This is a genomic window from Planctomicrobium aquicomposti (assembly GCF_051466325.1).
GTDB lineage: Bacteria > Planctomycetota > Planctomycetia > Planctomycetales > Planctomycetaceae > Planctomicrobium.
Genome location: NZ_CP195792.1, coordinates 4,856,713 through 4,914,177 on the forward strand (window position 1 = coordinate 4,856,713; position 57,465 = coordinate 4,914,177).

57 protein-coding genes and 2 tRNA genes (1 of these 59 only partly in view) are annotated in these 57,465 nt (G+C 59.0%); 22 read left to right on the plus strand and 37 right to left on the minus strand.

Features of this window, described 5'->3' with window-relative positions; genetic code table 11:
- Positions 1-81 precede the first annotated feature (81 nt).
- From SH664x_RS18665 to SH664x_RS18675, 3 genes are all read left to right on the plus strand, one after another.
- Positions 82-1,167 carry a hypothetical protein gene (locus tag SH664x_RS18665; protein WP_437203443.1) on the plus strand — a complete coding sequence of 362 codons (1,086 nt, stop codon included), beginning with the start codon at positions 82-84 and terminating at the stop codon, positions 1,165-1,167.
- 161 nt (positions 1,168-1,328) lie between these two features.
- Positions 1,329-1,922 (plus strand): RNA polymerase sigma factor, encoded by a 594-nt coding sequence (locus SH664x_RS18670; RefSeq protein ID WP_437203444.1) that lies wholly within the window; start codon positions 1,329-1,331, stop codon positions 1,920-1,922.
- A gap of 152 nt (positions 1,923-2,074) precedes the next feature.
- The gene (locus SH664x_RS18675) at positions 2,075-3,406 is read left to right on the plus strand and encodes a C2 family cysteine protease (RefSeq protein ID WP_437203446.1); all 1,332 of its coding nucleotides are present in this window, start codon (positions 2,075-2,077) and stop codon (positions 3,404-3,406) included.
- A 223-nt stretch (positions 3,407-3,629) separates the two neighbouring features.
- Here the strand turns inward: SH664x_RS18675 and SH664x_RS18680 are convergent, their stop codons facing one another.
- A complete protein-coding gene (locus tag SH664x_RS18680) occupies positions 3,630-5,048 on the minus strand; it encodes a serine/threonine-protein kinase (protein ID WP_437203448.1) in 1,419 nt (472 codons plus the stop codon).
- Positions 5,049-5,464: 416 nt separating this feature from the next.
- Here SH664x_RS18680 and SH664x_RS18685 point away from each other — a divergent pair, with 416 nt between their 5' ends.
- Together SH664x_RS18685 and SH664x_RS18690 are read left to right on the plus strand one after the other, a co-directional pair.
- Entirely contained in the window at positions 5,465-6,496 is a 1,032-nt protein-coding gene (locus SH664x_RS18685) for a DUF3500 domain-containing protein (RefSeq protein ID WP_437203450.1), read from the plus strand.
- A gap of 182 nt (positions 6,497-6,678) precedes the next feature.
- Complete coding sequence (locus tag SH664x_RS18690) at positions 6,679-7,398, plus strand: 3-keto-disaccharide hydrolase (protein ID WP_437203452.1); 720 nt, start codon at positions 6,679-6,681, stop codon at positions 7,396-7,398.
- 36 nt (positions 7,399-7,434) lie between these two features.
- Here SH664x_RS18690 and budA read toward each other — a convergent pair whose 3' ends face one another.
- Complete coding sequence (gene budA, locus SH664x_RS18695; protein WP_437203454.1) at positions 7,435-8,244, minus strand: acetolactate decarboxylase; 810 nt, start codon at positions 8,242-8,244, stop codon at positions 7,435-7,437.
- Positions 8,245-8,959: 715 nt separating this feature from the next.
- Here budA and SH664x_RS18700 point away from each other — a divergent pair.
- Positions 8,960-9,724 carry a CAP domain-containing protein gene (locus tag SH664x_RS18700; protein ID WP_437203456.1) on the plus strand — a complete coding sequence of 255 codons (765 nt, stop codon included), beginning with the start codon at positions 8,960-8,962 and terminating at the stop codon, positions 9,722-9,724.
- Between the two features lie 458 nt (positions 9,725-10,182).
- Here SH664x_RS18700 and SH664x_RS18705 read toward each other — a convergent pair whose 3' ends face one another.
- Positions 10,183-11,349: a lactonase family protein gene (locus tag SH664x_RS18705; protein WP_437203458.1), complete on the minus strand. Its 1,167-nt coding sequence runs from the start codon at positions 11,347-11,349 to the stop codon at positions 10,183-10,185.
- Positions 11,350-11,780: 431 nt separating this feature from the next.
- Between SH664x_RS18705 and SH664x_RS18710 the strand changes: the two genes are divergently transcribed.
- Positions 11,781-13,007: a DUF6807 family protein gene (locus tag SH664x_RS18710; protein WP_437203460.1), complete on the plus strand. Its 1,227-nt coding sequence runs from the start codon at positions 11,781-11,783 to the stop codon at positions 13,005-13,007.
- Between the two features lie 498 nt (positions 13,008-13,505).
- On the opposite strand, the gene SH664x_RS18715 is transcribed toward SH664x_RS18710, so the two are convergent.
- Positions 13,506-14,342 carry an HNH endonuclease gene (locus tag SH664x_RS18715; RefSeq protein ID WP_437203462.1) on the minus strand — a complete coding sequence of 279 codons (837 nt, stop codon included), beginning with the start codon at positions 14,340-14,342 and terminating at the stop codon, positions 13,506-13,508.
- A 570-nt stretch (positions 14,343-14,912) separates the two neighbouring features.
- On the opposite strand from SH664x_RS18715, the gene SH664x_RS18720 reads away from it, so the two are divergent.
- Positions 14,913-15,440: a helix-turn-helix domain-containing protein gene (locus SH664x_RS18720; RefSeq protein ID WP_437203464.1), complete on the plus strand. Its 528-nt coding sequence runs from the start codon at positions 14,913-14,915 to the stop codon at positions 15,438-15,440.
- An 860-nt stretch (positions 15,441-16,300) separates the two neighbouring features.
- On the opposite strand, the gene SH664x_RS18725 is transcribed toward SH664x_RS18720, so the two are convergent.
- The 18 genes from SH664x_RS18725 to SH664x_RS18810 form a co-directional block, all read right to left on the minus strand.
- The gene (locus tag SH664x_RS18725) at positions 16,301-16,603 is read right to left on the minus strand and encodes a hypothetical protein (RefSeq protein ID WP_437203466.1); all 303 of its coding nucleotides are present in this window, start codon (positions 16,601-16,603) and stop codon (positions 16,301-16,303) included.
- Between the two features lie 1,040 nt (positions 16,604-17,643).
- Complete coding sequence (locus SH664x_RS18730) at positions 17,644-18,042, minus strand: helix-turn-helix domain-containing protein (RefSeq protein ID WP_437203467.1); 399 nt, start codon at positions 18,040-18,042, stop codon at positions 17,644-17,646.
- A gap of 24 nt (positions 18,043-18,066) precedes the next feature.
- Complete coding sequence (locus tag SH664x_RS18735) at positions 18,067-18,480, minus strand: type II toxin-antitoxin system RelE/ParE family toxin (RefSeq protein ID WP_437203469.1); 414 nt, start codon at positions 18,478-18,480, stop codon at positions 18,067-18,069.
- 360 nt (positions 18,481-18,840) lie between these two features.
- Positions 18,841-19,038: a hypothetical protein gene (locus SH664x_RS18740; protein ID WP_437203471.1), complete on the minus strand. Its 198-nt coding sequence runs from the start codon at positions 19,036-19,038 to the stop codon at positions 18,841-18,843.
- 42 nt (positions 19,039-19,080) lie between these two features.
- Entirely contained in the window at positions 19,081-20,256 is a 1,176-nt protein-coding gene (locus SH664x_RS18745; protein WP_437203472.1) for a hypothetical protein, read from the minus strand.
- Positions 20,257-20,357: 101 nt separating this feature from the next.
- Positions 20,358-21,182 (minus strand): hypothetical protein, encoded by an 825-nt coding sequence (locus SH664x_RS18750; RefSeq protein WP_437203474.1) that lies wholly within the window; start codon positions 21,180-21,182, stop codon positions 20,358-20,360.
- Positions 21,157-21,315 carry a hypothetical protein gene (locus tag SH664x_RS18755; RefSeq protein WP_437203476.1) on the minus strand — a complete coding sequence of 53 codons (159 nt, stop codon included), beginning with the start codon at positions 21,313-21,315 and terminating at the stop codon, positions 21,157-21,159. The genes SH664x_RS18750 and SH664x_RS18755 overlap by 26 nt, the downstream gene beginning before the upstream one ends.
- Before the next feature lie 21 nt (positions 21,316-21,336).
- Entirely contained in the window at positions 21,337-22,242 is a 906-nt protein-coding gene (locus tag SH664x_RS18760) for a S49 family peptidase (RefSeq protein ID WP_437203478.1), read from the minus strand.
- Entirely contained in the window at positions 22,214-22,528 is a 315-nt protein-coding gene (locus SH664x_RS18765; RefSeq protein WP_437203480.1) for a hypothetical protein, read from the minus strand. Before SH664x_RS18765 ends, SH664x_RS18760 begins: the two co-directional genes overlap by 29 nt.
- On the minus strand, positions 22,521-22,718 hold the full coding sequence (locus SH664x_RS18770) for a helix-turn-helix domain-containing protein (protein WP_437203481.1): 198 nt from the start codon (positions 22,716-22,718) through the stop codon (positions 22,521-22,523). The genes SH664x_RS18765 and SH664x_RS18770 overlap by 8 nt, the downstream gene beginning before the upstream one ends.
- Before the next feature lie 173 nt (positions 22,719-22,891).
- Positions 22,892-23,356: a hypothetical protein gene (locus tag SH664x_RS18775; RefSeq protein WP_437203483.1), complete on the minus strand. Its 465-nt coding sequence runs from the start codon at positions 23,354-23,356 to the stop codon at positions 22,892-22,894.
- Positions 23,353-23,685, minus strand: coding sequence for a hypothetical protein (locus SH664x_RS18780; protein ID WP_437203485.1), 333 nt, complete (start codon positions 23,683-23,685; stop codon positions 23,353-23,355). Before SH664x_RS18780 ends, SH664x_RS18775 begins: the two co-directional genes overlap by 4 nt.
- A gap of 518 nt (positions 23,686-24,203) precedes the next feature.
- A complete protein-coding gene (locus SH664x_RS18785; protein ID WP_437203487.1) occupies positions 24,204-25,241 on the minus strand; it encodes an AAA family ATPase in 1,038 nt (345 codons plus the stop codon).
- Entirely contained in the window at positions 25,238-25,660 is a 423-nt protein-coding gene (locus SH664x_RS18790) for a hypothetical protein (RefSeq protein ID WP_437203489.1), read from the minus strand. Before SH664x_RS18790 ends, SH664x_RS18785 begins: the two co-directional genes overlap by 4 nt.
- Entirely contained in the window at positions 25,657-25,941 is a 285-nt protein-coding gene (locus SH664x_RS18795) for a DUF1580 domain-containing protein (protein WP_437203491.1), read from the minus strand. The genes SH664x_RS18790 and SH664x_RS18795 overlap by 4 nt, the downstream gene beginning before the upstream one ends.
- A 93-nt stretch (positions 25,942-26,034) precedes the next feature.
- Positions 26,035-26,853, minus strand: coding sequence for a hypothetical protein (locus SH664x_RS18800; protein ID WP_437203493.1), 819 nt, complete (start codon positions 26,851-26,853; stop codon positions 26,035-26,037).
- A gap of 103 nt (positions 26,854-26,956) precedes the next feature.
- The gene (locus tag SH664x_RS18805) at positions 26,957-28,075 is read right to left on the minus strand and encodes a tyrosine-type recombinase/integrase (protein ID WP_437203495.1); all 1,119 of its coding nucleotides are present in this window, start codon (positions 28,073-28,075) and stop codon (positions 26,957-26,959) included.
- Positions 28,076-28,177: 102 nt separating this feature from the next.
- A tRNA-Gln gene (locus tag SH664x_RS18810) sits at positions 28,178-28,248 on the minus strand.
- Positions 28,249-28,578: 330 nt separating this feature from the next.
- On the opposite strand from SH664x_RS18810, the gene SH664x_RS18815 reads away from it, so the two are divergent.
- Complete coding sequence (locus SH664x_RS18815; protein ID WP_437203497.1) at positions 28,579-28,806, plus strand: transposase; 228 nt, start codon at positions 28,579-28,581, stop codon at positions 28,804-28,806.
- A gap of 126 nt (positions 28,807-28,932) precedes the next feature.
- Here the strand turns inward: SH664x_RS18815 and SH664x_RS18820 are convergent, their stop codons facing one another.
- On the minus strand, positions 28,933-29,403 hold the full coding sequence (locus SH664x_RS18820) for a hypothetical protein (protein ID WP_437203499.1): 471 nt from the start codon (positions 29,401-29,403) through the stop codon (positions 28,933-28,935).
- Between the two features lie 464 nt (positions 29,404-29,867).
- Between SH664x_RS18820 and SH664x_RS18825 the strand changes: the two genes are divergently transcribed.
- Positions 29,868-30,443 (plus strand): hypothetical protein, encoded by a 576-nt coding sequence (locus SH664x_RS18825; RefSeq protein ID WP_437203500.1) that lies wholly within the window; start codon positions 29,868-29,870, stop codon positions 30,441-30,443.
- Here SH664x_RS18825 and SH664x_RS18830 read toward each other — a convergent pair.
- The gene (locus tag SH664x_RS18830; RefSeq protein ID WP_437203502.1) at positions 30,361-31,404 is read right to left on the minus strand and encodes a glycosyltransferase family 10 domain-containing protein; all 1,044 of its coding nucleotides are present in this window, start codon (positions 31,402-31,404) and stop codon (positions 30,361-30,363) included. The two genes, SH664x_RS18825 and SH664x_RS18830, sit on opposite strands and share 83 nt — an antisense overlap.
- A gap of 315 nt (positions 31,405-31,719) precedes the next feature.
- Between SH664x_RS18830 and SH664x_RS18835 the strand changes: the two genes are divergently transcribed.
- The 9 genes from SH664x_RS18835 to SH664x_RS18875 all read left to right on the plus strand — a co-directional run bounded on the left by SH664x_RS18835 (position 31,720) and on the right by SH664x_RS18875 (position 40,527).
- On the plus strand, positions 31,720-33,207 hold the full coding sequence (locus tag SH664x_RS18835) for a Gfo/Idh/MocA family protein (RefSeq protein WP_437203504.1): 1,488 nt from the start codon (positions 31,720-31,722) through the stop codon (positions 33,205-33,207).
- A 489-nt stretch (positions 33,208-33,696) separates the two neighbouring features.
- A tRNA-Val gene (locus SH664x_RS18840) sits at positions 33,697-33,770 on the plus strand.
- A 506-nt stretch (positions 33,771-34,276) separates the two neighbouring features.
- Positions 34,277-34,654 carry a transposase gene (locus SH664x_RS18845; RefSeq protein ID WP_437203506.1) on the plus strand — a complete coding sequence of 126 codons (378 nt, stop codon included), beginning with the start codon at positions 34,277-34,279 and terminating at the stop codon, positions 34,652-34,654.
- Positions 34,655-34,850: 196 nt separating this feature from the next.
- Positions 34,851-35,447: a GTP cyclohydrolase I FolE gene (folE, locus tag SH664x_RS18850; RefSeq protein WP_437203508.1), complete on the plus strand. Its 597-nt coding sequence runs from the start codon at positions 34,851-34,853 to the stop codon at positions 35,445-35,447.
- 95 nt (positions 35,448-35,542) lie between these two features.
- On the plus strand, positions 35,543-36,184 hold the full coding sequence (locus tag SH664x_RS18855; RefSeq protein ID WP_437203510.1) for a hypothetical protein: 642 nt from the start codon (positions 35,543-35,545) through the stop codon (positions 36,182-36,184).
- A 56-nt stretch (positions 36,185-36,240) separates the two neighbouring features.
- On the plus strand, positions 36,241-36,750 hold the full coding sequence (locus tag SH664x_RS18860; RefSeq protein ID WP_437203511.1) for a hypothetical protein: 510 nt from the start codon (positions 36,241-36,243) through the stop codon (positions 36,748-36,750).
- A gap of 11 nt (positions 36,751-36,761) precedes the next feature.
- On the plus strand, positions 36,762-39,686 hold the full coding sequence (locus SH664x_RS18865; RefSeq protein ID WP_437203513.1) for an anaerobic glycerol-3-phosphate dehydrogenase subunit C: 2,925 nt from the start codon (positions 36,762-36,764) through the stop codon (positions 39,684-39,686).
- 51 nt (positions 39,687-39,737) lie between these two features.
- Positions 39,738-39,983, plus strand: a complete 246-nt coding sequence (locus tag SH664x_RS18870; RefSeq protein ID WP_437203515.1) for a MoaD/ThiS family protein — start codon at positions 39,738-39,740, stop codon at positions 39,981-39,983.
- Positions 39,984-40,074: 91 nt separating this feature from the next.
- On the plus strand, positions 40,075-40,527 hold the full coding sequence (locus SH664x_RS18875) for a molybdenum cofactor biosynthesis protein MoaE (RefSeq protein WP_437203516.1): 453 nt from the start codon (positions 40,075-40,077) through the stop codon (positions 40,525-40,527).
- Between the two features lie 62 nt (positions 40,528-40,589).
- Here the strand turns inward: SH664x_RS18875 and SH664x_RS18880 are convergent, their stop codons facing one another.
- From SH664x_RS18880 to SH664x_RS18930, 11 genes are all read right to left on the minus strand, one after another.
- Entirely contained in the window at positions 40,590-40,985 is a 396-nt protein-coding gene (locus SH664x_RS18880) for a VOC family protein (protein ID WP_437203517.1), read from the minus strand.
- Between the two features lie 50 nt (positions 40,986-41,035).
- Entirely contained in the window at positions 41,036-41,917 is an 882-nt protein-coding gene (locus tag SH664x_RS18885; protein WP_437203518.1) for a YicC/YloC family endoribonuclease, read from the minus strand.
- Positions 41,918-42,134: 217 nt separating this feature from the next.
- The gene (gene secG, locus SH664x_RS18890; protein ID WP_437203520.1) at positions 42,135-42,689 is read right to left on the minus strand and encodes a preprotein translocase subunit SecG; all 555 of its coding nucleotides are present in this window, start codon (positions 42,687-42,689) and stop codon (positions 42,135-42,137) included.
- Positions 42,690-42,880: 191 nt separating this feature from the next.
- Positions 42,881-43,654 (minus strand): triose-phosphate isomerase, encoded by a 774-nt coding sequence (tpiA, locus tag SH664x_RS18895; protein ID WP_437203521.1) that lies wholly within the window; start codon positions 43,652-43,654, stop codon positions 42,881-42,883.
- 238 nt (positions 43,655-43,892) lie between these two features.
- Positions 43,893-45,017 carry a DUF2817 domain-containing protein gene (locus tag SH664x_RS18900; protein ID WP_437203523.1) on the minus strand — a complete coding sequence of 375 codons (1,125 nt, stop codon included), beginning with the start codon at positions 45,015-45,017 and terminating at the stop codon, positions 43,893-43,895.
- Between the two features lie 67 nt (positions 45,018-45,084).
- Positions 45,085-45,771, minus strand: coding sequence for a hypothetical protein (locus SH664x_RS18905; protein WP_437203525.1), 687 nt, complete (start codon positions 45,769-45,771; stop codon positions 45,085-45,087).
- A gap of 379 nt (positions 45,772-46,150) precedes the next feature.
- A complete protein-coding gene (gene argS / locus SH664x_RS18910; RefSeq protein WP_437203527.1) occupies positions 46,151-48,127 on the minus strand; it encodes an arginine--tRNA ligase in 1,977 nt (658 codons plus the stop codon).
- A 203-nt stretch (positions 48,128-48,330) separates the two neighbouring features.
- Positions 48,331-48,750: a ribosome silencing factor gene (gene rsfS / locus SH664x_RS18915; protein ID WP_437203529.1), complete on the minus strand. Its 420-nt coding sequence runs from the start codon at positions 48,748-48,750 to the stop codon at positions 48,331-48,333.
- Positions 48,751-49,059: 309 nt separating this feature from the next.
- Positions 49,060-49,893: a diaminopimelate epimerase gene (gene dapF, locus SH664x_RS18920; RefSeq protein WP_437203531.1), complete on the minus strand. Its 834-nt coding sequence runs from the start codon at positions 49,891-49,893 to the stop codon at positions 49,060-49,062.
- Positions 49,894-49,945: 52 nt separating this feature from the next.
- Positions 49,946-51,013, minus strand: coding sequence for a HEAT repeat domain-containing protein (locus SH664x_RS18925; protein WP_437203533.1), 1,068 nt, complete (start codon positions 51,011-51,013; stop codon positions 49,946-49,948).
- Between the two features lie 86 nt (positions 51,014-51,099).
- Complete coding sequence (locus SH664x_RS18930) at positions 51,100-52,095, minus strand: tRNA dihydrouridine synthase (RefSeq protein WP_437203534.1); 996 nt, start codon at positions 52,093-52,095, stop codon at positions 51,100-51,102.
- 409 nt (positions 52,096-52,504) lie between these two features.
- Here SH664x_RS18930 and SH664x_RS18935 point away from each other — a divergent pair, with 409 nt between their 5' ends.
- The 3 genes from SH664x_RS18935 (at position 52,505) to fusA (ending at position 56,836) form a co-directional block, all read left to right on the plus strand.
- A complete protein-coding gene (locus SH664x_RS18935; RefSeq protein ID WP_437203536.1) occupies positions 52,505-53,485 on the plus strand; it encodes a DUF1559 family PulG-like putative transporter in 981 nt (326 codons plus the stop codon).
- A 234-nt stretch (positions 53,486-53,719) separates the two neighbouring features.
- Positions 53,720-54,157, plus strand: a complete 438-nt coding sequence (locus tag SH664x_RS18940) for a hypothetical protein (protein ID WP_437203537.1) — start codon at positions 53,720-53,722, stop codon at positions 54,155-54,157.
- A gap of 546 nt (positions 54,158-54,703) precedes the next feature.
- On the plus strand, positions 54,704-56,836 hold the full coding sequence (gene fusA / locus SH664x_RS18945) for an elongation factor G (RefSeq protein WP_437203539.1): 2,133 nt from the start codon (positions 54,704-54,706) through the stop codon (positions 56,834-56,836).
- 140 nt (positions 56,837-56,976) lie between these two features.
- Here the strand turns inward: fusA and SH664x_RS18950 are convergent, their stop codons facing one another.
- On the minus strand, positions 56,977-57,315 hold the full coding sequence (locus SH664x_RS18950; RefSeq protein ID WP_437203540.1) for a translation initiation factor: 339 nt from the start codon (positions 57,313-57,315) through the stop codon (positions 56,977-56,979).
- A 50-nt stretch (positions 57,316-57,365) separates the two neighbouring features.
- Positions 57,366-57,465, minus strand: the 3' portion of a protein-coding gene (locus SH664x_RS18955) for a M20 family metallopeptidase (protein WP_437203541.1). It continues 1,037 nt past the right edge of the window; the window shows 100 of its 1,137 coding nt (coding positions 1,038-1,137); its start codon lies beyond the right edge, outside the window; its stop codon occupies positions 57,366-57,368.

Here is a 57,465-nt window from a genome sequence, read left to right on the forward strand (position 1 = left end):
ACGATCCGCTGTTTCAGGATGGGCAGTCGGCGAATTGTGAATGGAGTTGTCCAAGTTTTCAGCAACCAAGGAGAAAACGCGATGAAGAACCTTTCCCTGTCACTGTCAGCCCTGGCGCTCGCCTTTGGGTTGTCCGTGACCCAGCCGGCTGCCTTTGCCGAAACGAAAGCTGCACCGGCCGCCACGGCCGAAGCTGCCGCCACCGAGGGTGAAGCCTTCGAGGGTGCGGATCTTTACGATCCGGCCTTTAACACCTATCTCGACATCTCGCTGCTGGGCTACGCCTGGTCGAACAAAGATGCCAAGCTGCTCACCGATCTGGCCCTGCAGCTGGCTGAAGGGGAGCGGGTGCTGCTGCGAACTCACAAAGCGGGGAGCGCCAAAGAACTGCTCGCCATCGCGGCCAAGGTCGCCGTCGATGCCGACGATAAAGAAGCCCTCGCCCGCGTGGCTCAGGCGGCCACAGCCCTGAAGTATGACGACATCGTCGCCCTCACCAAGAGCTCGAACAAACTGGCAGGCGCCAGCCGCAAAGATGAGCCGGCGCTGCAGGTTTCGGTTGAAGAAATGCCGGTCGAACAGATTGCCGCCTACCGGTGGGTGCTCGATCAGCTCAAGGGAGCCGAACTGCTCGGCGACAAGAAAAGCCTCGAAGGCTTCGGCGACTGGATCGACCAGGCTCAGGGTCTGAACGAAACCCAGAAGGCCTACCTGAAGCGTCGGTTCGGTGAAGTGATGGCCCGTCCCGATGACAATTCCATGAAGGACAACCGGTTTGCATCCACAGTCAGCAAGCTGGATGGGGAAAGCCGTGGCGACAAGGACGCCCAGAATGCAGCCCTGATCATGCAGGGAATCGGCGCTCTGATTCACGGTCCGGGTCCGGTCGTTCAGAACAACCCCTGGCCGCAGAACAATAATCATTGGCCCCACAACAATAACTGGCCGCAGAACAACAATCATTGGCCCCACAACAATAACTGGCCGCCGCAGAATAATAATTGGCCGAACAATGGTGGACACAACCACGGTGGTCACAACCACGGAGGCGGTGGTCACAACCACGGCGGCGGCGGCTGGGGTGGTGGCGGCGGTGGCTACGGCGGAGGCGGTGGCCGACCCTGGCAGGGCGGGGGCTACGGCGGACGGTCAACCGGCCGTCGGTAATCTGCTCGCAAGCTGACAGTCAGCATTTGACAGAACGCATGGCACGGCCTCCGTCCCATGCGTTCTTTGCGTTCCGGACAAGAACCTTGCAATGCGCGCAGCGAACAGGTAGAGGTGTATTGTTCTTCCAGCAATTGACCCTTTCTCGGCAGTGGGTTCACATGACGGAACCGGGCGAGCTTTCCATTTTGATGGAGCGCATCAGGCAGGGGGATGAATCCGCTGCGACGGAACTGGTCCGCAAGTACGAGCCCGAAGTCCGCCGGTTTATCCGCTTCCGTCTCACTTCCTCCTCTGTGCGTCGCTTTGTCGATTCTCTCGATATCTGCCAGTCAGTGCTGGCCCGTTTTTTCCGCTCGGTCGATGTCGATGAAGTCAACGTCGCCGATCCTCGGCAACTCAAGGCCCTGCTACTCCAGATCGCCCAGAACCGCATCTATGACGCGGTCGCGTGGCAACACGCCCAGAAACGGGATGCCCGGAAGATTGCGCAGGGAGGAGATGACGCCCTGAACGGGCTGGCGCAATCCGGCAGCGGCTTCGAACGACTGGTGGAAATGCAGGAGCTCGCCTCCCGCATCTACAGCCATTGCTCTCCCGCCGACTGCGAGCTGATCCAGCAGCGAATGAACGGTGCGGAGTGGTCGGAGCTGGCCCAAACCTGCGGCTCAACCGAAGAAGCGGTCCGCAAGCGGGTTCACCGGGCGCTGGAAAAAGCGGCCCAGGCTGCGGGAATTCTCCACAACCGCGACTGATCTTCCGCGGCCGCGTGGCGCGATGCCCCTAGAGAGTGCCTCCCCTCGGGAAAGTTCGTCCGGCGTTCCCGCGGACCCCGTTCATTGGGACAGATGCATTTCTCAGACGCCTCCCCCCCGCATTGGGGGGAATGCAAATTCAGGGCAAACCCATGTTGAATACACTCCGCAAAATCGGCTCGCGACTGCTCACCAAGACCGTGACCCCTTCCCGCCGTCGGAACTCTCGCGTCAATTTCGACGCCTCGGAAACACTGGAAGTTCGTATGCTGCCGGCGGCGACCCTGACAGCCACCCTCACCAAGGGGGTCCTGGAAATCGAAGGGACGTCCAAGGCCGACACCATTAAAGTCCGTCAGTCCAACGGCCTGGCCGGAACCTTTATCAGCATCGACAACTGCAAAATCAGCTCCGGTGGGAAACTGCTCTCCTCCGTCAGCTCTTCCGCGATCACCAAGATTGAAATTCAAGGGCTCGCGGGAAACGACATCATCAATCTGCATGTGACGTCGTTCGAAGCGGTCTCGATCCCGGCCACGGTCTGGGGCGGCACCGGAGATGACACCATCTCCGGGGGAACGGGCAACGACACCCTCTTCGGCAATGCCGGCAGCGACGTCATTTTCGGCAACGCCGGGAACGACTTCCTGCACGGTGGAACAGCGGGTGTCGGCGGAGCGACCGTCGCCGAGAAAGACCGTCTTGTCGGGGGAGCCGGTTTCGACAAGTACAGCGACGGCTTCGATTTCAAGAATTGGATCGTGGGGGGAATCAGTGTCACCGATATCAATCAGGAAAACAGCCCGACCTGCCAGACCCTGGCAACGCTCTCAGCGGCAGTGACAGCAGGAATCAGCTTTGCTTCTCCCAAGATCAGCTATCTCGGCAACAACAACTACAGCGTGAAGCTGTATGACAACGGCAATGCGGTGTATGAGACCGTGAACTTCGACGGCACGTGGAGTGATAACGATCCTTCGCCGTCGATGGACTCCAAGGGTTATCTGAATGCGGAATACTGGACCATTCTGATGCAGCGGGCCCGTCTGGAACGCTTCTACAAAATTGACTGGTCCACCAACATGACGGAAGCCGACTGGGATCGTGCCAACTCCAAGAACGGTGGCACGCTGTACAGCGTCAGCACCGCCATGAAGCAGATGCACGGCGGAACCACGAACACGGTTCCCGCTTCATTGACCACAGGTCAGGTTCTGGCGGACGCCCTCAAGAAAAAGACGATGATCGTCGCCGGAACTTCGGGTTCGACCAAGAAGGAGACCAACTCCGTGGGCCTGGTGACCGGCCATGCCTACACCGTGGTCTCAGCGACCAAGGACAAGAAGGGGGCCTGGACGGTCAAGGTTTACAATCCGTGGGGGACCGATGGGGGCTCAATCAAAGACACCACCAACGATGGCTATGTCACCTTGACCCTGAGCCAGTTCCAGAACGGATTCTCCACCGTGTACTACCGGACCTGATCACCGAAGTCAGTGGACATGGGGCTGTCACCGGGAGTGGGAAGTTCGAGCGAGGTGATTCCGGGTTGCTGTTCACCCGGGACACCACTGCCGGACTTTGCCCTCCCGGTTGACTTCGTTAATGAGCCGGCCGAGTTGCCGTGCAGAATGCATCGGCCCGGCCGCTTTCTGCCAAGCCTGACGGTCCTTTCCCCCGTGATGGAGAAGGGGCACTGCAGCAGGCTCAGGCGTCCCGTTCGAGGCTCTTCCGCAGCTCCCGCAGGTTGATCGGTTGGCGGAGCACAATGCTGCGGGAATCGGACTGATCGAAGCGCGGCAGCAGCTCCGACTGATTTTCTCCCAGAACTGTCACGACGGCCAGATCCTGCCCACGTGACGCCTGCAGGGCGACCTGCACGTCTCCCACAATCCGGTCCCCGATGCAATCAGCGAAAAAGATGATCGCCTGCGGTGACATCGATTTCAGTCGCGAGATCGCCCGGTCCGCATCCCCCAGGAGGAGGACCCGGAAGCCATGCTTCGAGAAATAGTCCCGCAGAATGTCCTGCCGCTTCGGACGGTTTTCGACACAAATCAGGGTCTTGGTATTCGTCGCGGGTGGCGGTGTGCCGGCAGCGGTGTTTGGCACATGTCCCAGTTCACGCAGCGCTCCTTCCAGTTCGGCAGCCACTTCACCAGGGCTCTGATATCGCTGCGCCGGGTTGATCTGCAGTAACTGCTCCACAATGCCGACGATGCGACCGGGGAGCCGGGGCTCGCGAGTCGTTACCGGACGGATGTCGCGGTAGCGTGAGAAACGTTTCCGTTCTTCGCGATCACGCGTCCGGGGATACGGGGGCTCGCCACAGAGCAGTTCGTACAGAATCGTCCCGAGGAAGAAGAGGTCGCTGCGAGGATCGTTGCGGGGCGCATCGGTGTTCTTTTCGAGCGTCGAATATTCCAGCGCCTGCGCCAGATCGGGACTTCCCACCCGATTCAGAAAAGAGTCATCGGCGGCCAGTCCAAAATCGATCAGCTTGGCAACGCGATTACTGCTCATGAGGACGTTGGTCGTCTTCATGTCCCGATGGGTCACCCCCTGCGCCAGCGCAGCCGCCAGCCCCCGGCTGATATCGAGAGCGAACTGACAGGCTTCAGCCGGTTCGACCTTGGTCCGGATCTTGATGAAGTCGCGCAGGTTCCCCCCCTCGACAAACTCCATCGTCATGTAGTGAATCTTCCCTTCGACGCCGACATCGAAGATGGGAACAATATTGGGATGCTTGAGACGCCGCCCGATCTCCCCTTCCCGGTGAAACAGCTGAATCGTATCCGGATCACTCGACCAGCGTTCGCGCAGCACCTTGACGCCAATCATCTGACCGGTCTTGATCTGCTCGGCACGATAGACCCGGGCAAAACTTCCTGCGGCATTCCGATAAAGAAGTTTGCAGCCGCCGAGGATCAGTCCTTCAATCTCCCCTTTCTGCAATCGCTGCACCTGCAGTGAGGTGAGCAGCTGTTTGCGTTCCAGGAGCTGCAGCAGCCCATCGGCCGACTGGTGACCATTCGCTTCCTGACGACACAGACGCATGTCGTTCAGGCTGACGAGTTGCAGATCGACGAGCAGTCGGGCCAACTCGTCAGCGGATTGAGGAACCATCAACTCGCTCGACTTCGGGAGTTAGGAGTCGTGAACGGAAACCGGGAGATGCGCCCCACAGAACATCACCGCAGGAAACCGTGCGGATGTGACCGCCCTCTTTTTCGCAATCATGCGGCCAGATCGTACCAGCACGGACCTCAGCGTCAATTCCTGCAGCGGCCCTCCGGGAACACCTTCCTGAATTGTGGTCCGGAAACAGGCGGCAGTCACGCGACAGTCCCCGAAAATGCCTGTCCGTGACATTTGGTCAGATTGATTTTAACATGTGGACGGAATGGACACCCCCTTTCCGGACAACCATCGCGGGCGACCGTCGGGCCCGGGACACGGGCCCCACTCCATCGTTCCCCCCACCTCTCCCCAACACGAGACGGGGCTGCACCACGCCCTTCCTTTAGCGGAAATGCACTGACATGCGCAAGCTGGCTATTGCAACCGGACTTCTCTTCTGTTGTGTGAACTTCTCGCTGGCAGCCTCCAAGATGGAAGACGCCACAGCCAAACTGCAGACGGCCACCGTCAACTTCGTCAACACACTGGACACGGCACAACGGAACCAGACCGTGCTCGCGTTCGACAGCCCGCTCCGCTACGACTGGCACTTCTACCCCAAGAAGGAACGCAAGGGGCTGGAGCTCAAGCACATGACGTCGCAGCAGCGGGAGGCTGCCGATGCTCTGCTGAAGGCGGCCCTCAGCGATGTCGGGTACAAAAAAGCGACCCAGATCATGCGGTTCGAAGATCTCGTGCTCGAGCTGGAGAAAGGGTCGAGCTCTCACCAGCGGGCCCCGGACCGCTACTTCTATACCGTGTTCGGCGACCCGGCGAAGGACAGCCAGTGGGGTCTTTCGATCGAAGGGCATCACCTGTCGATCAACATCACCGTTCGCGACGGCCACATCGTGGCGGCCACTCCGCAATCGTTCGGCATGAATCCCGCCACCGTCCGGAATGAAAACAAGACCGGCGTCACAGTCGGAACCCGCGTGCTGGAAAAAGAAGACGCACTGGCCTTTCAACTGGTCAATTCACTGAGCGATGAACAACGGGCCAAGGCGATCATCTCCTCCACGAATCCCAAAGACGTTCGCGACGTCGGCAAGCCCCGTCCCGCATCGGATGCCCCGGCCGGAATTCCTTATTCCGAACTGAACGGCGAACAGCGCTCCCTGCTGATTCAGCTGATTCAGGAATTCAACGGGAACATGCTCGCCCCCGTGGCCAAGGCCCGACTCGACAAGCTGCAGTACGACGGACTGAATGACATTCACTTTGCCTGGACCGGGGGGACGGAAACGACTTCGCCCCACACCTATACGATTCAGGCCCCCTCGCTGCGGATTGAACTCAATCAGGTGCAGTCCGATCCGGCCGGCAATCCGGCGAATCATATTCACACCGTGCTGCGGGACCTGAATAACGACTTTGCCGTTTCCGGCCAGTAAAGGACCTGATCTCCTCCGCCCGCTCGATCCGCTCCGGCCGGGCGGAGAATGCTGTTTCTTCGATCTCCGCCAGCCAACTGCTCTTCCCGCTCCCCTGCAACCGGAGACCGTTTGTGCGAAATCTTTCTCTCCTGCTTCTGTGTCTGCTGAGCCTTGCTCCTCTTTCGAAGGCAGAGGGTCCTGTGACTTCATCGTCCGAATGGCGCCAGCTCCCCCTGATTCAGGATGGAAAAATCGATGCGAGCTGGCGGCAGATCGGAGGCAGCAGCTTTGTCGTTGAGGACGGGCTGCTGAAAACGCAGGGGAATGAGCAGGGTCTGGGGATGTGCATCTTCACTCCCGAAAAATTCGGTGACTGCCAGCTTCGTGTCGTCTTCAAGACAGGTCGGCCCAAGGGAAACAGTGGCGTTCACGTCCGGATCCACGACGATGTCCTCAAGCATCTCGACGATCCGGCAGCCGCTCTCCCGTCCGAAGATGGCAAACTGACTCCCGAGGGGCAGCGGACCGCCCGTGATGATGCCGCTGCCTCCCGGCATGCGTGGTTCGTGGTGAACCACGGGTTTGAAGTCCAGATTCAGGACAACGCCGACGAATTCCATCGCACCGGCTCGGTCTACTCCTACAGCCCTGCCCAGGCGTCACCGACATCGGATCCGGATGGTTGGCAGACGATGATCATCACACTGGATGGCCCCAAGATCGTCGTCGATCTGAACGGCAAAGAAGTCTGCCGTTTCAATACCGCCACCGACAAGTCCCCCGAGCGCAAGATCTGGTATGAGCCGCTGCGCGAACCGGTTCGCCCGGAAAGCGGGTATATCGGCCTGCAGGCACACGGTCCCGGCGACGTCGTCACTTTCCGGGAAGTGAGCGTGCGACCGCTGCAGCAGGGCAAATAGGTTCTGGATGCCGCCGGTCGAAATCAGGGGAATCCGTTACGGCTTCCCGCCGGCATCGGTCCGCTGTTTTTCGACCCGCTCCAGTTCGCGACTCAGGTCCTGCCCGAGGTCGGCCGATTTGGTGTCGGTCGGCAGTTCGATCAGCCACGAACTGCAATCGTCGAACGCCAGCGTCCCGGAGGTCAGCTGACAACCGAGGACATGCCCTCCGGTTTTGCGATCGGCACTGAGAAAGTGCCAGTGATAGCCGGGAACTCCGATCCCCGAGACCCATTTGGGACAGCGAATCGCCACGAGCGTGCCGGTCACTTTTTCGAGTTTCCACTCGGCCTGCTCGGCGGCGATTTCGACCAGCGGTCGATAAGGGCGTTCCTGCCGGGGGACACTGCGGATTAAGAGTGATGAGAAGACACCCTCCACGCGAATGGCGTAGAAGCGGTCACGACCGGGGGCCATCGCATCGACGGCATGTTCCAGCTGCTCCAGGGAATCGACCGGCGGGCAGGGACGTTCGTGATCCCGTTCGAAGCGGGTCACGATGGCAAACGGCGTCGTGATTTCGGGCTTCAACTGCTGGACGCTCCCATCGGCACGGGCCTGATAGGCGACGCCGTCAAGCACGATCAGTTCACCGTCCAGATGATCGCACGTTCCCAGTCCGAAGTCCCCAAGCTTCAGCAGATCGCCGATCGTCATCACACCATCGTATTCCCCCAGCAACAGAGCGTTGATGATGGAAACCTGCGTCAAACGATCGTGATCCACGTTCTGTTGTGCGCTGACCGGAGCAGGCAGCAGCAGAGCGGTGAGCGTCAGGCCGATGGAGGTGAGTCTGTACAGCTGCATGTTGGGTTGTCCTGACCGGTGATCTGCCGGAATGGTAAGCGGTTTGAACGTCTTGACTGTTCCTGGAAGAGAAATCAACTTCGCCTCGAGCAGGTTGCGCTTTCCTGTCCCCTCGGAGCAAGCGTTTCGTGTCCTGAAGTGCTGATTTCCGCGTGGCGAGCCGTTGATTCAGTGCGTTCCCGGCTGTGAGGGGCTCGCAAGTGCAATCGGCTGTCAGGCCTGGCCAGAACGGTTGACCGGTTGTAGCAGATCCCCCTGGAGAACGTCGCTGTGCTCGGGAAAGTTGTCCGCCGGTTTTTGGCCGGTGGAACGCCACCGCTTCGACTATTGGGCCTGTTCCCCGCCCTCTCGGACTTGTTACTTGCTTCGCGCGAGTTGTGGCGGTGGAAGACTGGTGGTCCGACGGGGCACCGCAGCGCGATTGTTGCCAAATTTCAACAGGGTCCGCATGAAAACTTTGACGACTGACACTTTCCCGCCGATGATGGACAGGAGCGGATTGCTCCTTTCAGTCCCCAGGCAGCCAGCGTTTCGTCTGAAGACATGCTGACATCCGCGCAGCGAGGACGGGGCAGTCCAAAGTGAAAACGCTCTCCAATCCAAATGCATTGCAGTCTGTCGACCGATCGGACCCTTCCGGATGTCACACTGTGCTCCTCATTCCCGTCGCTGCCTGCCTCTACTCTGCTGCCTGAGCCTGCTCACTGTGTGTCCCTTGGCCTTCAGCTTCGAAGAGCCTCCTGCGCATCAGGGAACGCGGCAACTGACGAGTCAGGATTTCGGGCCCTATCGTCCGACCGTGCAGACCGACATCTCTCGCTCTGCAACCATTATCCGCGAACAGACAAACCGTTTCCGCAAGAGTGAGAAACGTTCGCCGCTGGGCCGCAACGAGCAGCTCGACAGGGCGGCGCAGAGCTTTGCCGAGTTCATGGCCCGCACCGGCAAGTACGGCCATGAAGCCGACGACCAGCAGCCTTCCCAACGTCTGACCGCCGCCGGTTATGACTCCTGCCTGATGGCGGAGAACATCGGATTCCTGTTCAAGTCGACAGGCCTCTCAACAGGGGCTCTCGCCAATGGGTTCATCACCGGCTGGAAGAATTCACCACCGCACCGGGCCAACATGCTGCAGCCGGATGTCACTGAGATCGGAGTCGGCGTCGCCCAGAGCCGCGAGACCGGAATTTACTTTGGCGTGCAGCTGTTCGCTCGTCCCAAGTCCGCGATGGTCGAATTTCAGGTGGCCAACGACAGCCCGCACGACATTCGCTATCGCGCGGGTGATGAAGAGTTCACTTTGCCTCCCCGCTTTCGCCGCACCCATGCCTTCTGCAAAGAGGTTCAACTGACTCTTGTCACGGAGTCCCCTGCTCCGGCAGAGCCACTGACTCCACACACCGGAGAGCGGTTTCGAGTGGAAGAGACAATAAACGGACTGGTCCTTTTGCTGCTGAAAGACGAGATCAAACGTCCCTGAGCCCGCTTCAGGTACTGAGGAGAAAAAAATCGCGCGGAACGCGAACAGCATGATCCAGAAGAAAAGTGCGGTCAGCGGAATCCAGACGAGTCGATAGCGATCCAGAAAGTCGGCAGCACTCAGCCGCATCATCAGCCACTTTGGAACTTCGACACCGAAATCACCCGGAGGGAGATCGGCCGGGTCGAGTTCTGGTGGAGTGAACGCCGCCCCGGGATGTTGTCCGCTGGCTTTCTGCATCTCCCGGGCCAACTCCTTGCGGACCTGTGAGCGAAAAACCAGCCCTGCGAGAATCATGATCCCCGAGAGAAACAGCGTCTGCAAATGGATATTCAATTCGGGTCTCGACGGCAGAGACCGCGGCCCACAGGGAGCCCCTTCCCATTCCCCCCGTCCGAAGGCAGGCAACTCCCCCGGAGGACTTCCTTCAACTCGTGATTCGCAACGCCGTCTCGACGTTACTCCTGCACCAGAATGAGGCAAGGCGGCTTCGGGAATGACACGGGTGATCCGTGCAGCGCCAGCTCGCCAGTTTCGGGATCAATCTGAAAGACGGAAACGGAATTTCCCGGCATGTTGGCACACAGCAGCCATTTGCCATTCGGGCTGATCCCCAGATTCTGCGGCCCCTCACCCTGACTGGGAACAATGGAGACCAACTGCAACGTGGCATCCGGCAGGATACGAAAGGCAGCAATGCTGTCGTGTCCCCGATTCGTCGCATACAGAAACCGGCCGTCGGGAGTGATCCGCAGGTCCGCACACAGACTCTTACCTGAAAAGCCTTCCGGCAGCGTGGAGAGAGTCTGGACTTCACTCATCCGCCCCGATTCCGAATCGTAATCAAACAGAGTGATCGACCCTGCCAGTTCGTTGATGACGATGAGATGTTCTCCGTCCGGGTGAAACCTCAAATGCCGGGGGCCCGCTCCCGGAAATGTCCTGGTGATCTGCGGACGGGTGGAGAGCAGTTTGCCTGTCCGGGCCTCCAGCGGATATCCAATGATCTGGTCGAGCCCCAGATCAGCCACGAACGCAAAGCGATTGTCCGGGCTGCGAACAATGCAATGCGGATGCGGCTTCGCCTGCCTGACCGGATCTGTCCCCGAGCCAGTGTGCGTCAACAGCGAGGCGATCGGCTCGAGTGAACCGTCTTCGCGAATCGGCAGCGAGGCGACCGTTGCCGACGCATAGTTGGCCAGCAACAGCACTCCCCCCGTTGCGTCCACTTCCAGAAAGCAACTTGCGGTTCCTCCCGTACTCTGCTGATTGAGGAGCGTGAGCGCTCCTGTCTGCGGATCGCGACGATACGCGGCAACAAACTCCGGGGTGGAGCCACCAAACTTCCCGGGGGCATGAGTCGCATACAGAAACCGTCCATCGGGCGAGACCGCCATGTAAAACACATGCTCGATCCCGGTTGTCCTGCCGACCCCCTGAATCGCTCCTGTCTCTTCATCGAAGCGACAGTGTTCAATGCCCCCTGCTTCTCCGGGAGCGAACGTGGCGACAATCAACGTCGCATCCCCTGCGTAAAGTGGTGAATCCCCAATCAGCCCCATCAGCAGCGATCCCATGATGAATGGCCACCGGCCCACGAAATTGAACGCTTCCAAAAGACTCACGGATTATCGTCCTGTTTTTATTGCGCCGCTGTGGCAGGCCTGAAGCAGGTGCCTCATGCCTGTCGTTGTCGCCGACATCACTCGACAGATACACCGCTGCGGGCTGTTTGAAAATGACGGGGCGATCACATCGCTGCAGAATCGACGCGACTACCGAATGTCAAGAATCCTGCAGCGGCGCTCGTTGTGCAAGCCAACGCAGGGACCGCTGACGAGCAGAGTAGTCAACCGATCAAATTGAAAGGACTCGAAAACGACTCGCAGCGACATCTGGCGTTTCTGGCGGAGGTAAAGCAGACATGAGCTCAGCTGGTCTCTGCCCCTTCCTCCCGCCTTGCCGACAGCGGGGCGAATTCCCTTGGTCTGCTTCATCACGTAAGATCTTCGACAGAAGAGACTCGGCAATCACAGTTCCGGGCAACAGGGTCATCATGAACAACAAGTCAGATTGCTGTGCGGGAGATGCCTTGAGAGTTCCTCCCTTTCTCCGCTGGGGAATGCGCTGGCTGACGGTGTGGGCACTCGCAGCCGCTCCTGCGATCGCCACCGCTGAGCCGGTCAACCTGATTCCGGCGGACCACTCCCTCAAGGTGATGATCGGTGATGATGTCTTCACGGTCTACCGGTATGCGGAAGAACAGCCGAAACCCTTTTTCCTCCCGGTGACCGGGCCAGGAGGCTATGAACTCCTCAAGCAAGCAGTGGCCGACGCCGCATCCGATCCCTGGGCGAGACAGGTGATCGTGGCGACGAACTCGGGCTCCCTGGTGAGTGCCGACGGGCAACGCCGTCCGGTCGCTTATCCAGAAGTTCTCACGATCGCACGAGTGGACGGAAATCAACTCTGGCTGCAGGACAAACAACTGTGGATTGCGCGTGAAGAGGTCGCGCCTCTGGCAGCGGTTGTGACCCGGTTGATCAATCCCCATCCTCCCGAGAAACGCAAAGTTCTCGACCCGGATTATTACGATCACCCACACCATCGTGGAATCTGGTGTGCCGTCGACGAAGTCAACGGCATCAAATTCTGGAAAGAGGATGGAAAGATCGTCAATCGAGGGGTCACGATTCTGAAGTCGGGTGACCAGACCGCCGAGTTCGAAGCGGTGAACCACTGGCTCGGCAGTGACGGAACGCCGGTGCTTGTGGAAACCGCACATGTCACGGTAAGCGACGACCGCCTGCTGACTTATCACACGAAGCTGACCGCTCACCAGTCGCAAGTGACATTTGAAAACACCAAGGAAGGGATGTTTGCCATTCGCCTGCCGAATACGATGCGTGAAGTTCAGAGCAAGGGACTGGTCGATAATGCTGATGGGCTGCAGGGGACCAATGCGATCTGGGGCCGGAGATCCCCCTGGGTGACCTATCGCGGGCCGGTGGCCGGTCACGATTTCGCTGTGACACTGCTGGACCCGGCAACCAATCCGTGGCCATCGCGGCACCACGTCCGCAATTTCGGGGTCTTCGCTATGAATCCCTTCGGCTCCAGCTCGTACGCCTCTCCGGGGAACCCCGTCGCCGCCGAACCTGCTAAGGTTCTGCAGCCGGGCGAAAGCTTTGAGTTCCGCTACGGAGTGTGGGTTCATCAACCGAACGACTCGCCGGAGCAGACGAAAGCGATTCTGGAGCGCGTTACCCAGTCGGCACCATGAGCCCCCACGGACCCGGGCACCGACCTGAGCCCCTGAGCCACCGACCACCTCTCGGCCGCCGGTCCGGTCGCACGCTGCCCCACCGCCAGAGAGCACCGAGGGAGCACAGCCCTGAATAACGCAAAAAACCGCTTCCCAAGAGTCGACGCAAGTCGTTACTTGGAAGCGGCTTATTTCATTGCCCGACTAGGATTCGAACCTAGACTAAAAGAATCAGAATCTTTCGCCGGAAACCCCTACAACGTCCGTTCTACCGCATGATTCATGCAGTCTACGCGATTCGGATCTGAATTCAATCCTTTTCACTACCACTCTATGTCGACCGCATGTTTTCTGCGGATTTTTGGTAGGTCCCGGTAGCAAAAGGGTAGGTTGTGGTAGTCAGATTTTCGCGCAGATAACTTATCTTTTGATCTAGCTTACAGCGCAACAAAAACCCCCAGTCCGTCGCCAACCGGACCGGGGGGAACCTGCCTGCCGTGACATCAGGCAGTGACACTATGCGGCTGCCTCTTCTGTTTCATGCATGGCCGACAGATCCAGCGGGAACTGCTGCAGTGCTGCCAGGAACTCCCGGAGCATGTTCCAGCACTTCACGGGATCGCGTTCATTCAGGAACGTGAACTTGATGCCGTCTGCGTGGGGGAGTCGCTGTTCACCGTTGTTGATTCCGAACTCCACTTGCGGCTCAAATTCGCAGAACTCAACGGGGCGCTTCAGCCGCTCTGCATCCATGATCCAAAGCCGTTTGCCGTTCGAGTGCAATGAATAACCGCGATTCTCCAGCGACAGGGTGACCGCCTCACGCTCTTTCACCGTGAGGGCCGCAAACTCTGTCGCACTGATCCAACCCCCGGGGGTCTGGTCACACATCCGCTGCAGCCGCTCAGCGTGCTTGGCATCGGGGCCGACGCTGGAATCACAGGTCGCTTCCAGAACGCACTGGCGAGCTTCCTGTGTCGTCTGCGGTGATTCTGATGGAATCTGCCCTTTGTCCAGGTTGCGGACCTGCTCAGCCATCGCCAGTAGCTTGGCGTGCCATTCGTGGGCGGACAGGCCATTCCGCATCTGGGTGCAGCTCTCGCACATCAGAGCCAAGTTGTCCGCCGTATCGTCTCCTCCCCTGCTGCGGGGGACGATGCGGACCAGATTCAGTTTCTTCTGATGCTCGCCGCAGACGGAACAACAGGTCTGCCCGTCGTTGTGGCGCCGCGATTCCAGTTTGAGGGCCGCTTTCACACCCGCCCGGAATGCAGCACGCGCCACCCGGATATGGTCGGCATCGGTGAAAGGAGCATCGGAAACATCGTGGACTTGCTCAACGGCTGAAATCATGGAATACTCTCCGTAGCTGGCCTGCCGTTGCCTCAGAAACATCCGGCAGGCTTGGTGATGAACGAGCCGATGGGAACCATTCCTGTCGGCTTTCTTTTTGCGCTGTGCCTTGTGAATCAGCACGCTGCCCGGAGGTGGCTGTCCTCTTCAGCCCAAAGAAAAACCCGCTGGCCGGATGGTGCGAGCATCACAGCAGCGGGTCAGATCCAGGCAATGCCCGGGTGTTCGAATTTCTCCGGCAACCATTCCTCGCACGGATGACTGCCGTACCAAGGTGGTACCATGTTGGTTCCATCTTGTCAACAGACTGTCACCACTGTCAAAATTCCTCCCATCATGAGCGGAATTAAGCCAGAACAGTTCAAAGGCACATGCACCATCGAGCAGAAGAGGCTCTGGGAACGAGCCGCGCAAAAATCGCAGCGTTCTCTGGCAGACTGGATGAGGCTTAGGCTGACGGAGGCCGCAGAGAGCGAGCTGGAAGACGGTCAGGGGAAAACGAAGCGAAAGTAGCCGAAAATACCTGCAGCTTGGACGGTTTCAGTGAGCCGCGTGGAGCAAGGATACAGCATGCTGCTGACTCTGAAACAAGTGGCCGAACATCTCCAGGTCAGCACCGCACACATCAAAAGGCTCGTTAAGGTCCGGGAATTGGAAGCCCTGGATATCAGCCTCGCGGGAACCGACAACGTCAAGCTCCGTATTCCGTCCGCTAGCCTGGAACGATTCATTGAGGCTCGGACGTTCAAACGCGTCCCTCGAGAACGTCAGCGGTCACGTATCAGAGAGCCAATTCCAGACTATTTCACTCCCTCGCCTCCTACGAAAACCGGAAGACGCCGGCTCTCAATCTATGACGCCTCTCAGATCCTCGGCGCCACGGAACTCGAAGTGGAGCAGATTATTCGCAATGGTCATCTCAAGATGATCAACGGGGGTGGCTCCGGTATGCGGATCTGCGAACGCGAGTTGGCAGCGTTTCTTGAACGTTGCCGTTCGCAAACGAGCAGTCCGTGGCTGAGTCGAGTTCTCAACGAAAAGACGAGGTGCGGCAATGTTTCTCACTCCGAAGCAAATTTCCAGACACCTTCAGTGTAGTGTCGCTCATGTCCACAGGTTGATCCGCCTCAAGCAACTGGCTGCGATTGACGTTGGAATCCCCGGAGCATCCAGAAAGACTCTTCGAGTCCACAAAGACAGCTTTGCATCGTTTCTCAAGGGAATTAGCTATTGGCCCTGGAAGAAGGGGCAGAGGTACCAGCCGCTGAAGCACGGGCAAACTGCTGACTACCTCACGCCGACAGATTCCCTCGACCTGCAGAACCGCAGGCGTTCGGTGTCACAAGCTGCTACGTTGATTGGACGAAAGCCGGAGCATGTCTCTCAGCTTATCGTCTATGGGCATCTTCGGGCAGTTGACGTTGGGAGTCATAGCACACACCGGAAATGGCGAATCAGCGATCGAGATCTCGTTGAGTTCATTATTCGGAATCGTGATAATCCAAAACGAGACTGGCATCGTCTGCTGATCATCCCCGAAGAATTGAGACAGCTGGAAAGTTCAGTCCGTGAGGAACTGGCCCGGAAAACGCTCCCGCAGTGCCCGAACGAAACTCCCTTCTACCTGCCGGACGGCTCGAAGAATCCAGCAGCGAGGCGGACTCCGCTTCGCGATCTCTCCGGGAACCGATAGTTTCGCACGAAAGATTCAGGGGTTAGATGCACACGGGCCGCGACCGGGTTGTCGCAGCTGAGGCAGAGGACCTAGAAACGAAACGGCTAGAGCATGTTCGGTATCGGCCCTGCGGAAGTGATCATCATTTTGGTCGTACTGCTCTTCTTGACGCTCTTCGGAGGTGGCATTGTATTCATTGCCTACCACGCGGCTCGAAAGGGAGCGAAAGACGCGATTGTCGAATCACTGCAAAGTCGCAACAAGCAGACGCACAAGTAGGACGTCACTTGATTCGAATGCAGTGGGTCTGCTGGCCGATGGGACGTTTCAGCGGTTCCACGGCCAGAATCACAGCCTGCCCTGCCAGCTGTGTTAGGGTTGCACCGTACTTCCTCCGCAACAAATCCGAATTCGCGGCATTGAGAACCAGGCGTTTACTCATCCCCTCGAAAGAGAGAGCTGCGACTGCATGACCACGGGAGTGCGTTCCATCCTTGACGATCTCCAGCTTGGCAATAGTGACTTGCAGTGGCGACAGGGGAACCAGATCAGCAATGCACAGCCAGGGCGAACTGGATGGTTCCATCCCCGGGTCCAGGTCAGGCGACCGACGCCCTTCCCCACCGGAACGTAGAACCTTGATAGATGTCTCAGCAGGCATCAGACCCAGACCTCCCCTTCAATACGAAGGAGAGGTGGCGACAGAATTGGCGACAGAAACGCCAGCAGGTCGCTCGAAACACTCGCAAAACCTAGGAAAAATGCGACTTCGGAATTTTTCCATCTGGCGAATCTGTCGGCAGTCAAGGAAAAGGGAGTTGCCGTCTCGGTCAGTTCGTCTCGCATGTGTGTGATCTCCTTATCACTACATGCGGGAACGGCCGTTTGAGGGGAGTTGAACACACCCTGAAATCCGTAACCTGAAGCGTGGTCACGGGAAGAGAATTTTGCGGTCTTAACAAATGTGTTCAGAAGTGTTCAGGCTGAACACATGCCGCCAGAAACGAAAACAGCCCGGAGAGTCCGAAGACTTCCGGGCCGTGGGCCATCGCGCAGGGCTCATCGCAATGGTGGCACCACCTTACGCTGAGCGCATGTTGTCATGCTTGGTCTTGCGTGTCGCTTATCGCCTTCCAGTCCTTTAGACTCGATGGCGTGAACAGCGGGAGAGTAAGCGGTGGTAGGCCCATTCTTAATGTCGTTGATTGCACAAACTCTCGAAAGTAAGGCCAAACATTCAAGAGAAGGAGACCCTTTGCAAATTCGTCGATCTCTTGAGGGTCAACCGGGAGTGAGTCTTTGAGTCGATATGCCACCCGAAAGAGTGCCTCAATCTCCACCACGTCCTTTTTAGCCGTCTCTGTTTCGACTGACAGATTTGCAAAGTAAATCAGCCAAGACTTCTCACCGTCGCTCGACCTTTCGACTTGACCTCGGCAGGAAACCTTTAGGTGGTGGTCACGAGGAGGCTCCACTGAATCCCCCTGACGCGGAATTCGCGAGGCCTGACAAGCGTCCATGCGAACCGAGGAAAGGTCCGCCCGCAAGTAGAGCACTGGCACGGGAATCGCCAGGTCTTTGACTCGCTGCGCAGGGGTCTTCTTGCGGCTCTTCTTCTTCATGTTCTCATCGGCCCACTGAAATGGTTGGTTCACGTAAATCGTCGACGACCCAGATGTCACACTCCTCTTCCGCAATGTCTGCGGGGGGGCTAAAGCTCATGGAGATCTCCCCGAAGCGCGGGGTATCAATTGGCTTTCGAGTGGGGTGGAATTCATATCCAAGGCACCCGAAGACATCGGAAATTGTCCGAATGGTCATGTTTGTTGTGCCATCTAGGAACTTAGAAATATAACCCTTCGATTTTCCAAGCCTCTTCGCTAAATCTGCGCGACTCAATCCCTGCTCATACATCATCTCGCAGATCAGTTCTGTTGTATCTAAGATGGACCGTTCCTGCTGCCACTCCCGCCGGCCTGTTTCGGTGGAGGTAAGCTCATCCCGCAACTGGGAGCGATAGGTCATGTGTTTTCACTCTCTTTCGTTTACCTACTTGTTGCGCTTCTCACGGCGGGACTCCGCTGACTCAAAGGCGACATGTTCATCAAAAATTAAATTTGCGTGATCTCGCTCTATTGGGAGTCTTTTGTCGCCAGGTTTCACTGTCCCATGCGTTAAAAGCCAACGATTGCCTTGGTGAACACAAAACAGCCTGTAGCCTGCCCCTTGGCGTTTCTTGAACTCCCATACTTGGTCGCCAATGTTTCGGAACTTTGTTTTGTCGAAGATTCGGCCGTGCTCCAAAAGCCTCTTGAACAGAGCGTCGAAGCCACCGCGAACTGAAGAGGGGAGGCCCGCCAGCCAGTCGCGAGCCTCTAACGTGCAGCAAGATCGAATGCAGTATTCCACCGTTCCAAACGGCCCTTTCGCTACAACTCTATCGACACGTTTGGGTGGCTTCATTGAGTTTACTTATAAGTCAACAGGTCGTCAATGAGCGAAATTCCTGACTTCGAAGGAGCAGCTCCGTTTTCGGCCGCTCCGGACGCTGATGCGGAAGGTTGACCGCAAGAAATCCAGTGAAATGTCACCGCAGAGTGAACTAACCACTCGGTTTGTGAGTTGGGATGCCTTGCTTTTCTTGTTGCCCTCAAGAGTTGCCCTCAGCCGCATTAGACCCGCCGCCCGACCGCGATTCAAGGGATTCGGGGCGGTGGGGTCCGGCCCAGCCCGATCGACAGGCCCGGTACAACCCACTCTATCGGCCCCCTGCTGCAGGTCCGGGGACGCTCTGGAGTCTGTTCCGGACAGATGGCCTACTGCTCACTCCCAGCTCTTGGACGGCTCCAGGGTCGCACAGTGCACCCGGCAGCGTCGTTCCGGATCGACCGCATGGGCAGCCCCCCTGCCACGCCTCAGCCGTTCGGTTTCCGTCCATTCCGCCTGAATCTCCAGGCAAGCCGCCCGGATCTCTTCGGGAGTCGGTTCGTAGGTGCCAGCCTCACTTGCTTCTGTTGGCATTGTGGCCCTCATAGCGTGTCCCCGCAGCATTGAGCGACCGTGTCAGGATGCAGGGGTCAGGTGGACCACATCCGGAAACAACTGGGCGGTGTCGACACCGACCAGGCAGTCAGTGAGGCCAGTCTGATATTTGATGAACTTCAGGGTCCCTCCCAAGTCCTTCTGCGATTCTCCGTTGACGTGCAAGTAGTATCGCGCTGAAGAACCGTCCCCGAGTTCAGCGGTCGCGCTGATATTCCAGCCGATCTCCAGAATTCCTCTTTTGGTGCCATCCAGAGTGGAACTGCACGGCCGGAAGCTGACAGAAAACCCGTAGTACCTACCGAAGGGTATACTGTCTATCGTGCCTGATTTTGTGAATCGCCAACCGTCTGATCTCGCTTTGAGAATGACGGCCTTCCCGACTTCGTTGGCGTTGAACCAGTCTCGAATCAAATTGCAGTGCAGGCCCGGACCGAACTCCTCTGGCATCTCCAGTTGTTCCTCGAGCCTGTACATCTCGGGCGCCTCGCCGGTGTAGACGAGTTCCCCAGTCTCGGAATCAATCGTCTCCTCGATGCAGGGGATGTCTTCGATGAGGGTCAAGTGATGGGGATTGACGCACACTGAGCATCCCTCGTTGAATGTCAGCCCCAGGTCGGGATCGACGCCTTCCCACGTATTCAGTTGAAACCCACACAGCGGTCTGACGAACCCGACGTTCTTCCAGATGGCCAAGGGGTTGTCCGGACCCGCTGGGATAGCAGCCACCTCTTCCAGCTCGTCCTCTTCCTCCAGGCGGTAGAGAATGAGGGTCACAGCGGCCAAGTCGCGCGGATCGCCCGTGGAAGTCAGCCGGAGCCGGTACTTCTGGTTGGGGATTGCAGGTTCCCCCTCGCCTTCACCAGATTCTGAATCCGGTTCCGGAAGCAACTGCGCCTCGATGTCGTCCCCTTCCCAGTAATCGGAGTCATCACCCTCGGGGTCGTAGGAGATTTCGTGCACCTTGTGGCGCGACCTGTTTCCGCCCAAGGGATAATTGAGTGTGAGGACATAGAGGGAGCACCATTCACGATCCTCGCGGAGGATGGCTCCAGCCCGGACACATTTTCCGCACTGGCAGTTTGCCTTCGATTTCGGGCTCAGAATCGCCCCCACAACATCGGTCCAGTCCCTGTCCTGTTGGGATTCTCGGTAGTCTCCATCTTGACGCCTGACTAGATCGTGCGGACTGGGCATGTTGCGTGATGCTTTTTGGTGAAGGGTTGAGAGGTTTCACCCGGGAAGGGTCGCGCTGTCCCTCCCCGGGATCAGCCGCCGGCAGGAGAGGGGCCAGCGGATCAGGGAACGTACCGGTTGAGCAATTCATCCACGTCGGCATCAATGGCAACCTCCGCTCGCTGCATTGCCCTCAGTTCGCGTTCCGCAGCTGCCTTCGCCTCCTGCAACTGGAAGACATAATCCGGTGTGACGTCACAGGTTCTCTCGCGATCCCTGTCCCAAACACTCGTCGCACCGCTTTCAATGCTCTTCAGAGCCTTGTCATACTCGGAGATTTTAAGTTTCACGCTCCCAACCGAAACGGCGCGTCGCTCTCGTTGTAATGTGGCCCGTACATCAGCCAAAATAGGCAGAAGGTGTCGCGGGTCCCGGAGTTCCCTGACGGCCTGATTCATCGTGGCCACTTTATTTTCGGCAGCCCGAACGCCGTCGTTGAGGCGATCCACCTCAAGCTGCAATTCGCTGATCTGCTTCTGCAGGCCCGGGAGTCGCTCCGCTGCCTTCTCCTTCAGGTCGTCGCAGTGAGCTTGTGCCGCTGCACGCTCTTCCGCCGTTCCAGCGATCTGCTGTTTCTCCAGAATGCCAACCATTTTTTCGACGTACTTGGCGCGGTCCAGGTTTCGCAACAGGCCTGCGGCGATCAGGGACCCCGAGTCCGCTGGTGAAAGCCCATCGCCTAGCGCCGCGCGCCTCAGGATCTCGTCCGCGCGATCCGCAATCGCATACACGCTGACGTGCTGCTGCGACGCAACGGGGAGGCTCTGCAGGTCCTCTGACGGTTTGGTTTTTGTTGCTGCTGCCATCGAAGTCTCTCCATTAGAAAAAGTGTGTTCCCTGTTCGATATGAACGGGGACTGTTCAGTCCTTGGGGTTGGCGTCGGCAAGCATCTGCTGCCGCAGACCCGGGTGTTCCCGCTCGACGGCTCGGACCGCCTGCTCAAATGATGCACCGGCTTCCCGCTTCTCACGAATGAGGCGTTGCCATTGAAGTTGCGACTCAGGCACTGCGTGGGACATGGGTAAACTCCTTTTGTGGGGTTAAATGCTGCGATATTTGGATCGGGCTTCACTCCGCCGTTTCCGCTCCGCCGCTTCGGCTTCCTCGCGCTGGGCACTGGCCAGTCGGTCGAGATGCCGCTGGCGTTCTGCACCCGGCGTATATGGTGTCAGGTCAAAGGTGCGAATCCCGTCGACCAGGCCAACGTCCACCGCCTGCTGGCCGATGAACAGTTCCGCGTTGGAGACTCGTTTCAGTTGCTCCGCCGACAGTTTCCGACCATCACGGATGGCCTGCAGAAACAGGCTGTTCTGCGTGTTAACAAGTTGCTGGAGATGGGCGATTTCTTCATCGGCGACAGGGACACCATCAACGCCGATGCCTTTGAAATTCCCGGTTCGGATGCGGTGCACCTTCACGCCATTCGCTTCGTAGACGCCCGAGGTGTCCTCGACGACAAGAAGCGTTCCGATGCTTCCAATCGTGGCCGTGCGATTGCAAAAAACGTGAGTGGCTTGTGAAGCGATCCAGTAAGCGGCACTGGCTGCCATGTCTTCAACAAAGGCGATAACCGGTTTCGTTTCGGCAGCCCGGCGAATGTCATCCGCAAGGTCTGCCGTGCCGCTGACGGTTCCACCGGGAGAGTCGATAACGATTAAAATGGTTTCGATCGTGCTGCTTTTGGTGGCAGCCTGAACCTGTTGGCGGATCTGCCGGGTGGCAGTCCCTCGGAATAGCCAGGTGATCCAGCTGGGGTCCTTTTGGAGCGGCCCCCGAATCTCGATGACAGCGACGGACGGACCTGCTGAGGTGATCGGGACCCGCTTCCCTTCTGATTTCACCTGTGCGGCGCGGCTGGAGGGCATTTCTGCCGCGCGAGCGATCGATTCAAGAGCCCCGGGCAAAATCGCCCAGGTTTCACTTCTCAGTAACGGCGTCGGCTGCATTCTCAATCCCTACGTAGTAGTACATGTCGCCTTGTTCAAGTGCATAGGCGGTTGTGAAGCTCAGGTTGTTGAACACATGTTTCCTGCCCTGCTGATCAAAAACGATGAGCCTTCGCGGGAAGTAACAACCCATCAAGTTTTTGAACGTCAGCAACCGGACCGGGACTGCCCGATATTGTTTCGATAGGTTGTCGTAGAGATGGCCGAAGCCAAATTTGAATTCAGGATTTCCCAGGTCTTCGCGCAGGACCTCTTCAAGTTCCGCGAAGTCGACCGGTTCATACATCCTCCACCTCGCGGCTAGAAATCCGGTGGTCATCGATGTACCGCTGCAGGTCCTTCCGTTGATACAGGACCTTTCCGCGCATCTTCACGTAGCTGGGACCGACGCCGCGCTGCCGCCAACAGGCCAGCGTAATCGGGCTATGGTTTAGCATCCGGGCTGCATCCCGAGTGTCCAGAAAATCATTCTTCATACATCACCTCATGCTGTGATAAGCAATGACAGCACATTTTATGCATGTGCAAAACGCAAGCAATACGGATATGAACGTTTGTTATCATTTACTGCGTCCTATTGGACGCAAAGCACTTCAGCGCCGTGGTTACTGTTCTTCTTAGATGTTGGCGATTTTCTGCGAAACGGTACTTATTGCTCGCCTTGTTCCTCTTCAACGCCCATCAGACGGCATGAATCGTCGATGGCCTCGCGGAGGATGTCTGCGGCCTCAGTTCCGAACCGGCGTTCCAGGGTCTCACACGCACGGCGAAACAGTGCGGCGGACTTCGAAAGCATCGGATTCAGAACGTCCAGTTCAACCAGCCGCCCTTCCTGTCGGCGGAACTCCAGTTCGGCCAGCTTTGCACGCCAGCGTCGGTATTCCTCCAGAGCAGGTGAATCTTCGCCACCGTCGATCAGTTCAGGATCCTGACCAGACTGGCTGAGTCGCCGTTCCCACCGGGTCTCACGCCACTCGACGATGGCAGCGACGTTAAACCCCTCTGTTCCCTGTGGTGGCATTCCGGCGGCTTCCCATTTCCGGATCTGGGAGACTGGCCTGCCAAAGATTGCCGCGATCTCGTCACGGCTGGCTGCGAGGTGATCAGGGTTCATGGCGTTGGGTCTCCCGAAGACACTCCCTGCAGCGAAGCGCTCCGGCCGATGTGCTCGAGCTGATCGGCGATTTCCAGCAGGATCTCCCCGGTAGCCAGTTGGCTTCGGCCCGCGAGCTTTCGCAGGAATTCTGCGGAGCGTCTGCATTCGTGCCATTGGACACAGGGACCGATGAGATAGCCCCCTTTCCCCCGAATCAGCGGCATTCCGGCATCCCGCCAGCGCTGAATGGTCCTTTCGTTGACCCTGAACAGTTTGCCGATCTCTGGCAAGTTGCGAGCGATCATGTCGTGGCCAATTTCAGGCATCTTTGGTGGTTTCTGATCCATTTTTCCCCCTCCTGTTTCGCCTCGATACGACGACGGCGACACTGAAAATCAAACCCTTAGCGACAAAAAAATCCGCAGAGCCGAGCCCTGCGCGCCCTTTCAAGCCCCCGGAAGGACCCGCCGGGAATTCGCCCCCAACCCCCCTCCCCAGGGGCCCTAGGATCGCGTCTGTCGCGTTGCCCCTGCTGGACGTGGCTTGGGTCGTCCGGATTCATTCGTAGGCTGCAGCGAAGGGCTCGCAGCATTCGCGGTCGTCTGGTCTGGTTGGTTGGCTCTCCTTGTCTGGCAGTCGTGGCAGCTTGAATCGTTTCCTGCAGGCTTCACATACGGCAGTCGTGCTGTCGATCGGCGTGAAGAATTCGCAGTAGCATGATGGACAAGCAATTTCGTAGTGCATCTTCGCTCCTTCCATTGGTCCGCCTCGCAGACCAAAAAACAGTTGGTATGGTCGGTCCCTCTTTAGAGGACCGTACAGACCATCTTTTGGTCCGACTTGGTCCATTGGTACAGACCATCTCTCAGTCCTTCAGACCATCTCCCACGACGAACCATTCGACGTGATCTCCTTTTGGCGATGTGGTGGCCTCGATAATCCGCACCGCTCCGGTTGTCAGCATCACTGACAGCAGTCGATTCACCCGATCAGAGCCAATGCCGGTTTCCGTGCGGATCTGGCGACGGTTCCGCTTCCCGGCATTGAGCACCCTGATAATGGATTCGCAGCCTTCCCGGTCCCGCTTCTCCTGTCGCTCATCACCCATCCCTTTGGGTTTCTTCAGATCGAGGGGATTCAGGTGTTCCTGCGGCTGCCAGAGCGGGAAACACCACCGCAGCACCTGCGGTTCAATTGGCGGGAAGGACCGGACCGCCGCATCCAGGACGACGCAATCGTCCTCTTCGTGCTCCCGCAGGATCAGATGGCCGTCAGCGGCTCGGGATTGAGCACCGGCACCAGCTCCCACATCGGTGACGCGTTTCCCGCTCTGATCGCCTTTGGACGTGTGATGAATGAGAAACCATGCTGCTCCCGTGCTCTCTCCAAATTGGCAGGCCATGCAGTAGGCCTGTGACATGCTCGCGTTGTCGTTCTCGCCACCCGCCGCTGGCATGGCACGGTATAAGGCATCCAGAATGATCGCCGCGTATTTCCCGTGCGGAATGTCATCCACGAGCCTCGCGCTGAGTCCGGGAAGCTCCACGGTCTGGCCGCGCAGGGAAACCACCTCGATCAGATGCTCCACATCCTCGAACCTGACTCCCATTGCTTCTGCAACAGCACGGAGACGATGCCAGATCGTGGCCTTCATCAATTCGTAGTCGATGATCAGTACGCGGCCCCGTCTCACCCGTCGGCCCATCCACCGCTGACCGGTCACAATGCTGATGGCCAGGCAGTAACTGAACCACGTTTTGCCGATCTTGCTGCAACTCACAACGTTGACGATTTCACCCAGACGCGCCAGTCCTTCAATAACCGGCTCAGCCTCAGCCGGGTACAATTCCCGCAGCTCTGCAAGACTCTGCGGAACAAGTTTCTGTGATGCTTTGGGACTCATGCCACCTCCCGCAGCAGCATCTGCATTTCGTCCTGCAGCTCGATCATTTGTTGCTGCTTCTCGAAGAGGCTCCGGAGAATCGCGGCGTGGTGATCTCCGTGCACAGGCAGAGTGCAGACCGACAGACACCAGCGGATCTCGTCCCACGGATCGCCCGCCACGTCCCAGATACCTGTCCGGCTGACCGCATCAACCACGATTCCCGCGTTGGTGTGAACGGCCCGTCGGATCTCCCCGGGGTCTCCGTATCGCGGTACGGGATGCAGACGGCCGCGCTGGCCCAGAATGGAGCCAGTGACGAACAACGCCCGCCGACCCTCGTGGGTGATCCAGACCGGGTCAATCCACGTATCCCTACGCTGATAGCATGTCAGCGCGGTGATGTAGCGTTCTGCGTGCGGGGCGGACGACAGGGTCACAGCAGCCCCTCAGCGCGGAGTTGCTCGTCTGTGACATCTTCAGAATGCTCCCGTGCAGCAAACTGCGCGGCAGTCTGTCGGTTGATGAAGTCCGCGAAGGCTTCAGCAGTGCAGTGCCACGTCCCATTGACGTGAACAGCTTCTAGCTTGCCGCCGCGAATTCCCGTTTTGATCCAGCGCCACAGCGTGCTAGGCGCGACACGTTTGCCGATGATGCGTTTACAGATCGAATTGACAGGTTCCAGCTGAACCCCGTCGCGAACCGCTATAGCAGATACCATGAAAAATCCTCGCCACAGTTCCGAAATAAATGAACTGCAACGAAGATAGGACAAGAAACGGCGTGGGTAAGTCCCTTGACAGTCTAATGACTGTCAGAACGGCGGGAGACGATCAGGGCGATAATATCCGACACCGCGCTTGCCATTCTGGACGAGACCGCGGCTCCTCAGTTCACTCAATCCCCGGCTATAGATCTCAGTGCGATTCTTGAGTCCTAACCTTTCAGCAAGCATCACCCCGGTCATTGCCTTACCATCCAGGAGAGAGAGCATCTTTTCCTGCATTTTTGATGGAATGAATGGTTCAGGAGGCTGCATTTGTTCCCCAATCGCACCCAACACCATTAATCGCTCACGCTCAATCCGGACCGAATACCTCAACATTGTGCTGCCAAGCTGATCAAGTGCCTTTTCTTCGGCACTTAAAATGTCGGGCAATTCGCCAGTGATTTCTGTAATAACCATCCCATCGTCGTCCACCATAGAAAGGTGGTCTTTCCCGCTTTCGCTCGAATGAACCTTGCGGAAAAAATATCTGACTTGAGAAATCCAGATATCTGCCACCTCGCTTACCAGCCCATGCAATGTGCAAGCGTAGTATGCTTGCGGTCCTCCCGCCCAGCCGGGGTATTGCACAACAAATTCATACTCTTCCGAGGGTAATCCGCCGGCGTTGCATACGATGAACTGCTTAAGCGCAAGGCTTGATTTGTGCAGCCGTTGAAGCTCTTCAGTAAAAGAGTCGCACAGCTCGACCATCCACTCTGAGATCTTGTCATAATCCCAACTGATATCTTTTGAGTTGACCCAAGTGTCAACGTGGTCAACAAGATCCTGCAGAATACCTTGCAATCTTTCAGAGTATGCCGTGAACTTCCTCACGTCCCAGCCTTGGGGAAAATCAATTGCCATCGTTCCGGCCTCCTGAGCCGTCCTGAAGAGATGAGAACGCGGGAGGGCGGTCAGGAAAACCGCTGTTCGGTGATCAGCCTATCCCGCGTCCAGAAATCCTACATCAACCGATCTTGGCCACAACAGCCCGGGCTGCGTCCAGATCCCGCTCGGCGTAGATCTCACTGGTGACGGCTGACGAGTGCCCCAGTGTGACGCGGGCTGCCTCGATGCCAAATTCCCTCCGAGCCCGAGTTGCGAAGTTGTGCCGCAACTGGTTCGGAGTCCAGCGGGGAACGCCTGCCTTGTCGCAGGCCCGCTTGATGGCGCAGGAATATCCCTCGAGCGAGTACTGCCGTCTCGCATTGCGAACAGCCGTCCGGGAGCCCGTGCGGTATTCCTTCCCGACGAATTCCTGCCGTCCTTCGGAAGGATCGAAGAGGAAGGCTTGCAGGTTCGACTTCAGGAATGGCTTCAGGATGTACTGTGCTTGGCTGCCGATTAGAACGATTCGACGCTTGCCGTGATGGCGAGTTTTGTGATCGCCGGGGATGTACTCCCAGACTGATCCGCCCATGTTGATGTCGCAGGCTCGCATTCGCAGCACCTCGCCCGGCCTCATTCCGGTGAGCCTTTGCAGTGATACCATCGCCCAGACTGTGGTCGTGACGTGAGGCTTGATAGCATCGACCAGGGCATCAGGGACGGTCCCCACGGGCTCCGGCTCCAATGCCCGGGATCGTCCTGCCTTGAGGCCGTCCACGGTCCGCAGTTCCAGCCAGACCGATTGATCGACCATCTTTTCAGAGGCAGCCCATTTGAACATTCCCCGAATGCGGGACATGTGCTGATTGATCGACGTCCGGACAAACCTCTCGTCAATCAGCAGCTCCCGGACAGCCTTGAGTTTCAGCGAGTCAAAATCCCGGGCCAGCAGATTCCGGTATTTGCGGTTCAGCCTCTTCAGCGCAATGCGAATGGAACCCACTTCCCCTGTTTGCTCGCCGTTCTTGACGTAGTAGGTTTTGCACCGTTCCAGATACAGCTTTGTGAGAATGCCAATGGTGACATCCTGAACAGGCTTGCCACTCGAACGCTGCCATCTCGCCAGCAGTTCCGTATAGCGTTGATTCGATTCGGCGGACCCATAGACGCCCAGATAGTGGTCCTTCCCGTCGATCCGGACGCGAGCTTGTCCGGTCGCCCGATGCAGAGAATATTTCGGGAGCGTGCGCCGTGGCATGTGCAGTTCCTTTCACCAAACAGGGTAGTATGGTGGTAGTCAGGACGCTGCACTGCTTGAGGCAGGTTGACGCAAGTCGCGTCACAGCAAGAGTTTTTGAAGTTGCCCGACTAGGATTCGAACCTAGACTAAAAGAATCAGAATCTTTCGTGCTACCGTTACACCATCGGGCAGGTGTTCTCAAAAAGCCCAGTGCTTTTTCTTGTGGAATCGAGCTTCTCTCACTTCGAACGAGAATTCTCGGGAGGCTTGATCTGACCCATTTTTGGGGTCACTTTGGATCAAACACCCACTGGGCGGCGACTGTAGAACAAAACTGCTCTCAGACGCCCTCTGGGGGGTTGTAGTAGATTCTTTCGTGCTAGGCAACGGAAATTCCTTCGCATACGTGCCGACGAGTCCTCAGCGCCGACACAAGCGGACTCACGAGGAAGCTGACCTGCTTCGTGTTTTTCGGACAGTGGAGCCTCTTATTCTGGGCAGCTCGTGAGGGTTGCCAGGTGTTGAAAGCGAAGTCTGGGAAGTTCGTTTCCGAGGTGTCCGGAACGCGTTGTCAGTTCACGGAGGAGTTCAAGGAAGAGGCGGTGCGGATGCTGCTGGATGGCCACACGGCTATCTCGGTGTGTGAACGGCTGGGGCTGTCGAGTCCGAACCTGCTGTATCGCTGGCATCGGATCTTTGTCGGCCAGCCCCCGCCACTCGTCCCGCCCGCGACTCTTGGGCCAGACTGAGTCCTGAGCGCTCCAACATTTCCAGACAATCCCCCCCTGTCGCCGGCCTGGTGACTTCCCCTGTTCTGTCCGGGAGTGGAAGCATTTCCCACTCTCTGCTAGCCTCACAGGCAGGCATCTGACACGTCAGTTCCCGGCATTCCGGGACATTCGGGCTGCCTGTCTCTGGGCAGAGGGCAAATGCTCACCTTCCGAAAATTCCTGCGGGCAGCTCCGTATCTGCTGCTCTTCGGACTGTACCTCGCACACCTGCACGCCATTCTCAGGTATGCAGTTGATCTCCCGTTCTTCGACGAATGGGAAGCATTTCAGGAAGTGGGACTGACGGCCGAATTTCCCTTCCGCTGGCTCTGGCGCTGCCACAACGAGCACCGGATCTTGACGACCAAGCTGCTTACATGGATTCTTTATCGCCTGGATGACTGGAATATCGTCCATAACCTGGTCATCAATTATCTGCTCTACGGGGGACTGCTGCTCGTCATTCTCTGGCTGGGGAAGCGCCTCGCACCCGATCTCCCCCTGTGGGTAATGCCCTGCTTTCTCATCTTTCTCCTGTCCCCCGTCGCTTCGGAAAACCACAGTTGGGCGTTTCAATCCCAATTCCACTTCGTCCTGATCTTTACTCTCCTGTCCGTAATCTTTCTCTTTGATCCTCAGCAGCGGACCAGTCGCCTTGCTGCGGGAACCGTCAGTCTCCTCCTCGCCTGCTATTCGTTCTCCACCGGAGTACTTTCTGCGGTCGCCATTGGAATCGGCTACGCGTTCTTCAAATTCTGGAAGGCCCGGTCCCCGGAGTCGCCGATCTCAGCGATGTCACCGCTGACGAAATCCCTCCGTCAGGAGCGCTGGCAGGCCCTGATAGTTCTCGGCACCATCAGTGCGATGGTGGGCAGCTGGTTCTGGGAGCATCAGCAATTGCGGCTGCACTCCGCGGATCGGAGTGCCATCTTCCATGAAGTGGGTGGATTTTGGCTGGGGCTCCTCTCCTTCGGGTTTGGCTCCCGCAGCACGGATGTTCTCACGAATCTGCTGTACCTCGCGGCGATTCTCTCCCCCTCGTGGTCCGGAAGTACCAGAGTGCCCGCGGCCGTTCCTGGCAGACGGGCGACTGGGAGTACGTCACCGTTCTGTTCGCCCTCTTTGCAGCGCTGTTGTGCATTGCGTATGGACGGTCTGCCTTCGGCATCGATTACTCGAAATCCTCCCGCTACGCAGAGATTGCCATGCTGCTCGTCCCGATCACCGTGCTGGGCGTGGCCCGCGCGACTTACGGGACGCAGCGCACTGTCCTGCTGGGAGTTGTCTGGCTCGTCGCCGCCGCCGGATATTCCAATGACTGGGACTTCGTGTCCCCCTATCGACAGTTCTTCACCGACCGCAAGGCGGAAACCGACTGTCTACAGAAACTGGCCAGCAATGCGGATTCCTCTCCCTGTCTGACAAACACCTGGGGAGAACCCCAGACGCTTCTCCAGCGGGCCATTGGACTTCGCGTTTCGTTTACCAGACGCTGGTCTGACGATACGTTCGTCGCCGAACATCTGCCCCAGATCAGGCTGCCCGGCGTGACAGCCAGCGACGGCCTCGCGACTTTGCCAGATCGACAAAGAACCTCAGCGAGTGGCCCAGACTGAGATTCCGCATCTGGTGCCGACTATAGAGAAATGCCGGCTGTGTCTGCTCTTGAGGACTGACCGCGGCATGTCGCTGCTCGATCTCGCGGGAAAGGACCGCGAACAGGTTGTACTCGTTCAGCACCCGTCGACGCGCTTCGAGGATGGCATCGAGCCGCCGCTCGTATTCTCCCCCCAGCACGGCGTCGCGGATCTGCTCAATCGCGATCCGGGGCTCTCCGATATCAATGGGAATCAGGCTCTCAGCGGGGAAGTAATCAGCGGCGTTGGCTGCCCCGTGATAAAAGGGGAGCGTGGCTCCGAGAAACGAGTCCGCCAGCTTTTCCGTGCAATGGTGGTCGGCCACATGATTCTCAATCGCCACGTGATACCGAAAGTCATCGAGCGCCTCGGCCTTGTCGTCAATCGGCCGCACTCCGTGTCCAAAGACCTCCAGCTCCGGCAGCGCACGCTTCAATGCCTGAGTGAAATCATAACGGGCGGTATGCAACGTATGGGTCCCCCGCTTCGAGGAGCAGACGGTGCTGATCATCTGCATCTTCTTCAGCGGCGGACAGCGGAGCATGGTGTCGTAGTCGATGTACCGGCTCTCCGCAGCGCCGTAGAACCATCGCAACGGAGGCTGTGTATAGAGGGCCTGCCGATGCGGAATGGACCAGGGCTCGTGGCTGGTCAGGATCAGGCCGAACTGATTGAGAAAATCATGCCCATACGCTTTGATCGAAGAGGGCTCGACGGTGATCAGAATGGTATTGCGGGCGGGGCAGGCCAACTCCTCTGCCCGTTGCGAAAATCGCTCGTTGTCGAGAGGTCGCAAATCGTCGTAGGCGACGAACCAGTCGTAGTCCCGTTCTTCCGGATCGAACAGAAATTCGCATTGCCCCCAGATCGGCTGTCGCCCCGGGAGCTGTCGGAGGAATCCGTCTCGATGCGGCTTGGCGGAGAATTTGACACGAATCATTGGGGCACCCGACTTCCGAGAATCGTTCCATCATGAAGCGCGGACTGTAGTTCGATGAGCCAGCTCGCTGAAACCCCAGTTCGGGCCACGCCGCACAGAGCGCCTGCAAGCTCCCCTTGGGGTGACTCCAGCACGCTGATTTTTGGTCATTTTTGAGAACGGGATGGACTTTTTTGTCCTGAAGCGGTCTGACATCTGTCAACTAGATATTCAGTCGGTCAGTTCCGTGTCACGGCCGGCTTCCTTGTCTATACTTTCCGGAAGCTGTGCTGCTGCAAATCCATGGTCGCCTTTGCAACTAACATCGAGGACTCTATGTCGCTCACACGTCGTCACCTGTTGAAGTCGGCAGCCGCCGTAGCTGCCGGTGCTGTCATCGCTCCCAATCTGGTCGAGACCGCACAAGGTCAACCGCCGAGCAGCAGTCCCAACGAGAAAATCGGGATGGCGGTCATCGGAACCGGGGGCCGCGGTGGAGAACACCTCTCCAAAAAGGGCTTCGCAGGTCGCGAAGACGTCGAAATCCTTTACCTGTGCGACGTTGATCCCTCGGCAGCCGGCGGCAAAGTCAACGGTGTCGAGAAGCTGCAGGGACGTGCCCCTCAGGTGATCCAGGATTTCCGCAAAGTCCTCGAAGACCCGCGCGTCGATGCCGTCTCAATCGCGACTCCTAACCACTGGCACTCTCTGGGGGCCATTCTGGCACTGCAGGCCGGCAAACATGTGTATGTCGAAAAACCGGTTTCGCACAACGTTTGGGAAGGCCGGCAGCTGGTCGGCTGGGCCCGCAAGTTGAACAAGCTGTGCCAGTGCGGAACACAGTCCCGATCAAGCCCAGCGCTGCAGGCCGCACTGAAGTGGGGCCAGGCGGGCAACCTCGGCAAACTGCAATATGCGATCGGCACCTGCTACAAGCCTCGCCCCAGCATCGGCAAGCTGTCGACGCCACTCGCCATTCCCAAAGCCATTGATTACGACCTGTGGTGCGGCCCCGCTGCCAAAGTCGATATTTACCGCCCGCGACTGCACTACGATTGGCACTGGGACTTCAACACCGGCAACGGGGATCTCGGCAATCAGGGGATCCACCAGATGGATATCGCCCGTTGGTTCCTGGGTGAAAACGAACTCTCCCCCCGCGTCACCAGTATCGGCGGTCGCGTCGGCTATGAAGACGCCGGCGACACCGCCAACGAACAGATCGTCATGCACGGCTTCGAACGGGCTCCCCTGCTGTTTGAAACACGGGGACTCCCCAAAAAGGATATGAAGTACGGCGGCAAGGACGCCATGGATGTCTACCGTGGCTCCACCGTCGGCGTGATCGTCCAGTACGAGAACGGCTACTTCGTCATTCCCTCGTCGTACACGACCGTCCTGGCGTTTGACAACGATGGCAATCCAATCCAGGAAGGAGCCTTCCAGGGCAGCGGGGACCATTTCCGCAACTTCCTCGACGCCCTCCACGCCAACGATCCAAAGAAGCTGAATGCCGACGTGCTGGAAGGGCACCTCTCCAGCGCACTCTGCCACACCGGTAATATCAGCCACCTGCTCGGAAAGAAAGTCGCCGCTGAAGGCCTCAAGCAGGCTGCCAGCAAGATTCCGATGTACGGGGAATCGCTCCAGAGAATGACCGAGCACCTGGCAGCCAACGGAGTGGACATCACTGCTCCGACGTTGACACTGGGACCGACGTTGGAGATGGACCCCGTGGCGGAAACCTTCATCAACAACCCGGAAGCGGACGTGCTGCTGAAGCGGAATTACCGCGTCGGTTACGTCGTTCCCGCTGCCAGCTGATCAAGTTCGCAGCCCGAACAACAACCTCGATCTGTCCGACATCCGGTTCCTTCCTTGCGAAGCCGGCTCTGCGGGCAATCGAGGTTTTTTGTTGATACCCCCGGACTGTGAGAATCCCCGTCGAACCAATGACGACGACAAGGGATGCACGACCCCATTCGTGGGGACTCAACAGGTGCACCGCAACAGACAGTGATCTTGCGACTGGGCAGCCAATTTTCCAGCAGCTTGGAAATGCCTGCCGGAACTCAACAGCGGACCGCTATTCCGGGGATTTGCCTGTTCAGGCAGCGACGACTGAACGTCGCACGCCGATCCGGTCCCGGTGACCATCCACCGACCTCCCACCTGATCCAGCGAAGCAACGCCCCCCGATGAAGCAGCGGGCAGAACTACCCATGCACCATCGCGTGGAGGCTGCACTGCAAAGGAGAAACCCTCACGTGGGACGTCTTGTATCGACCCGGGGAGTGAACTAACATCACCGACGGTCGCGTAGCTCAGTTGGTTAGAGCATCTGTCTTACACACAGAATGTCGCAGGTTCGAGTCCTGTCGCGACCACTGAATACGCGAACACTCGACGCAAGTTTTCCTAGGGTTCCACGCGAAGTCCCAGATTTTTATCAGGCGAAAGCAGACTTCACAGCTTCGTCTTGTGGGACCAATTTCGCCTCTCTTCGGCTCCCTTCAGCAGTACTTGTCGCAGTACTGTTTCTAGAGCCTGTCCTGAACTTGTCTGCATGAGGAAGTGAGCGTGCTTGAGCAGGAGGGCGACCATCGCGACCCAGGGCCGGGTGCCCGGGTATGCCACCGGCTCTGTGAGCCATGCGAGCGCGGAGTGGACGAGGATCGAGCCCGCCCGCGCAAACACGAGGAGGATGTGAACGCCAACTTCCCACCGCCAGCGTCGCCGGGCGATCAACGAGCCAGGGCATGCCCTTTTCCTCACGTTCTCCTCCTCGCGTCGCTGGCCTCTGCTCAACAAAGACCGGTCACGGCAGTAGGTGGTCGATGTCTTGCAGCAAGTTGGAGAACCGCAGCAGGTTGCCTTGTGGGCATACGTGATCATGCCCGAGCATGTTCACATTCTACTGGATCCCCGCGAACCGGATTACGAAATGCGACGGATTTTGGCAGCCATCAAGTCACCGGTCTCCCGGCAGGCGAAAGCGTTCTTGCAAGCTGCCGGGGAAGTGGATTGGCTCCAGCGACTGACGGTGCATCGAGGGGGCCGGACGGTGTTCCAGTTCTGGCAAGCAGGAGGGGGATATGATCGGAACCTGTGGAACGACCGACCGATTCAGGCGGTCCTTGGGTACATCCACGCGAATCCCGTGCGGCGGGGCCTGGTGGGGCGTCCGACGGATTGGAAATGGTCGAGTGCCCGCGCCCATGCGGGAGACATGCATGTCCCACTCCGAATGGACCCGGTGGACCTGTCATGAACGGCCCACGACATCCGGCACGGCTCGCAGAGCCGATGGCACCCGAAATGAATGTCAACCCGGGCACCCGGCACCGGAGGGAGCACCTTGTCCCTGCGAGGCTTGGCGGGGGTCTCGTTCCCGCTCCCGATGTCTCGATGGAAGGGGAGGTCCCCTCGCTTTACAATGTCCTGTTTCCTAAATCGTGAGAGCAGCCGTGGCCGAGAATCCGTCCCCTTCGCAACCCTTCGAAGTTGATCAGCCACGTATTCAGCGGGCTGTGCGAGAGATTCTGGCTGCTGTCGGCGAAGATCCCGACCGTGACGGGTTGCTGGAGACTCCCGCCCGGGTGGCCCGCATGTACGCGGAATTGTTCAGCGGGCTGCATACCGATCCGGCCCGGCATCTGAAGAAGGTCTTTCAGGAGACCTACGATGAACTCGTGCTGATCCGGGATATCACGTTCAACAGCATGTGCGAACACCATCTGCTGCCTTTCATCGGGACCGCCCACGTCGGCTACATTCCGCGCGGGAGCGTGGTCGGCATCAGCAAGCTGGCCCGCATTGTTGAAGAAATCTCCCATCGCCCGCAGGTGCAGGAGCGGATGACCGAACAGGTGGCCGATCTGCTCGTTCAGGAACTGGATCCCAAAGGGGCGATCGTCGTGATCGAAGCGGAGCATTCCTGCATGACCATTCGGGGAATCCGCAAGCCGGGAGCCCTGACGATCACCAGTGCGGTCCGCGGCCTGTTCAAGAAAAACGAGTCGAGCCGCGCGGAAGCCATGGCCCTGATCAACGGTCGGCGATGATTCCTTCCTTCGCGCTGAGACTCATCTGCGGTTTATCGACGATGTGGTGCCTCGCACCCCGGTCGAAAATCACGTCCGGATTTTTCCGGATTCAGATGCTGATCACGCTGGGGCTGAGCGTGCTGCTCACGCTGACGGCCAATCAGTTCGCGATTCAGGGGACAGCTGAACTGCCGGCAGACAAACTTCACACGGCGATACGGGCATTAGGAATTTCGCTGGCGGGGCTGTCGTTTTTCGGTTCGTTGCTGTGGACACTGGAACGCCGGAAGCTGGCCACGCTGGCTGCGGGTCTGGTCGCCCTCTGGTCGACACTGGGAGTGATCGTCCTCTCGCTCGCAGGACGACCTTTCAGCCTGTCGCTCCCGCTTCTGGCTGAGGCCCTGACGTCTGCCTGGCTGATGGGTTCGGTCACGGCAGCCATGTTACTGGGACACTGGTACCTGACCGCCACCGGCATGCCCCTGATCCCGTTCAAGCAATACAACCTGATTGCCGGCTGCGCTGCCGTTCTTCGCTGCGCATGCGTGTTGTGCCTGCCCGCGGCCGCCGGCAGCTGGCCGCTGCAGCTGCTGCGCTGGGCAGGACTTCTCGGTCCGCTGCTGCTGACAATCCTCACCTGGCGGGTTCTGCGATATCGCAACACCCAGTCAGCGACCGGCGTCCTGTATGCAGCGACGATTCTGGTCTTCATGGGAGAAATGGCGGCCGCCCTGATGGCCCGCATGCAGGATTAAAGAATCCTCCGTGACCTGCTATGCTGAGGGACTGTTCAAAGGTTCCATCGGCTGCCATGTACCTGACCTTCATCTGCCCGCACTGCGACCAGTCACAACGTTCGCCCGAGTTGCGCGCGGGCGATGTGCTGCTGTGTGGCGACTGTGAGTGGAAGCGTCCACTCAGTGACGAGGCGCTGCAGTCAACTGTCCCCTCCGAGTGCCTCCGCTGCGGCAATCCGGATCTGTGGCGACAGAAGAATTTTCCGCAGTGGCTGGGGCTGACGTTTGTCGCCGTCGGTGCGGTCACCAGCAGCATTGCCTGGGGGTACCACCGTCCGATTCTGGCATTGGCGATTCTGATGGGCTTTGCCCTGCTGGATATGATTCTGTACATGGTGATGCCCGACGTCCTCGTCTGCTACCGCTGCCGGACCAAGCACCACCAGACCGAAATGGGGGAACATGCCGGGTTCAACCACGAACTGGCCGAACGTTACCGGCAGGAGCAGATCCGGTTGCGCCAGTCTCTTCCCGAACGAACGGAACCGGTCCTGGCCGATCCGCCCCCTCCTTCCTCACGTTGAGCTGATGCCCCTTGGACGACCGGCAGCAACGAATTGTTGATGACCTCGCGGGGCTGTTTCACGGCGAGCTCCGCTTCGACGATGTTGCGCGCGAAATCTATTCCACCGACGGCAGCCTGTATCAGATTCGCCCCACTGGTGTCGCGTTTCCCCGTCATCGTGAAGATGTCATCACGCTCGCCCAGTATGCTGCCAGCGTCGATCTGCCATTGATTGCGCGGGGTGCCGGATCGGGACTGGCCGGCGGAGCGCTGGGAGACGGCCTGATCGTCGACTTCTCGCGGCATATGCATGCGATCGAGCAGATCGCCGGCCAGACGGTGCGTGTGCAGAGCGGTGTTGTCTGTCATCAGTTGAACCGGGCGCTGGCCCCTCACGGTCGCTACTTCGCTCCCGACCCCTCTCGCAGCGCTGTGACGACCTTGGGGGGAATGCTGGCGGTCAATGCCGCGGGAGCCCATGCCGTGCGGGTCGGCTCGACCAGTGATCATGTGCAGAGCCTGGAATGTGTGCTCGCGGACGGGACACTGCTGGAAGCCTTCAATTCTCCCAAATTCGAAATGCTCGGAGAGGCCGAGCGTCTGCAGCCGCTCCTCTCGAAGCTGGCTTCACTGCTGCGGCATGAAGAGCAGCTGATTCGCGAACGTCAGCCACCCCACCTGTGCAATGCCTCGGGATACCGGTTGCGTTCAGTTCTGCAGGGTGATTTCGTCAACCTTCCCCGCTTGCTGATCGGCTCGGAAGGGACGCTGGGGCTGTTTACCGCAGCGACTCTGCAAACGCTCCCGCTGCCGGCGCATCGCTCTGCCGCGCTGCTGCTGTTTCATGATCTTGAGAAAGCCATCGAAGCGGTGCAGGCCGTCCGCTCCCAGCAGCCGAGTGCCTGCGATCTGCTCGACCGTCGACTGCTGTCACTGGCCCGGGATGCCGACCAGCGGTTTGCGATTCTGATTCCCCAGAATGCAGAAGCGGCCGTGTTGATTGAACAGACCGGCTACACCGATCGTCAGGTGCGGGACCGGCTCGCCGGCTCTCTGGCGATGATGAAGCAGGTCGACAGCACCATGCTTGTTGCCGCTGAAGCCTACACGGCATCGGATGTCGAGTTCCTGTGGTCTCTCCCGCTGCGGGTGATTCCGCTGCTGAGCAGGTTGCGGGGAGACACCCGCCCGCTCCCCTATGTGGAAGACATTGCGGTCCCCCCCGCCGTGCTGCATGACTTTCTGGTCCGGGCCCACAAGGTCTTCCAGAAGCATTGGGTCACCGCCTCGCTCTATGCCCATGCCGCTTCAGGACAGGTTCACTTCCGCCCTTTTCTGGCATCACCGACCGCTCAGAATGCCGTGCAGATCGAGGCACTTGCGCGCGAACTGTACGAGGCGGCCATCGCCTGTGGCGGAACAGTCAGCGCCCAGAACGGAAACGGATTGGCGCGGACCGCCTTCATCCGCAGTCAGTATGGTCCGCTTTATCGGGTGTTTCAGCAGATCAAGGCACTCTTCGATCCGCACAACCTGCTGAACCCGGGCAAAATCATCAGTGATGATCCACATCTGACGATCCGTAATTTCCGGCTCAATGAGGTGATCCCACAGCCGGAACCGACACCGCTGGTCCCGCTCCAGCTCAAGTGGACTCCCGGAGAGTTTCTCGATACCTCCATGCGCTGCAACGGCTGTGGAGACTGCCGTGTGCAGAGCGAATTTGAAAGAATGTGTCCGTTCTTTCATCAGGAGCAGGTGGAAGACGCGAGCCCACGTTCGAAGGCCAATCTGATGCGGGCTCTCGGGGCCGGCTCGCTGGACTGGAAAACCTTCTCGACGGATGAAGCCAAGGGTCTCGCGGATCGCTGCTTCAACTGCAAGCAATGCCAGCTGGAGTGCCCCTCCAATGTCAACATTCCGGCGCTGGCGATCGAAGCCAAAGCGCAGTGCGTCGCGGCCAACGGACTTTCCCGGGCGGACTGGATGCTCTCCCGCGCTCATTCACTCGGCTGGCTGGGAGCCAGTCTCTCTCCGCTGGCCAACTGGGCGATCGGCAACAGCGGTGCCCGCTGGCTGATCGAGAAGCTCGTCGGGATCTCTCAGAAGCGACGGCTCCCCCGTTTTGCCCGTCGGGAGTTTCTGCAGGTTGTCCGCGAACAGCCTCGCCAGAAAACAGCTGAACAGGTGGTCTTTTTCGTTGATCATTTCGTCAACTTTCACGATCACGAGCTGGGCCATGCTCTGATCCGGATTCTGCAACACCACGACATCGCTGTGCGTGTCCCTTCCGATCAGTTGGCTTCGGGCATGGCCATGATCTCGGCGGGAGACCTCGATGCCGCCCGCAAAGTGGCCCAGACCAACGTCCGGATTCTCGCGGAATACGCCCGGGAAGGAATCCCGATCGTCTGTACCGAGCCGACCGCTGCGGTCTGCCTGAAGCAGGAATATCCCCGGTTGATCGACCATCCCGATGTGGCGATCGTTGCGGAACGAACGATCGAGGCGGGCACGTATCTGCAGGGACTGCTGGCGAAAGACAGACTCCGGACGGACTTTACCGAGCTTCCGCTGCAGCTCGGTTATCACACTCCGTGCCATCTGCGGGCGTTGACTCCCGATGCCCCGCTGGCAGGGATTCTTTCCCTCGTCCCAGGACTGACCATCAGGAATCTCGAACGGGGATGCTCGGGCATGGCGGGAGCCTTCGGCCTGACTGCAGCCAATTTCGAAACCTCCATGGCGATGGGCTCGCGGCTGGTGGAAGTCATGGAGAACCCCAACTTCCTCGCGGGTGTGACCGAGTGCAGCAGCTGCCGGATGCAGATGGAACAGCGCTCCCGCGTGCCGACAATTCATCCGCTGAAGCTGCTGGCATTCGCTTACGGATTGATGCCCGAGATTCGTGAGCGTCTCAAACCGATCACTCCCGGAAGACGAATTTCCACCTGAACCGATCCTCTCTGAACCCATCGCAGGCCCCAGCCGGCCGCAGGAACTTCTATGCTGGTGACCGTTCAACTCTTTGCCCGAGCCCGGGAGCTGACAGGACAGGAGACGGTCACGGTCGACTTGCCCCACCCGTCGCGAGTCCGTGATCTGCAGCAACAGCTGGGGATCGAGTATCCTGTCCTTGTCCCGCTGCTGCCGCACCTGCTGATCGCGATCAACCACGCCTACGCCGCGCCCGATGACCCGGTTCCGGCAGAAGTCCCCATCGCCTGCTTTCCCCCGGTCAGTGGAGGATAGAGAGTAGTCTGTCGCAGGAAGTTTTTTTCAAAGGTCCCGTAATCGTACAGGCATCCCCCCGGAACGTGAACTCCTGGATGGCTTCCCTGAGATGAACTCCATTTCTGACGACAGCTGGATTGAGTTGACTCCCGGAGTCATCGACTCCGAGCGTCTGATCCGTTTCGTCACCACGCCCACCGCCGGTGCCGTGCTTCTGTTTCTCGGGACCGTCCGGGAACTGACAAATGGTCGACGGACAGTGGCACTTGATTACACGGCCTATCCTGAAATGGCGATGGCCGAGATCCACAAGTTGGTGGCAGAGACCCGCAGCCAATGGCCGATCCAGCGAATCGCGATTGTGCACCGTCTCGGTCATCTCGAACTGACAGAAGCGAGCATCGGCATCGCAGTCAGCTCTCCGCATCGTGCCGATGCCTTCACCGCAGGACAGTTTCTGATCGACGAGTTCAAGCGTCGGGTCCCGGTCTGGAAGAAAGAAAACTGGGACGACGGCAGCACGGAGTGGGTTCATCCGGGAATGACGAATGGCCCCCCGTGAGGGCGACATTCGGTGCAGTTCCTGGCCTGAACGGCACCGAGCACCGACGACAGTGCGGGACCTCAGCCGAACAACTCGATGAGATTGTCGTCCGGATCGAGAATGTAGAGTTGCGTGGGACCGTCAGGCCGCTGCTTCGGCCCGTTGACGATCCCAACACCCAGCTCATCAAGTTTCGCTTTGACCTCCTGAATGTCATCGACGGCGAACGCAAAGTGCCGCCCGCGACTGTTGGAAGTCACACCGACAGCAGGATAATACGGAGATTCGGGGTGCTCCAGAATCAGGTGGAGCAGCGTCACTCCCGCCTGAAACCACAGACCGGCAAACGGAAATGCCGGACGGGGAACCTGCTGCATGCCCAGCAGGTCACAATAGAACCGGCGCGAGGCTTCCAGATCTCTCACCACAATGGTGATGTGGTCGATCTGACGAACGCGAATCGGTGGGACAGACATGAACCCCTCGGCGCCGTGGTCCGAAGTCAACCGCCTGGAGCAGGTTGAAACTACTCCACGTTCTGAATGATTTCCCGCATCTTCTCGACGGCGGCTTTCATTTCGACGACCCGGTGGGCCACTTCCACATCGTTGGCCTTGGAGCCGATCGTATTGACCTCGCGAAACAGCTCCTGTCCCAGGAAGTCGAGCTTACGGCCCGAAGAGCCTTCCGACTTCAGCAGCGTCCGGTATTGCTGCAAATGGGACCGCAGCCGCATCAGTTCTTCGGTAATATCGCAACGGTCAGCAAACAGGCTGAGCTCGCGGAGCAGATCGTTGTCATCCACCTTCACAGCATTGGACTCCAGCATCTCGTTGATGCGGGTCTTCAGCCGGTCCCGATAATCGCGGGCAATGGACGGTGCCCGTGCGGCGACCTGTTCTGCATTCACTTCGACAGTGTCACACAGCCCCAGCAGTTCATCCGCCATGAACTGACCCTCTTCCCGGCGGAACTCCTGCAGATTCTGCATTGCCTGCGTCAGCACCTGCTCCAGCAGGGGCCAGTCCGACTCTTCTACCGCCTTCGTATCGCCGTCGTCGATGATTCCCGGCAATGTCAGAAATTTCGAGACGTCCGCAGGGGGAGCGATTCCGAGTGATTCGGACAACTCCCGGATCTGCAGCCAATACTGACGGGCGACCGTGGTATTCAGATGAAAGTTCGACAGGTCGCCCAGCTGACGAATGCGCAGGTGGATCGTCAGCGTACCGCGAGCAATCATGCTGCGGACCAGTCGATCGATGTTCGCTTCCAGCGACAGAAACGGATCCGGGCAGCGGACCGTTATCTTCAGATGGCGGTTATTCACGCTGCGGACTTCCGCGGTGACACTGAGCCGGTCATTCTGGCCCGAAGCATCCCCATGACCGGTCATACTGAGCAACACGAGACTCTCCTGCGCACTGGCTCAAGATTCACGAAAGGCCCGAGCGCTGAGCGGCTGGCCCCGCCTGGTGATCCACCGTCAGAACGGCAGACTTCTTTGAGATTCACTCTCGCGAATTCTGAATTCTGATCTGCCCGAACCGGCCTGAAGCGGCGGTGCTTTCTGTCTGGCAGAAACGACGCTGCGCGAGCCGGGCCAAGAGCAAACCTGCCCCGGATCAGGGCTTGGCTTCTGTTGTTTCCGACTTCTTTTCCGGTGCGGGCTCTTCGGTGGCGGTCCCGGCATCCGTTTTGACTGCCGGAGTATCGCCAGCCGGCTTGTCAGCGGCAGCTTTATCAGCGGCAGCTTTATCGTCAGCGGGCTTGGCGGCCGGCTCGGTCGTTGCTTCCGCCTGGGGCTTCGTCTCGATCACGGGCAACTCGACATCGCCAGCCGGCTTGGCAGCTCCGTCGGCGGCGCCTGCGGCCTCATCGGTCGACTTGATGGCTGACTCGCCCGACTTAAGCCCCTTCTTGACTGCGGCGGAAGTCGCGGAGTGCCGCATGGCATAGCCGCTCACCCCGGCCGACAGCACCCAGACGGCAGCCATCCCGACGGTGATCCAGGTGAACAGGTCGCCCGCCTTCGTGCCGAAGGCGCTCTGGCCTCCCATGCCGCCGAAAGCACCCGCCAACCCGCCGCCGCGTCCCCGCTGCAGCAGAATGACGATGATCATCAACACGCCCAGCACGAGCAACAGCAGCTGCAGAAACCACGCAATCCAGCCTGCCACGTCCGAAATCCTTTTTCCAGTTCCGGCGATTCGCCGGTTTTATTGAGTTCCAGAGCAGGTTGCTCTTCTCCGCATCCGCAGAACAGCTTCCTGTTTTATGAAAACACGCTCATCGGGGCAATTCCTGACCCGTGCGGGCGACGTCGGCTTTCCCGCCTACCCGCCAACCCGACCCCCAGGGGCCCGGCTGCTCAGTTCGCGGAGGCCTTCACTCCCGCCTGAATAATGGGGAGAAAGTCCGCCGGCTTCAGGCTGGCACCACCGACCAGAGCCCCATCCACATTGGGCTGTGTCAGCAGTGTTTCCGCGTTGCTGGCCTTCACGCTCCCTCCGTAGAGAATCCGTGTCCGGCCTGCAAGTTCTGCAGTGTAGCGGGATTCCAGCCACTTGCGAAGATAAGCATGGGCCGCCTCCGCCTGCTCGGGGGTGGCGGTCTGTCCGGTGCCGATCGCCCAGACCGGCTCATAGGCGATGACCACGTTGGCCAGCATTTCCCCGGAGACGTCTTTCAGCCCGCCGGACATCTGCTGATCGAGGACTTCCTCCGTCCGGCCCGACTGGCGTTCTTCCAGCAATTCACCGACGCAAAGGACTGCCTGCAGCCCTTTCTGAATGGCTGCGACCGTCTTTTTATTGATCAGATCGTCTGATTCTTTCAGGATGTGGCGGCGTTCGCTATGCCCGAGGAGAACCGATTTGCAGCCGACGTCGACCAGCATGTCGACCGCCACTTCGCCAGTGAACGCGCCGGGCGCCTCGAAGTAGCAATCCTGGGCCCCCACGGCGATTCCGCTCCCCTCGACCGCTTCCACGATCGGCAGCAGGTACGGAAACGGAGGGCAGACCAGCACATCAACCGTCCCTGTTGCAGCAGCCGCCCCGTCCACGAGAGCTTTGGCCAGGGCGAGCCCTTCCTGCCGGGTGGTGTTCATTTTCCAGTTTCCGGCAATCAAAAACCGTCGCATTTCAGTTCCCCAGAATCTTGCCGCAAGCGCCCCGTAGAACCGGGCCCGCTCATCAGGCGTCGAAAGATGCTGCCAAAGCGGGATGGTAGCAAGGGGGGGAATCTGCTGCGAGCGGGATCCGGCAACTCGTCGCTGCCGGTGATGCGGGGCTACCACAAATCCGCCGATCAGCGGCGAGCAGGCCAAAGCCGGGAATCCGATTCCGCAAAAGCAGTTTCAGCGGACCGTGAACAGCCGCTCACTTGCCCCGCGGCGGTGCCGGAAGTTCAAAAAACCGAGCGTCCGTGGCAGCATTCTTGACCGGGTTGGCGGCAGCAGCGCTCTGGGAGGGGGACGGGAGAAACTCCACCTCACCCTTGTTGCCGTCGGTCGTTACCTGCGGCTCGGAACCGGGAGTGAAGCTCGACCCCGCAGCCGGTTCGCGTGTCGCGGCGGCCAGTTGATCCTGCCGGGGAGCGGCACTCCCTGCGGGAGCAGTTGCAAAACGAAGGAAATCGGAGGCCGAGACGGTTCCTGCACGTCCAGCCGACAGATGCACGATCGCCAGCGGAGCCTGCAGATACACAGCGGCATACTCTTCCAGCGAGCCCGCCTTGTATTCCCCTGTGAAGGGAAGTGTCGTCAATTCGCGAGGAGCGACCCCGTTCAAAGTGGCGCTCCACTTTTCGTTGAGCACGACATACGGACGATCAACATATCCGCTGCGCAAGTGAATCACACGAGCGGTCGGGTAGTCCTTAAAGACCCGCAACAGGTATTGCGTTTCGACCTCGCTGGCCGGACTCGGCCCGGTCAGCTTCGTCGGCTTGGGGGTAAACCGCTGGGAAGGGAAGTTCCGATTGAGGTCGACACCATTGGCATTCGTGCGCACCAGCTCGGTGAAGCCATCCGGATTCGGCGTCCGGATGAACAGCAGCGTGAACTCCGGAGGAACCGGAGACGAACGGGCCACCTTCACCAGGGAATCGATCAGGTCGATCGCTTCCGGCTCATTGCCATAGATGCTGCCGACAATGAGGACAGCCTGCGGGCCTTTGCCGATGCGGGCCACCTCGATCGGACGTCGACCGGTACTCTGCGTGTTCGAGATCCACTGTGTCTGTGTCTGATTCACAGCCACGATCGGCGCCCCGGTACTGGCAGCCGGTTGCTGCACCACAGGGTTCCCCGGCTGAGGAAACGGCTGCGAATTCCCGAGCGAGAAGTCTCCGCCGGGATTGGCTGCCAGTTGCAGCGCGGCCGCTTCCACGTCTTCCGGAATCGCCGGTTCATCTGCCCGCGCAGCTGCCTGGACACCAACAGTGAACGAGCACAGAGCGGCAGCCGCCAACCAATTCCGCAGGTTGAAGGAGAAGACGTTCATAAGGGGCCTGTCATTCACATCCTGGAACGCCGCTGGCCGGAACAGCCGTCACGGTCGACTCTGCGGCTTACTCGAATTCGACACCCAGCCGGCAGCGAAGCTCTGCGAACTGCTCTGCCAGATCGTCTGTCGTGGAATGAATATGTTCGGATTCGGTGATGAAGCGGATCGATTCACTGGTCCGCAGATTGTGATCGGCCAGCACCTCTTCAAACGGAGCGAGATCATGTCCGTACATAATGAGCAGCTTGTGCTCATCGAACTGGACTTCCATCGGAATGCGGGGGTTCAGCACGGCAATGCCCATGCAACCGTCGTTGAGAATCAGATCTTCAAAGTCGTAGAGCAGGCTCTTCAGAATCGGGAGGTCAATCTGCTCGCGATAGAGATCATCATGACGGCCCTGCGGCGAGTCGTGGCTGGTTTCGAGCACCACATCGACTTCGTCCCCCAGCGGATCGAGCAGATCGATAAACAGATCGAACAACTTCTCACGGCTCTGCGCGGCCATGATCACCGGGACGTCGATGCTCGTTTCCTGATCGCGGTAGTTGTCGCGACGCCAGCCGGCACTCGGCACGACAGACAGATCAAACGCAGGACGAATGGCATCCGTCAGGAGAAAACTGCCGTAACGGGCGACATTCAGATGTTCTTCAAGCTGTGTTTCAGACACGCCCAGAAAGCTGCTGGCGCTTTTGCTCGGGGCTCCATCCCGATACGTGTTCCGTGTTCGTCCTTTAATAAAACCCATCTCTGGCTCCAGTGCTTTCGCCCCTGTGGGACGCGATATTGGCTGCGGGGTGATGCACCCCGAACAGTTCGAAGCAACTCTAGCACTGGAAATTCGAGACGCGTCGGGAACGTTTTCAGTCAGCCTAATTTCACCCCAGTTCGGACGTGAATAACCGAAGAGTCGGGTCTGTGAATCACGCGAAACATCACCGCACGACGGAGTTTTGACGGTTCTGACGAAATCTCCCCGCCGACATCGCCCCAGAGCCCGTCACCAATGGCATATCCGTCAAATCCGGCAGCCCGTGACCTGAAAAGAACCACGCGCCACTGCAACCGGAACCCCTCTTTGCGATTCCGGCTGGCGGTGCCACAATTCGCATCGCACCTGCAAAACGCTACATCTGCGCGGGTGTTTGAATTCCCAGCAGTGACAGGCCGTGCTGAATCACACGACCTGCGAGATCACACAGCCGCAGACGGCTGTCACGAATGGTGGTCTCTTCCGCCTGCAGCACCGGACACTGTCCATAGAACGCTGTCAGATCGTTGGCGAGCTCAAACAGATACTGGGTCAGCAGGTGCGGTCGGCATTCGGCAGCGACCGATTCCAGCGTCTCCCCATACCGACAGAGCTTGAGAGCCAGTGCCCGTTCCGTGGGGGCCTGCAGCAGAATCCGGGCTTCGGGAGCCGCCACAAAGCCGGGCAGCTGGGCCGCTTTCCGGAAGATTCCCTGCACACGGGCATAGGCGTACTGCATATACGTCGCCGTGTTTCCGGTCATTGCCAGCATCTTCTCGGCGTCGAAGACGTAATCACTCTCACGGTTGTGGTGCAGGTCGGCATACTTGATCCCTCCCACCCCGACCGTCTCCGCCACCTGATCAACCGCTTCCGGACTGAGAACCGTGCGCGAGTTCCCTTCCCCTTCGGCGGACGAGGCATTGTTGGCCAGAATGATGTCCTTCGCTTTAGCCACGGCATCGTCGATCAGACTTTCCAGACCGACTGTGTCCCCCGAGCGTGTCTTGTACGGGCGGTGATCGGGCCCCATGACCGTTCCGAACGAGACGTGCTGCAGGACCAGCTTGTCATAGCCCCAGAGCCGGGCGGTCGCAAACAGCAGCTTGAAGTGCTCGCTCTGCCGGTCGTCGACGACGTAGATGATCCGGTCCGCCTGCAGTTCCTGGACCCGATACTGAATCGTCGCCAGGTCGGTGGTGGCATAGGTGAACGCCCCATCCGCCTTGCGGACAATGAACGGAGCCTCATTCCCTGAGATGAAGACGCAGACCGCACCGTCACTGGTGGTCGCGAACTTTTTCTGTTCCAGATCGCGGACAACATCCGCCAGCCAGGGGTTGTAGTAGCTCTCTCCCAGTGCGAGATCGAATTGAATGTGCAACCGGTCGTACAGCCGCTGCAGCGCTGCCAGGCATTCCGGAACGAACTCTTCCCACAGGCGGACGTTTTCCAGGTCGCCGGCGTGGAGTTTTGCCGTCTCTTCACGTGAGAGCCGGGCAATCTGCGGATGCTTGGCCGCCAGTTCGGCGAGAGTGGCATCCGAGTTGACGGTCTCGACCTTTTTCTGCAGCGAGCGGAGTTCTTCCCGTTGAGCTTCCAGCTCAGTCCGCTTTTTCTTTGCTGCCTTGAGCGCCACCTTGTCACTGGGATCAAGAGCGCTCTGCTCACGGTCGAGCGTGGCGGACAGCTCTTCGATCTCCTGCTGCAAACGAGGGATCGTCGCCACGGCGTTGTGATATTCCGACAGCTGGTGCACAAGCCGGTAGAGGCGGGCCAGCTCGCCCACCGGATTGGCTTCGTACTGCGAGGGAATCAGCAGATGTTTAAAACCGTAGATGATCATGCCGAACTGGGTTCCCCAGTCGCCGACATGATTGTCGGTAATGACGCGATGCCCCAGAAAGCTCAGGGTCCGCGCGATGCTGTCGCCGATGACGGTACTGCGCAGGTGGCCGACATGCATCGGCTTGGCGACGTTCGGTGACGAGAAGTCGACCACGATCGTTTGCGGCGCTGCCACCGGCTCGACACCCAGACGCGGGTCTCCCGCCACGACATTGATCTGGTTTTCCAGCCAGTCATCCCGCAGCTTCATATTGATGAAGCCGGGCCCGGCGATTTCGAGCGGCACACAGAGATCCGTGAGATCGATCCTGTCGACGATACGGGCAGCCAGTTCGCGGGGGACGGATCCCAACTGCTTGGCCAGCGGCATCACACAGTTGGACTGATAGTCCCCGAACCGGGCATCCTGAGCCGGTTTGACCATTTCGGCAAAGGGAGCCGGCGTGTCGGTAAAGTCCGCTAAAACACCGGCAAAACGGTCGCGCAAAGTCGAGAGTATGTTCATCGGATCCAATGATTCTGACAGGTGGCCTGATCTGCCTGTGGCGAGGAGGTCAAAAACCGTCCACCGCGACAAGGTCTGAATCAGGTGACTGGACAGGCTGTCAACGACTGGGAGGAGGTCCAGCCCGGGGACCACCTCGGCTTCGGTCCCGGGCCGTTTCCCGGCCGGGACGCACCAATCCGCTGACAGCGGCTCATCGGATCTTAACCGGCAGTCGCCTCCACCGCAGTCGTCAGACCGAGGTTTTCTACTACTGCTTTCCAGTCGACCTGCGTGGCATCACCCCACAGGTGCTCCAGATCGTACTGGCGACGGGATTCGGGAGTGAACACATGCAGAACGATGTCGCCGTAGTCGTGACAGATCCACGGCACATCAGCACCTTCACGTCCCAGCCGGTGCGAGCCGCGCTGCTCCAGCGCATCGTCAGACGCTGCGGACATGGCCCGCAACTGACGACGGCTGTTCCCGGTGCTGATCACAAAGAAATCGAAAATCGGTGTCACCTGAGTGACATCCAGCACGATTGTCTCCTGCCCCCGAAAACTCTCACAAACATGGGCGATCAAACAGGCGTTTTCCAAACTGCGTTGCAGGGCAGCTTCGCTGCGAATCCCAGACATTTCCCCGCGAGACCTGGTGACACGAGTCCCATTATTCGTTTCGTTCAAGATGGCGTTCCCTTCGTTCGGTGGTTGAGAGCATCGACTTCTGCAATGCCCGGTCTTCTGTGGGTGTGACGATTTTCCCTTGCGGACACCCTTCGACCCGGGCACGGGAAGGAGCACTCTGCTCCAGGATCAACTGAATTCTCTCTGACCCTCTGGACAAAGGCAATACCCAATCGGTTCCCCCCAGCAGCGGTTTCCCGTTTGCGAAACACTCCTGCGGAGAGTCCCCCGGGATGGGGCAGAACGACGATCAGCAGGCCGTCAGACGGGCCACTCCCCTGAAAAGACTTCCGTAGCGGGGCCGGTCATGTAGACCTCGCCACTCTCGGCCCATTCCAGCTCCAGATCGCCCCCCCGCAAGTGGCAGAGGACACGACGCTCCGTCAGGCCATTCAGTACAGCCGCCACCGCTGCAGCGCAGGCACCGGTCCCGCAGGCGAGCGTTTCCCCGCTGCCCCGCTCCCAGACCCGCATATTCATTTCAGTCCGCGAGAGAATCTGAATGAATTCTGCGTTCACTCGACGCGGAAAGGCGGGATGCCGTTCAATCTGCGGACCCACCCGCAGCACGAGATCGTCGGTGATCTCGTCAACGAAGGTGACACAGTGCGGATTCCCCATCGAAACGGCGGTCACCTCGAACGTCCGGCCATCAACCGCCAGCGGCACCCGCACGGGCGGGTTCCCCGGCAGCGTCGTCGGGATCTGTTCGGCTTCGAAGATCGGCGGTCCCATGTTCACACGGACCCGCTGGACGCGGCCACTCTCCGGGAAAACCTGCAGGGTCAGCACTCCCCGACCCGTTTCGATCGTCAGTTCATCCTTCCGGGCGATCCCATGATCGTAAACATACTTCGCCACGCAACGGACCCCGTTGCCGCACATTTCCGATTCACTTCCATCGGCATTGAACATGCGCATCCGGGCGTCGGCCCGTTCGGAGGGGCAGATCAGAATCAGACCGTCACCGCCGACTCCGGTGTGTCGATCGCTTACCTGCTGGGCCAGCTCCGTGACATCGGCGGGGAGTTTTTCGGCGAAGGCGTTGACATAGACATAGTCATTGCCGGCGCCGTGCATCTTCGTAAACCGCATCGTATCCCTCATTGTTCACTTCGAATCCCGACACTCATACCGGGGACAGGGTTCATGTTCCCGAGGCCTTCAGCAGATGAATCGTCTCCAGCGCTTCAGTCCTCAGGACGGCATCGTGCGTTCCGGCGACAATTTTCTCCAGCTGTCCGGCCACCGCATTCCGCTGGGTTTCGCTCAGCTGCGGAATCAATTGCCGCACCCCCTTCAACGAGTTGGTGAGCATCAACATCCGCTCGAAATACTGTTCTTCTTCCGGAAAAGTCTTGACCCCCGCCGGGTCGAGCTTCCAGCCTTCGGCCTCCGCGAAAATCGACTCCAGCACCGGAAGTCCGTCGAGCCGGTTCTGGCGGGTGAAGGCGATGGCGGCGTTCAGGCGGGTCATCTCATCAGCATCGTCGAGCAGCATCGTCAGCCGCGTGCGGGCATCCGGGCTGTCGACCAACCCCAGCACATAGGCCGCCTGATGCCGGAACAGCGGCTCAGGCTCATGAGAAATCGTGATCATCTGCGCGGTGAATGCCGGATCGGCCAGCGGATGTCCTGCCGACAGCGCGGTGCCGGCCAGCATCGCCAGACCGGTCATGGAATGCTTCCGGATGTCGTGATTCCGCTCCGGCTGAATCCCCTGCAACAGGACCGGAGCGACAATGTCGACAGACTCCAGCCGTCCCAGCGCTTTTGAAAGGAACTCGACTTCGTTGGTCTCCTGCTGATTCAGATTCTGCAGCGGAATCATCTTGCTGTAGAGCTTGGTCAGGGCCGTCGCGATCTCGGGCCGGGCCGCCAGATGCTGCCCCTTGTCTCCGCGGGCGGCATCGACATCAAGCATTTGTGCCAGCCCGAGCGCCCCTCTTCCCCGAACGTGCGAGTTCTCGCTCCCGACGTCGACCACCAGCTGGCGCCAGTCCAGTTCCTGCGAAGCCAGTCGGCCGAACAGGGCATAAACGCCGATAATCACCGCCACAATCAGGGCCGGAACCAGAAACAGCTGGACAATCATCCCGGCCGAAGGGGGTTCCACCGGAGGGAGGTCATCGGGCAGCTCAAGTTTCAGATCTGGCTGCAGGGGATTGTCGGATTGAGGATCAGGTGCCGGTTCGTGCCCGTCAGTTTCATTCATTACCGGAACTCGCGAGCGGAGTGGTCGAATCGCTTCAGTTTAGCCGTCATTCCGGCCGCTGCACAGCAGCGCTGCCTCCGTTCCGGTCAGCAATAAAAACGGTCCAGCAGCTGGGAGAAGTCCTGCGGCGTGCGGACACCGGAAAACGCGACCCGCAGTTCCTCCAGCTGGGGATGGCGATGAGCATACTGAAACGCGAATCGCCGCAAGAGCGCCGGGGCCCGCTCCTCCCCGTGCAGACGGGCAATCAGCCCGAGGTGTTCAAGCAGTCCCGCTCGCTGTTCCGCAACCGATGGGGGAGCAAGTGGCGTCTCACCCCGCCAGAGAGCCAGCGCCTGCCGGAAAATCCACGGATTGCCGATCGCCCCCCGTGCGATCGTGACTCCATTCACCCCGGTCTGCCGCAACATGGCGACACAGTCTTCCGCGGTGAACAGATCGCCGCTCCCCAGAATGGTGCGGTCCCCGACGTACTGTTTGACCTCACGGAGAAAATCCCAGTTGCTGGGCCCGACGTACTTCTGGACCACTGTCCGGCCATGCACGGTGATGGCGGCGACTCCCCGGGCAAACGCACCATCCAGAATTTCGTAGAAACGGTCCCGGCTCTCGGGGCTGTCATCGATCCCCCGTCGCATTTTGAGCGTGACAGGGATGTCCGCCGGCACGGCATCGCGCACACGGCTCACAATCTCCAGCGCTACCAACGGCTGACTGAGGTGATAGCCCCCCCGACACCCCCCGATGGCGGACTTCACGGGACAGCCGAAATTAATGTCGATCACGTCGAAACCGGCCTGCACCAGCCGGGTCGCTGCGGGAGGAAACTGCTCCGGATCGGACCCCATGAGCTGGGCTCCCACCGGATGATCCTCCTCAGCGACATATAGATGATGGGCGGTCTTGCCGGTTCCGCGGACTTCGTTCACGAAGCGGTCGATCATCACCTCGGCGACGGTGTAGGCCGCTCCATAGTTCCGGGCGAGTGCCCGCATCGGCCAGTCGCTGTAACCACTGAGCGCCGCCTGGACAAACGGATGCGGGAGTTCGACCGCACCGATGCGGAAAGAAGTCGACGGCAACAGGAAAGCACTTTGGGACATCGGACCGCTGACAGTGTTGAAGAGAGATGTTCTCGAGGCGAATCGGGACGAAATCGGCGTCCCGGGTTCCGCAATGACTATGAATTGCCGAGATGCAGAGAATTGCGTTCCTCACCAACGAAACCCGATTTCAACAAATCTTTATATTTACTGGACATTTCTCTGGCTCGGAACAGCCGAATTGCTTACACGTAAGGGTGCTACGATCTGAAGAGATGGCTCCTCCTCGGATCCCCCACTCCCAAGACGACGCGCATCGCTTCGATTTTTCCAAAAAACGTCGCTATCTTCACACGATTTTCAAACAGTGCTGCCATCGTTACAGCCTGTTCTTGCATTGCAATTCTGTTGCCTGCAGTTCTTCATCATGAATCGTAAGGAATTTCGAATGCACAAGAGAAACGCTGCCCTCCAGAGGGGGTTTACCCTCATCGAATTGCTGGTCGTGATTGCGATCATTGCTGTCCTGGTGGCCCTGCTCCTCCCCGCCGTGCAGCAGGCCCGTGAGTCGGCCCGTCGCAGCCAGTGCAAAAACAATCTCAAGCAGATCGGCCTGGCTCTTCATAACTACCACGACGTGCACTCAGTGTTCCCCCCCGGTTGGGTTGCTAACGGTAGCAACTGGACTGAAGGGGGCTACGGATCTAGCGCAAAATCCCGCTATTGTGGAACAAATTCCGATTCGAACGGCGCGCCTTGGACCGTGCTGATTCTCCCGATGCTGGAATTGTCGAGCATTTACAACCAGTTTTCCTTTGAAGGAAAGGACGGCTATTTCTCCAGCGACGCGAACTACACCCCAGCGCCCAATCGCGACAAGCTGGTCCGAGTTCCGGTGTACCAATGCCCCTCCGACTCCGCCACGAGCCGTTTCCCTCTTCACCTCGACTACGTCGGCCTGCAGGGAGGTGGCGAATTCGACTGTGCCAACGCCAACGGTAATGCGCGAGCTTTCAGTCGCAACGGGACGTTCTTTGCCAACTCGAAGATCTCCACCCGGGACATCACCGATGGCACGACCAACACGATGATCATCGGCGAAACGAAGTATTTCCCTTCCGATGACCAGAACTCCAATCGGGCCCGCGGCCTGGGCTGGTCGACCAGCGGTTCGCTGGGCAGCTCGGGAATCATGCTGCTCTCGGTTGTCGCCTATGACCCGATCAACTTCTACAACACGACGGCGATAGACACCCGGATCAACGAGATGCTGACGATTGCCAGCCGCTTGCTGGGAAGCCACCACGTGGGTGGCTGCCAGATTATGCTCGGAGATGGTTCAGTCCGGTTTCTCAGCGAAAATGTCGACGAGAAGCTCTATCACCGCCTTGGAAGCATTGCCGACGGCGTCCCGCTGGGTGAGTTCTAGCAGGGGCTGCTCTTTCCAGACCCCGCTCGCTGGTGACCGATTCAGCGGGCGGGCCGACAGAGCGGATCGAGCGTTCCATCGACACAGCGATGGGGCCTCGATCATCTCTCTACCGCACCTTGCGTCGCGACCGGGCCTGTGTACAAAAGCGTTGCGCACAGGCCTTCGTCGCATCCACCCCGACCAAGCTCCTGTGGCGGGGCGAACCGTTCCCAATGCCAAAAGGTACTGCTGATGCTCGATCCTCGCAATTCCTTCGCTCCTGCCGCACTGATGGTGGCCTGCAGCGGCCTGCTACTCCAGGCCGGCTGCGGCGATTCGGGAGCTCCCAAGCGGTACGCGTTGAGCGGCAACGTTACCTTTAACGGACAGCCCGTGCCCGCCGGAGAAATCCGGTTCAGCCCGAATTCGGAACGGGGAAACCAGGGACCCGGCACATTTGCCAAAATCGAAAAGGGTCGCTACTCCACGCCGCCCAATCGTGGGACGATCGGTGGGGCAATGATCGTGAAGATCTTTGGCTTCGACGGCATCCCCTACAATGACCGAGGGGAAATTGTCGAGTCCGGAAACCCGCTGTTTCGGCCCTATGTGGTAGAAGTTGACCTCCCCCAGGACGTCGCTGAATATGATTTTGACGTTCCCAAACCGAAGTCGCGGACGGGTCGCTAGGGGCGAAGCAAAAGCCCACCAGGCAACGTAAGCCGTTCCCCAAAAACACCTTAAAACAACGCCACCGCTGCAAGTCGAATCCTCACGGGAATTGACCGGAATTTCCTCTTCCCCGTCACCCCACGAGTCGATATGATCCCTCCGTTGCCCATTACGTCGCGGAAGGACCGCTTGGACCTTGCCTTACGGGAAACAGGCTGAAAAGCCTGCCGCTTGACGTGTCTGATGAGTTGCGGTCGGCTCTCGCAACACCCCCATGCAACAGGGGGGACCACAGAGGTACATCGGACGAAGAATGTCTTGACCTGCACAGCGCCTCATTGCAGCGGGTCTCGAAGCGATTGAGACAGGACCCTGACAATGCAGAACCCCATTCGGGCTGTTCGGAATTAGCTCGGCTTCATTCGTGAAGTCGTAGCAGCATTGTCTGCGGACGCTCCTTGTGTGTGCTGCACACTGGACCTTCGCGAGTTCTGGTCTCCGCTGGAAACCACCGTCTCCACCCTCTGTCTTTCTTTTTGACCGTCTCTCCTGACTGGGTTCGCCATGGATCTCAACAAAGTACGTAATATCGGTATTTCCGCTCACATCGACTCCGGCAAGACCACCTTGACGGAGCGCATCCTGTTCTACTCGGGTCGTATTCACAAAATCGGCGAAGTGAAGGGTGACGGCGATGGTGCCACCATGGACCACATGGATCTGGAGCGTGAACGCGGAATCACCATCACCTCGGCTGCGACCCAGGTGCAGTGGGACGACCACATCATCAACGTCATCGACACCCCGGGCCACGTGGACTTCACCGTTGAAGTGGAACGCAGTCTCCGCGTGCTCGACGGGGCCATCCTGGTCCTCTGCTCGGTCGGTGGTGTGCAGAGCCAGTCGCTGACCGTCGACCGCCAGATGAAGCGGTACAAAGTCCCCCGCATTGCGTTCGTCAACAAGATGGACCGGACCGGCGCCAACTACTACAGCGTCGTCAAGCAGATTCAGGAAAAGCTCGGCGCCACTCCGGTTCCGATCCAGATCCCCATTGGTGCCGGACCGACCTTCGAAGGGGTGATCGACCTCATCGACATGGTCGCCATCACGTTTGCCGGTGCCCGCGGTGAAGACGTCGTGCGTGAAGAGATTCCCGCCGACCTGCTCGACAACGCCAAGAAGTACCGTCACGAGATGCTGGAAGCCCTCTCCATGTTCAGCGACGACCTGATGGTCGCCCTGCTGGAAGAGAAGGACATCCCCTCCGACGAGATCCGCAAGATCATTCGCGCTGCCACACTCACTCAGGATATCACCCCGGTGATGTGCGGTTCGGCGTTCAAGGACAAGGGGGTTCAGGAACTGCTCGACGGCGTGGTGCACTTCCTGCCCAATCCGACCGACCGGCTCGTGACCGCCATCGACATCGACGCCACCGAAAAGGCTCGCAAGGCAGGCGAACTCACCGACCAGGAAGTGAAGCGGGTCAACCTCAGCGATAACCCGGCCGATCCGCTGGTCTGCATGGCGTTCAAGACCGTCATGGAACAGTTCGGCCAGCTGACCTACACGCGGTTGTATCAGGGAACGATCAAGAAGGGCGAAAGCTACGTCAACACCCGTACCGGCAAGAAGGTCCGCTTCGGCCGACTGGTGCGCATGCACGCCAACGATCGCGAAGATATCGATATCGCCGAAGCCGGCGACATTGTGGCGATCGTCGGGATCGATTGCGCTTCGGGGGACACCTTCTGCGGCGACGGCGTAAACTATTCACTGGAAAACATCTTCGTGCCGGAACCGGTGATCCGTCTGTCGATCGAACCGGCCCAGCGCGACGGTGCCGACCGCCTCGGCAAGGCTCTGGAGCGCTTCCGCCGCGAAGACCCGACATTCCACGTCAGCAGTGATCCGGAAACCAACGAAACGATCATCGCCGGCATGGGTCAGCTGCATCTCGAAATTTACATCGAGCGCATCAAGCGGGAATACCGCTGCGAAGTGAACGTCGGGGAACCGAAGGTGGCCTACAAGGAAATGCCGACGAAGACCGTCGAGTACAACTACAAGCACAAGAAGCAGACCGGGGGTTCCGGCCAGTACGCACACGTCGTCGGCAAGATCTTCCCGCTCCCCGAAAACTCCGATGTGCCGTTCCAGTTCAACAACAACATCAGCCAGGGACGCATTCCGACACAGTATATCAAGCCTGTGCAGGAAGGCTTCGAACGGGCCCTCGTCAAGGGGCCGCTGATCGAGTGCGAAGTGGTTCGCGTCGGTGCCGATCTCGACGACGGCAGCTACCACGATGTCGACTCCTCGGAAAAGGCATTCGAAACCTGCGGCTGGGCTGCAATGCGTGAAACTCTCGAGAAGGCCGGCATGGTCCTGCTCGAGCCGATCATGCGGCTGGAAGTGGAAGTTCCCGAACAGTATCAGGGTTCGGTGACTGGCCACCTCTCCAGCAAGCGGGGTGTCATCACCCAGACCGACACCCGTGAAGGGACCGCGTACATCAACGCGGAAATCCCGCTGGCGGCCATGTTCGACTACGCCAATGAACTTCGTTCGATGACCCAGGGTAAGGGTGGCTTCAGCATGGAATTCGGCTCTTACAAGCAGGTTCCACGCAGCATCCAGGAAGAAGTGATCGAACGCCGCCGCAAGGAAAAGGCCGAACGGGCCAAGAAGTAACCACGGCAACCCGGCACGCTGCGTCAGCAGGTGCTGACAGCGCGTGTTTGTTGGACCGCGATCTCACGATGCAGCCCCCGGCGATAACGCCGGGGGCTGTTTTTGTTTCCAGCCAGATTTTGTTTCCAACCAGAGCTGCTTCACTTCACGCGGTAGCCCAGCTTCGACAACTCAGTCACCACCCGTTCGCGCTGATCTCCCTGCAGCTCAAGTACTCCTGCCTGCAGCGATCCACCCGCTCCGCAGCGTGACTTGAGCAGCGTCAGGAGTTCGGTGAGATGCGAGCCTTCATCTTTCAGATCGCGCACGGTGGTGATCAGCTTGTTTCCCTTGCGCTTATCGAGGCCGACCCGCGCGATCTGCTTCTGTGGCGGTGTCCGCTGTTCCGCCGGGGGAGGACAGGAACATTCCGCTTCCAGCTGGTCACAACGTTCGCAACGGGGCGGACGATCGAACGGCGTTCCTGCGAAGAGTCTCATCAGAAGTCTGCTTTCTGCGCACGGGCGAGATCATCTCAACGGCGTCCCGACTACGCCTCCAGGCACCAGCGTTCGACCATGCTCCGGTAGATCCCGGTCCCGCGTTCCAGCTCCGTGAGGTCGATCCACTCATCGTGCGTGTGAGCCTGA

Coding starts and splice junctions, on each gene's coding strand:
- SH664x_RS18900 (WP_437203523.1), bottom strand. CDS start 45,017: ATGAACGTCTTCTCCTTCAACCTGCGGAATTGGTTGGCGGCTGCCGCT.
- SH664x_RS18800 (WP_437203493.1), bottom strand. CDS start 26,853: ATGGCAATTGATTTTCCCCAAGGCTGGGACGTGAGGAAGTTCACGGCA.
- SH664x_RS18780 (WP_437203485.1), bottom strand. CDS start 23,685: ATGGATCAGAAACCACCAAAGATGCCTGAAATTGGCCACGACATGATC.
- SH664x_RS18905 (WP_437203525.1), bottom strand. CDS start 45,771: ATGGGTTTTATTAAAGGACGAACACGGAACACGTATCGGGATGGAGCC.
- SH664x_RS18805 (WP_437203495.1), bottom strand. CDS start 28,075: ATGCCACGGCGCACGCTCCCGAAATATTCTCTGCATCGGGCGACCGGA.
- SH664x_RS18925 (WP_437203533.1), bottom strand. CDS start 51,013: ATGAATGAAACTGACGGGCACGAACCGGCACCTGATCCTCAATCCGAC.
- SH664x_RS18685 (WP_437203450.1), top strand. CDS start 5,465: ATGCGCAAGCTGGCTATTGCAACCGGACTTCTCTTCTGTTGTGTGAAC.
- SH664x_RS18755 (WP_437203476.1), bottom strand. CDS start 21,315: ATGTCCCACGCAGTGCCTGAGTCGCAACTTCAATGGCAACGCCTCATT.
- SH664x_RS18880 (WP_437203517.1), bottom strand. CDS start 40,985: ATGTCTGTCCCACCGATTCGCGTTCGTCAGATCGACCACATCACCATT.
- SH664x_RS18845 (WP_437203506.1), top strand. CDS start 34,277: ATGCCCGAGCATGTTCACATTCTACTGGATCCCCGCGAACCGGATTAC.
- SH664x_RS18835 (WP_437203504.1), top strand. CDS start 31,720: ATGTCGCTCACACGTCGTCACCTGTTGAAGTCGGCAGCCGCCGTAGCT.
- SH664x_RS18730 (WP_437203467.1), bottom strand. CDS start 18,042: ATGACCTATCGCTCCCAGTTGCGGGATGAGCTTACCTCCACCGAAACA.
- rsfS (WP_437203529.1), bottom strand. CDS start 48,750: ATGTCTGGGATTCGCAGCGAAGCTGCCCTGCAACGCAGTTTGGAAAAC.
- SH664x_RS18715 (WP_437203462.1), bottom strand. CDS start 14,342: ATGATTTCAGCCGTTGAGCAAGTCCACGATGTTTCCGATGCTCCTTTC.
- budA (WP_437203454.1), bottom strand. CDS start 8,244: ATGCAGCTGTACAGACTCACCTCCATCGGCCTGACGCTCACCGCTCTG.
- SH664x_RS18720 (WP_437203464.1), top strand. CDS start 14,913: ATGCTGCTGACTCTGAAACAAGTGGCCGAACATCTCCAGGTCAGCACC.
- SH664x_RS18855 (WP_437203510.1), top strand. CDS start 35,543: ATGCTGATCACGCTGGGGCTGAGCGTGCTGCTCACGCTGACGGCCAAT.
- SH664x_RS18725 (WP_437203466.1), bottom strand. CDS start 16,603: ATGGAACCATCCAGTTCGCCCTGGCTGTGCATTGCTGATCTGGTTCCC.
- SH664x_RS18935 (WP_437203536.1), top strand. CDS start 52,505: ATGCACAAGAGAAACGCTGCCCTCCAGAGGGGGTTTACCCTCATCGAA.
- SH664x_RS18760 (WP_437203478.1), bottom strand. CDS start 22,242: ATGCAGCCGACGCCGTTACTGAGAAGTGAAACCTGGGCGATTTTGCCC.
- SH664x_RS18775 (WP_437203483.1), bottom strand. CDS start 23,356: ATGAACCCTGATCACCTCGCAGCCAGCCGTGACGAGATCGCGGCAATC.
- SH664x_RS18670 (WP_437203444.1), top strand. CDS start 1,329: ATGACGGAACCGGGCGAGCTTTCCATTTTGATGGAGCGCATCAGGCAG.
- SH664x_RS18830 (WP_437203502.1), bottom strand. CDS start 31,404: ATGATTCGTGTCAAATTCTCCGCCAAGCCGCATCGAGACGGATTCCTC.
- argS (WP_437203527.1), bottom strand. CDS start 48,127: ATGAACATACTCTCGACTTTGCGCGACCGTTTTGCCGGTGTTTTAGCG.
- dapF (WP_437203531.1), bottom strand. CDS start 49,893: ATGCGGTTTACGAAGATGCACGGCGCCGGCAATGACTATGTCTATGTC.
- SH664x_RS18740 (WP_437203471.1), bottom strand. CDS start 19,038: ATGCCAACAGAAGCAAGTGAGGCTGGCACCTACGAACCGACTCCCGAA.
- SH664x_RS18675 (WP_437203446.1), top strand. CDS start 2,075: ATGTTGAATACACTCCGCAAAATCGGCTCGCGACTGCTCACCAAGACC.
- SH664x_RS18870 (WP_437203515.1), top strand. CDS start 39,738: ATGCTGGTGACCGTTCAACTCTTTGCCCGAGCCCGGGAGCTGACAGGA.
- SH664x_RS18795 (WP_437203491.1), bottom strand. CDS start 25,941: ATGGTATCTGCTATAGCGGTTCGCGACGGGGTTCAGCTGGAACCTGTC.
- fusA (WP_437203539.1), top strand. CDS start 54,704: ATGGATCTCAACAAAGTACGTAATATCGGTATTTCCGCTCACATCGAC.
- SH664x_RS18710 (WP_437203460.1), top strand. CDS start 11,781: ATGAACAACAAGTCAGATTGCTGTGCGGGAGATGCCTTGAGAGTTCCT.
- SH664x_RS18785 (WP_437203487.1), bottom strand. CDS start 25,241: ATGAGTCCCAAAGCATCACAGAAACTTGTTCCGCAGAGTCTTGCAGAG.
- SH664x_RS18765 (WP_437203480.1), bottom strand. CDS start 22,528: ATGTATGAACCGGTCGACTTCGCGGAACTTGAAGAGGTCCTGCGCGAA.
- SH664x_RS18875 (WP_437203516.1), top strand. CDS start 40,075: ATGAACTCCATTTCTGACGACAGCTGGATTGAGTTGACTCCCGGAGTC.
- tpiA (WP_437203521.1), bottom strand. CDS start 43,654: ATGCGACGGTTTTTGATTGCCGGAAACTGGAAAATGAACACCACCCGG.
- SH664x_RS18745 (WP_437203472.1), bottom strand. CDS start 20,256: ATGCCCAGTCCGCACGATCTAGTCAGGCGTCAAGATGGAGACTACCGA.
- SH664x_RS18940 (WP_437203537.1), top strand. CDS start 53,720: ATGCTCGATCCTCGCAATTCCTTCGCTCCTGCCGCACTGATGGTGGCC.
- SH664x_RS18860 (WP_437203511.1), top strand. CDS start 36,241: ATGTACCTGACCTTCATCTGCCCGCACTGCGACCAGTCACAACGTTCG.
- SH664x_RS18680 (WP_437203448.1), bottom strand. CDS start 5,048: ATGGTTCCTCAATCCGCTGACGAGTTGGCCCGACTGCTCGTCGATCTG.
- SH664x_RS18950 (WP_437203540.1), bottom strand. CDS start 57,315: ATGAGACTCTTCGCAGGAACGCCGTTCGATCGTCCGCCCCGTTGCGAA.
- SH664x_RS18665 (WP_437203443.1), top strand. CDS start 82: ATGAAGAACCTTTCCCTGTCACTGTCAGCCCTGGCGCTCGCCTTTGGG.
- SH664x_RS18735 (WP_437203469.1), bottom strand. CDS start 18,480: ATGAAGCCACCCAAACGTGTCGATAGAGTTGTAGCGAAAGGGCCGTTT.
- SH664x_RS18770 (WP_437203481.1), bottom strand. CDS start 22,718: ATGAAGAATGATTTTCTGGACACTCGGGATGCAGCCCGGATGCTAAAC.